This is a genomic window from Phaeobacter sp. B1627, from assembly GCF_006265095.1.
GTDB lineage: Bacteria > Pseudomonadota > Alphaproteobacteria > Rhodobacterales > Rhodobacteraceae > Epibacterium.
The window spans coordinates 57,507-114,117 of record NZ_VCNK01000020.1 but is presented as its reverse complement, the minus strand read 5'-3'; the positions used below and the strand labels follow the sequence as shown (position 1 = coordinate 114,117).

General features: G+C 58.7%; 58 protein-coding genes and 1 pseudogene (2 of these 59 only partly in view). 25 read left to right on the top strand and 34 right to left on the bottom strand.

Going from position 1 to position 56,611, the window contains the following annotated elements:
- Positions 1–1,923 carry the final stretch of a non-ribosomal peptide synthetase gene (locus tag FGE21_RS11520; protein ID WP_139663438.1) on the top strand. Its footprint begins 5,160 nt before the window's first position, so only the last 1,923 of its 7,083 coding nucleotides appear in the window; its start codon lies beyond the left edge, outside the window; it ends in the stop codon at positions 1,921–1,923.
- 36 nt (positions 1,924–1,959) lie between these two features.
- Here FGE21_RS11520 and FGE21_RS11515 read toward each other — a convergent pair whose 3' ends face one another.
- Entirely contained in the window at positions 1,960–3,189 is a 1,230-nt protein-coding gene (locus FGE21_RS11515) for a cytochrome P450 (RefSeq protein WP_176695424.1), read from the bottom strand.
- Between the two features lie 407 nt (positions 3,190–3,596).
- Between FGE21_RS11515 and FGE21_RS11510 the strand changes: the two genes are divergently transcribed.
- The 3 genes from FGE21_RS11510 to FGE21_RS11500 all read left to right on the top strand — a co-directional run bounded on the left by FGE21_RS11510 (position 3,597) and on the right by FGE21_RS11500 (position 6,182).
- A complete protein-coding gene (locus FGE21_RS11510) occupies positions 3,597–4,307 on the top strand; it encodes a hypothetical protein (protein WP_139663436.1) in 711 nt (236 codons plus the stop codon).
- A gap of 39 nt (positions 4,308–4,346) precedes the next feature.
- Entirely contained in the window at positions 4,347–4,658 is a 312-nt protein-coding gene (locus tag FGE21_RS11505; RefSeq protein ID WP_139663435.1) for an acyl carrier protein, read from the top strand.
- 516 nt (positions 4,659–5,174) lie between these two features.
- On the top strand, positions 5,175–6,182 hold the full coding sequence (locus FGE21_RS11500; RefSeq protein ID WP_139663434.1) for a LacI family DNA-binding transcriptional regulator: 1,008 nt from the start codon (positions 5,175–5,177) through the stop codon (positions 6,180–6,182).
- A gap of 76 nt (positions 6,183–6,258) precedes the next feature.
- Here the strand turns inward: FGE21_RS11500 and FGE21_RS11495 are convergent, their stop codons facing one another.
- The 7 genes from FGE21_RS11495 to FGE21_RS11465 form a co-directional block, all read right to left on the bottom strand.
- Positions 6,259–7,404, bottom strand: coding sequence for an iron-containing alcohol dehydrogenase (locus FGE21_RS11495; RefSeq protein ID WP_139663433.1), 1,146 nt, complete (start codon positions 7,402–7,404; stop codon positions 6,259–6,261).
- 75 nt (positions 7,405–7,479) lie between these two features.
- Positions 7,480–8,862 (bottom strand): aldehyde dehydrogenase family protein, encoded by a 1,383-nt coding sequence (locus FGE21_RS11490; RefSeq protein ID WP_139663432.1) that lies wholly within the window; start codon positions 8,860–8,862, stop codon positions 7,480–7,482.
- Positions 8,863–8,964: 102 nt separating this feature from the next.
- Positions 8,965–10,314 carry a glutamine synthetase family protein gene (locus FGE21_RS11485; protein ID WP_139663431.1) on the bottom strand — a complete coding sequence of 450 codons (1,350 nt, stop codon included), beginning with the start codon at positions 10,312–10,314 and terminating at the stop codon, positions 8,965–8,967.
- 75 nt (positions 10,315–10,389) lie between these two features.
- The gene (locus FGE21_RS11480) at positions 10,390–11,424 is read right to left on the bottom strand and encodes a TRAP transporter substrate-binding protein (protein ID WP_139663430.1); all 1,035 of its coding nucleotides are present in this window, start codon (positions 11,422–11,424) and stop codon (positions 10,390–10,392) included.
- A gap of 54 nt (positions 11,425–11,478) precedes the next feature.
- Complete coding sequence (locus FGE21_RS11475; protein ID WP_139663429.1) at positions 11,479–12,798, bottom strand: TRAP transporter large permease subunit; 1,320 nt, start codon at positions 12,796–12,798, stop codon at positions 11,479–11,481.
- Positions 12,795–13,382 carry a TRAP transporter small permease subunit gene (locus FGE21_RS11470; RefSeq protein WP_139663428.1) on the bottom strand — a complete coding sequence of 196 codons (588 nt, stop codon included), beginning with the start codon at positions 13,380–13,382 and terminating at the stop codon, positions 12,795–12,797. Before FGE21_RS11470 ends, FGE21_RS11475 begins: the two co-directional genes overlap by 4 nt.
- Positions 13,379–14,143, bottom strand: a complete 765-nt coding sequence (locus FGE21_RS11465) for an N-formylglutamate amidohydrolase (RefSeq protein WP_139663427.1) — start codon at positions 14,141–14,143, stop codon at positions 13,379–13,381. Before FGE21_RS11465 ends, FGE21_RS11470 begins: the two co-directional genes overlap by 4 nt.
- Before the next feature lie 115 nt (positions 14,144–14,258).
- Here FGE21_RS11465 and FGE21_RS11460 point away from each other — a divergent pair, with 115 nt between their 5' ends.
- From FGE21_RS11460 to FGE21_RS11450, 3 genes are all read left to right on the top strand, one after another.
- Positions 14,259–15,116: a MurR/RpiR family transcriptional regulator gene (locus FGE21_RS11460; protein ID WP_139663426.1), complete on the top strand. Its 858-nt coding sequence runs from the start codon at positions 14,259–14,261 to the stop codon at positions 15,114–15,116.
- 64 nt (positions 15,117–15,180) lie between these two features.
- Positions 15,181–16,344, top strand: coding sequence for an AMP-binding protein (locus tag FGE21_RS11455; RefSeq protein ID WP_139663425.1), 1,164 nt, complete (start codon positions 15,181–15,183; stop codon positions 16,342–16,344).
- Entirely contained in the window at positions 16,335–17,444 is a 1,110-nt protein-coding gene (locus tag FGE21_RS11450; protein WP_139663424.1) for an acetyl-CoA C-acyltransferase, read from the top strand. The genes FGE21_RS11455 and FGE21_RS11450 overlap by 10 nt, the downstream gene beginning before the upstream one ends.
- Before the next feature lie 58 nt (positions 17,445–17,502).
- On the opposite strand, the gene katG is transcribed toward FGE21_RS11450, so the two are convergent.
- On the bottom strand, positions 17,503–19,716 hold the full coding sequence (katG, locus tag FGE21_RS11445; protein WP_139663423.1) for a catalase/peroxidase HPI: 2,214 nt from the start codon (positions 19,714–19,716) through the stop codon (positions 17,503–17,505).
- Positions 19,717–19,891: 175 nt separating this feature from the next.
- Between katG and FGE21_RS11440 the strand changes: the two genes are divergently transcribed.
- Positions 19,892–20,815: a hydrogen peroxide-inducible genes activator gene (locus FGE21_RS11440; RefSeq protein ID WP_139663422.1), complete on the top strand. Its 924-nt coding sequence runs from the start codon at positions 19,892–19,894 to the stop codon at positions 20,813–20,815.
- Positions 20,816–20,878: 63 nt separating this feature from the next.
- On the opposite strand, the gene FGE21_RS11435 is transcribed toward FGE21_RS11440, so the two are convergent.
- Entirely contained in the window at positions 20,879–21,541 is a 663-nt protein-coding gene (locus tag FGE21_RS11435) for a DUF998 domain-containing protein (RefSeq protein ID WP_139663421.1), read from the bottom strand.
- A 173-nt stretch (positions 21,542–21,714) separates the two neighbouring features.
- Here FGE21_RS11435 and FGE21_RS11430 point away from each other — a divergent pair, with 173 nt between their 5' ends.
- A complete protein-coding gene (locus tag FGE21_RS11430; protein ID WP_370285646.1) occupies positions 21,715–22,581 on the top strand; it encodes a tyrosine-type recombinase/integrase in 867 nt (288 codons plus the stop codon).
- 18 nt (positions 22,582–22,599) lie between these two features.
- Here FGE21_RS11430 and fliP read toward each other — a convergent pair whose 3' ends face one another.
- From fliP to fliF, 4 genes are read right to left on the bottom strand one after another with little or no spacing between them, the layout of a single operon-like run.
- Positions 22,600–23,346: a flagellar type III secretion system pore protein FliP gene (gene fliP / locus FGE21_RS11425; protein ID WP_139663420.1), complete on the bottom strand. Its 747-nt coding sequence runs from the start codon at positions 23,344–23,346 to the stop codon at positions 22,600–22,602.
- Complete coding sequence (locus tag FGE21_RS11420; protein WP_139663419.1) at positions 23,343–23,639, bottom strand: FliM/FliN family flagellar motor C-terminal domain-containing protein; 297 nt, start codon at positions 23,637–23,639, stop codon at positions 23,343–23,345. Before FGE21_RS11420 ends, fliP begins: the two co-directional genes overlap by 4 nt.
- Complete coding sequence (locus tag FGE21_RS11415; RefSeq protein ID WP_139663418.1) at positions 23,632–24,228, bottom strand: ABC transporter ATP-binding protein; 597 nt, start codon at positions 24,226–24,228, stop codon at positions 23,632–23,634. Before FGE21_RS11415 ends, FGE21_RS11420 begins: the two co-directional genes overlap by 8 nt.
- Positions 24,228–25,913: a flagellar basal-body MS-ring/collar protein FliF gene (gene fliF / locus FGE21_RS11410; RefSeq protein ID WP_139663417.1), complete on the bottom strand. Its 1,686-nt coding sequence runs from the start codon at positions 25,911–25,913 to the stop codon at positions 24,228–24,230. Before fliF ends, FGE21_RS11415 begins: the two co-directional genes overlap by 1 nt.
- 119 nt (positions 25,914–26,032) lie before the next feature.
- Here fliF and fliL point away from each other — a divergent pair, with 119 nt between their 5' ends.
- The 9 genes from fliL to FGE21_RS11365 all read left to right on the top strand — a co-directional run bounded on the left by fliL (position 26,033) and on the right by FGE21_RS11365 (position 35,753).
- Positions 26,033–26,557 carry a flagellar basal body-associated protein FliL gene (fliL, locus tag FGE21_RS11405; RefSeq protein WP_139663416.1) on the top strand — a complete coding sequence of 175 codons (525 nt, stop codon included), beginning with the start codon at positions 26,033–26,035 and terminating at the stop codon, positions 26,555–26,557.
- A 9-nt stretch (positions 26,558–26,566) separates the two neighbouring features.
- Positions 26,567–27,031, top strand: a complete 465-nt coding sequence (locus FGE21_RS11400) for a hypothetical protein (RefSeq protein ID WP_139663415.1) — start codon at positions 26,567–26,569, stop codon at positions 27,029–27,031.
- Complete coding sequence (locus tag FGE21_RS11395) at positions 27,031–27,642, top strand: MotE family protein (protein WP_139663505.1); 612 nt, start codon at positions 27,031–27,033, stop codon at positions 27,640–27,642. Before FGE21_RS11400 ends, FGE21_RS11395 begins: the two co-directional genes overlap by 1 nt.
- A gap of 74 nt (positions 27,643–27,716) precedes the next feature.
- A complete protein-coding gene (gene motA / locus FGE21_RS11390) occupies positions 27,717–28,586 on the top strand; it encodes a flagellar motor stator protein MotA (RefSeq protein WP_139663414.1) in 870 nt (289 codons plus the stop codon).
- Entirely contained in the window at positions 28,583–31,024 is a 2,442-nt protein-coding gene (locus FGE21_RS11385; RefSeq protein WP_139663413.1) for a hypothetical protein, read from the top strand. The genes motA and FGE21_RS11385 overlap by 4 nt, the downstream gene beginning before the upstream one ends.
- Before the next feature lie 424 nt (positions 31,025–31,448).
- On the top strand, positions 31,449–33,488 hold the full coding sequence (flhA, locus tag FGE21_RS11380; RefSeq protein WP_370285655.1) for a flagellar biosynthesis protein FlhA: 2,040 nt from the start codon (positions 31,449–31,451) through the stop codon (positions 33,486–33,488).
- Positions 33,485–34,264, top strand: a complete 780-nt coding sequence (locus FGE21_RS11375) for a flagellar biosynthetic protein FliR (protein ID WP_139663411.1) — start codon at positions 33,485–33,487, stop codon at positions 34,262–34,264. The genes flhA and FGE21_RS11375 overlap by 4 nt, the downstream gene beginning before the upstream one ends.
- Positions 34,261–35,352 carry a flagellar type III secretion system protein FlhB gene (gene flhB / locus FGE21_RS11370; RefSeq protein WP_139663410.1) on the top strand — a complete coding sequence of 364 codons (1,092 nt, stop codon included), beginning with the start codon at positions 34,261–34,263 and terminating at the stop codon, positions 35,350–35,352. Before FGE21_RS11375 ends, flhB begins: the two co-directional genes overlap by 4 nt.
- Positions 35,349–35,753, top strand: a complete 405-nt coding sequence (locus tag FGE21_RS11365) for a hypothetical protein (RefSeq protein WP_139663409.1) — start codon at positions 35,349–35,351, stop codon at positions 35,751–35,753. The genes flhB and FGE21_RS11365 overlap by 4 nt, the downstream gene beginning before the upstream one ends.
- 90 nt (positions 35,754–35,843) lie before the next feature.
- On the opposite strand, the gene FGE21_RS11360 is transcribed toward FGE21_RS11365, so the two are convergent.
- The 9 genes from FGE21_RS11360 to FGE21_RS11320 are packed head-to-tail and all read right to left on the bottom strand — an operon-like array spanning position 35,844 to position 40,447.
- Positions 35,844–36,347, bottom strand: coding sequence for a flagellar basal body-associated protein FliL (locus FGE21_RS11360; RefSeq protein WP_176695423.1), 504 nt, complete (start codon positions 36,345–36,347; stop codon positions 35,844–35,846).
- Positions 36,348–36,359: 12 nt separating this feature from the next.
- Positions 36,360–37,097: a flagellar basal body L-ring protein FlgH gene (gene flgH / locus FGE21_RS11355; RefSeq protein ID WP_139663407.1), complete on the bottom strand. Its 738-nt coding sequence runs from the start codon at positions 37,095–37,097 to the stop codon at positions 36,360–36,362.
- On the bottom strand, positions 37,097–37,516 hold the full coding sequence (gene flgA / locus FGE21_RS11350) for a flagellar basal body P-ring formation chaperone FlgA (protein WP_139663406.1): 420 nt from the start codon (positions 37,514–37,516) through the stop codon (positions 37,097–37,099). The genes flgH and flgA overlap by 1 nt, the downstream gene beginning before the upstream one ends.
- A complete protein-coding gene (flgG, locus tag FGE21_RS11345; RefSeq protein WP_139663405.1) occupies positions 37,517–38,302 on the bottom strand; it encodes a flagellar basal-body rod protein FlgG in 786 nt (261 codons plus the stop codon).
- 9 nt (positions 38,303–38,311) lie between these two features.
- Positions 38,312–39,028, bottom strand: coding sequence for a flagellar hook-basal body complex protein (locus FGE21_RS11340; RefSeq protein ID WP_139663404.1), 717 nt, complete (start codon positions 39,026–39,028; stop codon positions 38,312–38,314).
- Positions 39,028–39,300, bottom strand: coding sequence for a flagellar biosynthetic protein FliQ (locus FGE21_RS11335; RefSeq protein ID WP_139663403.1), 273 nt, complete (start codon positions 39,298–39,300; stop codon positions 39,028–39,030). The genes FGE21_RS11340 and FGE21_RS11335 overlap by 1 nt, the downstream gene beginning before the upstream one ends.
- Positions 39,301–39,303: 3 nt before the next feature.
- Positions 39,304–39,600 carry a flagellar hook-basal body complex protein FliE gene (gene fliE, locus FGE21_RS11330; protein WP_139663402.1) on the bottom strand — a complete coding sequence of 99 codons (297 nt, stop codon included), beginning with the start codon at positions 39,598–39,600 and terminating at the stop codon, positions 39,304–39,306.
- Between the two features lie 23 nt (positions 39,601–39,623).
- Positions 39,624–40,016, bottom strand: a complete 393-nt coding sequence (gene flgC / locus FGE21_RS11325; protein WP_139663401.1) for a flagellar basal body rod protein FlgC — start codon at positions 40,014–40,016, stop codon at positions 39,624–39,626.
- Positions 40,017–40,030: 14 nt separating this feature from the next.
- Entirely contained in the window at positions 40,031–40,447 is a 417-nt protein-coding gene (locus FGE21_RS11320) for a FlgB family protein (protein ID WP_139663400.1), read from the bottom strand.
- A gap of 61 nt (positions 40,448–40,508) precedes the next feature.
- On the opposite strand from FGE21_RS11320, the gene FGE21_RS11315 reads away from it, so the two are divergent.
- Both FGE21_RS11315 and FGE21_RS20625 read left to right on the top strand, forming a co-directional pair.
- Positions 40,509–41,837 (top strand): FliI/YscN family ATPase, encoded by a 1,329-nt coding sequence (locus FGE21_RS11315; protein ID WP_139663399.1) that lies wholly within the window; start codon positions 40,509–40,511, stop codon positions 41,835–41,837.
- 300 nt (positions 41,838–42,137) lie between these two features.
- A pseudogene (locus tag FGE21_RS20625) lies at positions 42,138–42,368 on the top strand (transposase); the annotation flags it as partial.
- A gap of 58 nt (positions 42,369–42,426) precedes the next feature.
- On the opposite strand, the gene FGE21_RS11305 reads toward FGE21_RS20625, so the two are convergent.
- The 6 genes from FGE21_RS11305 to FGE21_RS11280 form a co-directional block, all read right to left on the bottom strand.
- The gene (locus tag FGE21_RS11305) at positions 42,427–44,403 is read right to left on the bottom strand and encodes a DUF1217 domain-containing protein (protein WP_139663398.1); all 1,977 of its coding nucleotides are present in this window, start codon (positions 44,401–44,403) and stop codon (positions 42,427–42,429) included.
- Positions 44,400–44,804 carry a flagellar biosynthesis repressor FlbT gene (gene flbT / locus FGE21_RS11300; protein WP_139663397.1) on the bottom strand — a complete coding sequence of 135 codons (405 nt, stop codon included), beginning with the start codon at positions 44,802–44,804 and terminating at the stop codon, positions 44,400–44,402. The genes FGE21_RS11305 and flbT overlap by 4 nt, the downstream gene beginning before the upstream one ends.
- A gap of 2 nt (positions 44,805–44,806) precedes the next feature.
- Entirely contained in the window at positions 44,807–45,178 is a 372-nt protein-coding gene (gene flaF, locus FGE21_RS11295) for a flagellar biosynthesis regulator FlaF (RefSeq protein ID WP_139663396.1), read from the bottom strand.
- Between the two features lie 89 nt (positions 45,179–45,267).
- The gene (locus tag FGE21_RS11290) at positions 45,268–46,116 is read right to left on the bottom strand and encodes a flagellin (RefSeq protein ID WP_139663395.1); all 849 of its coding nucleotides are present in this window, start codon (positions 46,114–46,116) and stop codon (positions 45,268–45,270) included.
- Between the two features lie 214 nt (positions 46,117–46,330).
- Entirely contained in the window at positions 46,331–46,699 is a 369-nt protein-coding gene (locus tag FGE21_RS11285; protein WP_139663394.1) for a flagellar export chaperone FlgN, read from the bottom strand.
- Entirely contained in the window at positions 46,696–46,986 is a 291-nt protein-coding gene (locus tag FGE21_RS11280) for a rod-binding protein (RefSeq protein WP_139663503.1), read from the bottom strand. Before FGE21_RS11280 ends, FGE21_RS11285 begins: the two co-directional genes overlap by 4 nt.
- A 729-nt stretch (positions 46,987–47,715) precedes the next feature.
- Here FGE21_RS11280 and FGE21_RS20405 point away from each other — a divergent pair.
- The 3 genes from FGE21_RS20405 (at position 47,716) to FGE21_RS11265 (ending at position 50,329) form a co-directional block, all read left to right on the top strand.
- The gene (locus FGE21_RS20405; RefSeq protein ID WP_255731525.1) at positions 47,716–48,723 is read left to right on the top strand and encodes a flagellar hook-length control protein FliK; all 1,008 of its coding nucleotides are present in this window, start codon (positions 47,716–47,718) and stop codon (positions 48,721–48,723) included.
- Positions 48,724–48,727: 4 nt separating this feature from the next.
- On the top strand, positions 48,728–49,405 hold the full coding sequence (locus FGE21_RS11270) for a flagellar hook capping FlgD N-terminal domain-containing protein (RefSeq protein WP_139663392.1): 678 nt from the start codon (positions 48,728–48,730) through the stop codon (positions 49,403–49,405).
- Between the two features lie 210 nt (positions 49,406–49,615).
- Positions 49,616–50,329, top strand: a complete 714-nt coding sequence (locus FGE21_RS11265) for a phosphotransferase (protein WP_370285643.1) — start codon at positions 49,616–49,618, stop codon at positions 50,327–50,329.
- On the opposite strand, the gene FGE21_RS11260 is transcribed toward FGE21_RS11265, so the two are convergent.
- From FGE21_RS11260 to FGE21_RS11240, 5 genes are all read right to left on the bottom strand, one after another.
- Positions 50,302–51,609: an FAD-binding oxidoreductase gene (locus tag FGE21_RS11260; RefSeq protein ID WP_139663390.1), complete on the bottom strand. Its 1,308-nt coding sequence runs from the start codon at positions 51,607–51,609 to the stop codon at positions 50,302–50,304. The two genes, FGE21_RS11265 and FGE21_RS11260, sit on opposite strands and share 28 nt — an antisense overlap.
- Entirely contained in the window at positions 51,606–52,424 is an 819-nt protein-coding gene (locus tag FGE21_RS11255; RefSeq protein WP_139663389.1) for an ABC transporter permease, read from the bottom strand. The genes FGE21_RS11260 and FGE21_RS11255 overlap by 4 nt, the downstream gene beginning before the upstream one ends.
- The gene (locus FGE21_RS11250) at positions 52,421–53,302 is read right to left on the bottom strand and encodes an ABC transporter permease subunit (protein WP_139663388.1); all 882 of its coding nucleotides are present in this window, start codon (positions 53,300–53,302) and stop codon (positions 52,421–52,423) included. The genes FGE21_RS11255 and FGE21_RS11250 overlap by 4 nt, the downstream gene beginning before the upstream one ends.
- Positions 53,302–54,429 (bottom strand): ABC transporter ATP-binding protein, encoded by a 1,128-nt coding sequence (locus tag FGE21_RS11245; RefSeq protein ID WP_139663387.1) that lies wholly within the window; start codon positions 54,427–54,429, stop codon positions 53,302–53,304. The genes FGE21_RS11250 and FGE21_RS11245 overlap by 1 nt, the downstream gene beginning before the upstream one ends.
- Before the next feature lie 98 nt (positions 54,430–54,527).
- A complete protein-coding gene (locus FGE21_RS11240; RefSeq protein WP_139663386.1) occupies positions 54,528–55,613 on the bottom strand; it encodes a polyamine ABC transporter substrate-binding protein in 1,086 nt (361 codons plus the stop codon).
- A gap of 145 nt (positions 55,614–55,758) precedes the next feature.
- On the opposite strand from FGE21_RS11240, the gene FGE21_RS11235 reads away from it, so the two are divergent.
- Positions 55,759–56,445, top strand: a complete 687-nt coding sequence (locus FGE21_RS11235) for a GntR family transcriptional regulator (RefSeq protein WP_139663385.1) — start codon at positions 55,759–55,761, stop codon at positions 56,443–56,445.
- A gap of 63 nt (positions 56,446–56,508) precedes the next feature.
- On the top strand, positions 56,509–56,611 hold the start of the coding sequence (locus FGE21_RS11230; protein ID WP_139663384.1) for an aspartate aminotransferase family protein. 1,292 nt of this gene lie beyond the right edge of the window; the window shows 103 of its 1,395 coding nt (coding positions 1–103); the start codon lies at positions 56,509–56,511; its stop codon lies off the right edge, out of view.

The window sequence follows — 56,611 nt, the reverse complement described above, 5'->3', positions numbered from 1 at the left end:
GAAGTGGAGGACGAGGCGGCGCTACGTCAACATATACGCGACCGTCTGCCGGCGTTCATGCTGCCGTCGCACCTCATCCAGCTGGACTCTCTTCCTCTCTCGCCGAACGGAAAAGTTGACAGGAAGAGCCTGCCGGCGCCCGCAACATCACGGGGCCGCGCTGAGATAGAAGCCACAAGGGACATCCCCAAAGGATTGTTGGAAAAGATTGAAAAGATCTGGGCAAACAGTCTTGGTGTGCCGCAAAGCAGCCTCGATCCGGACGCCAATCTCTTTGATATCGGGGGGGACTCAATCACCGCTAGCGTCATTGTGCGGCAGTTGAAGTCCGCTGGATTCTCCGTCACGGTAACCGACTTGTTCAAGCTGAATTCGATCAATGCGCTTGCGGCCTCCCTCGCGCGTCAGGCTGAGGATCTGATTGCCGCAGTGCCTTTGCAGAGGATGGTCACAGAGTCGTTCTCGATCGATCTGCCGGTGCCCGGTCGGCTGGAGTTTCAAGCACCGCAAAGAGGCCAGCAGCTCACGCGCATACTTTTGACGTCGCTTGCATCGGCGCTGAAATTCTCGCCGTTCGAAAAAACGGTTGGCGTGTCCCTGCACCAAGGCGCGTCTGTCGATAGATTTGTGCTCTCCGCAGATCTGGATGCGCCGCATGACCCCGTGGCCAGCCAGCGAGAGATCGCGGATCGAATAGATGCGGCGCGCACCGGGGCAGATCCTGTCCGCGCCCCGATTGCGTTTTCATTGGGCACGAAGAGTGAGGAGCAACCAGATCCAACCCTATCGCTTTGGGTGACGGCTCGGGCAGATGCGTCCAAGCTGCACATCGAGGCGGGAGTCACAGACGCCGCACAAAGCGCGGTGCTCAGTCAGGTCCTCGGGATCATGAAATTCAGTCTGGCGGGCATGCTCGCAACGTTGCCGCCCGAGCCCGCCCCCTCGTCGGCCCAGTCCCGTCGTGTCCGGCTGGACGTTGAACCATTCAACGAGGTGTTTTTCCAGCATTGCCGAAATCAAGGTCTGCTTTCGGCAACGCACTATTTCTCGGCTGCGTTTCTGCCGTTCTTTGCCAATACGGCCACTTATTTTGAGGCCGAGCCCGAGTTGAGCGTGCACTACCATGACACCTATGACCAACCGGAGCTTCTGGCGAGACTGGGTGTGGCGGTTGAAGATCACATTCAATCGCACGATCTGGTCAATAATTTGCGTGATGCCTTGACTGCAGGCCACCCCGCTCTGGTGGATTTTGACTGGTTTGATGTCTCCCTGCAGAAGGATCATTTTCAGCAAAAACATAGCGGCCATAGCGCCTTGGTGGTCGGGTTTGATGATACGGCCCAGCAGTTTGACATCGTCGTCAACGACACCATGATCGGTCTGAACTATCGTCACTGCACGGTGGCCTATGCGCAATTGGTCGCCGGTCACGTCAGCTTCAACAAAGTGTTCAACGCTGATCGTCTGGCGCCGAGCTTCAGCGTGATCCGCGGCAAACACGGGCGCAATACATTCTCTCAAGCCGAGATTGCGGCGCTGGCGCAGGACACGTTTTTGACCACGCAAGCCCGGCACGGTGCATCAACTTTGGCGGCGCTGGAGAAGGTCAAAGCGATTTTGACCGCGCCCGGAAACCACCAAGATGACGCAAGGCAAACCGCGCGACTTCTGAGCTTCTTCATCGGCGAGGCCATGAACGCGCGCAAAATCGCCAAGTTCGCCTGTGAACAAATCAATGGCAGCGGCTCGACGGTCATGCTTTCTGCGCTGTCAGCCTCTGCCGCAGGCTTGGAGACGATGCGGAACATCCTGCTGAAGGCAGAGTTTTCAGGGAAGTACACAGCCAGTGTCTTCAGCCGCCTTGCAGATCAGGCGGAGGCTGTGCTGCGTGCGGAAGAGATCCTGTTAAATCCGAAATAACCCATCCTCCGGGGAGGCTTACGCATCGGGGCGGTGTTACGACAAGAGCCGTACCGGCGCTTCGACGATTCCCCAAAGCAGGTTCGAGCGCAGCCGACGTGAGGGCCCGGCCCGTTCGAACCGCGCAACATACCGGGCCAGACAATCAAGCAGCAGGGCCACCTCATAGCGCGCCATCGCGCCGCCGACGCAGGCGTGCGCCCCTAGTCCAAAAGTCAGATGCGGGTTTTCTTCACGGTCGACGCGGAACATGTTGGGCTGATCAAACTTAAGGGGGTCCCGATTGATGATGGGGAACCAAGCGCTAACCCGTTCTCCGCAAAGGATTTCCTTTCCCGCCAGGACGGTGTCGGCAACGCAGGTGCGCATCAGGTTCAAGCTCGGAGAGGTCCATCGCATGACTTCTTCGACAGCGCGCGGCAGCGTCTCCGGATCAGACCGAATTTTTTCCCACTGCTCGGGGTGATCGGCGAAGGCGAGGATCGCACCCGTTGAAGCGTGGCGCGTGGTTTCATTTCCCCCAGTGATCAGCCCATGCAAGTTGAAGACCATTTCATCTCCTGTAAGGCCCGATCCTTGAAAGCGGTCGGTCAGCATCCGGCTGACGGCATCCTGTTGCGGCGCGTGCCGTCTACGCTCAATCAACCCGCCGAAGTAGTCAAAGAGCCCGGCATTCGCCTCGAATTTTTGCATCCGGGTCTGGCTCCCGGCCTCTGCTTCAACGTCATATGCGATCCTCACCATCTGAGTGATCTCGGCCACATCGCTGTCCGGCACGCCAAGGAACTTGCAGACCGTAAAGGCCGGCAAGACGCTGGTAAGCACACTGACACAATCGAAGTCAGGTCCATCGACCAACGGCTCGATAGTGCGGGACAGCAGCGCGTTCATCCCGGGCTGCAATTCGGCGAGCTGCCTGGGTTCAAGAAGAGGCGCGATAATGCGGCGCATCACGCGATGGCGCGGCTGGTCGGTGACAATCAGCATCTTGCCCGCTGCGCTCTTGGCGGAATCGTCGTTCTGACCGACGTTCATTCCCTGTGCGCTAGAGAACGACTTCGCGTCCAAAAAAAACTCGCGGGCTTCGGACCATCCGGTAACGGCCCAGAAATCCTGAACCAGCTCGCTCTTGTTCCAGTAAACCCGGTCGGTCTGTTGGACCTGGGCCAACAGGTCCAGGCCGTCCCCGATCGCATAGTTCTCGGGATTTGCCAGATCGGGACGCAGGTCGGTATCATCAAAACTCAGCGGTATGTCCAAATTCATGGCGGCACTCCTCATCTCTGGGGGGCTTCGGCGCTGGTGGCGGCGGTGATGATCGACAGACGCCTGCGGCATCAGGCGCGGTCATTGTGGCGCACACACTTCAGGAATGTATTCGAATCTGAGGTGCACGTCATAGCTGAATTTCATCCAAACAGTCTCTGAGTGCTCTGCGCAACCGAAGGCTGCATTGAATAGGCAAAAAAATATCTGATTTATCGGTAGCATATGCCTCAACCGCGAGGGTGCGCACGTATTTTCTTGCGCCAATATCACAATGGAATATACTATTTTTGCGCAATATGTCATGGGCTAATGCCCTATGAGAACCCTGCTACCTTGCTCGGCCATCGTATTTGGCTCAGGACTGAACTTCAAAGAAGACATTCATCCTAAGGGGGAAAGCTATTATGGAGAAAAAGGATTTAACCAGAACCGATGACGCGGTCTTTGTTGAAACGCTTGTTGAAAGTGACGTCATCAAAGTCGAGCGTGTCGTCACTCGCGGGCAAGCGTCCGAAGCGGCTGCTTTTTGCCCACAGGAGGCACTCGATTTCCTGATCATGCTGAAGGGCACTCTGGAGCTTGAGTACAAAGGCGAAAAGGAAACGGTCTCTTTGCGTGCCGGCGATTCGATCATGACGGAGCCCGGCGAGGAGAACCGCGTCGAGGCGACCAGAGAAGGACAAGAATCTGTTTGGGTGAAGATTTCGGCCGCCGGAAAGAACCGCCCGGGGATTTTTCCCGCCCCCGACGCGGAGAAAGTTACACCCCGCGTGCGCAATATATTCCGCGACACCGCCATGATCGAGTCGCTTGCCGAAACCGAATCTGTGCGAATTGAACGCGTCATCTCTGCGGGACAAGTTGCCGGAGCCCCCTGCGAGCAGGGTGTTCACGAATGGCTGATGCTTGTCAGCGGCGGCGCGACGATCGCAATGGAAGACGAAAAGTTCGAGTTGTCGCCTGGGGACCACATATTCATTCCGGCCAAAACAAAAAGCCAGGTCCTTGAAACGGCGAGTTTTGAGAAAACGATTTGGGTGGCCGCCTATTGGAAAGGGGAGCCGAGCTCGCGGCGCGCGATGCAAGGCAAATTCCCAGTCTCGACTGGGTACTGAGACCTCGGCAAAGCCCGGTATCCTGAAAACACCGAGAGCGTGGCCGACAAAAGCCTGCCGCGCTCTCTCCCTGCGAATTGGTCGCTTGCCGTGCATAACGACATAGTTAGTATCTTTCAGAACCACCTTGATTTGCCAGAGGCGATATCCGTCGATACGCGCCTGGAGGAGCTCGGTGTCACGTCATTCGGGTTCATCGAGCTTGTGCTCAAGATTGAAAACCAGATCGGGTTGGAATTCGAAGATCGGTACCTAAATTACCTTGAGTTCCAAACCGTTGAAAACGTGATTTCTTACTGTCAGCGCCTGGCCTCTGCCGACAGAGGTGGCCCGACGAATCCGAACTGTTGAGCTAGGTGGATTTTCTGCTCCCACTCCGGCAGCGTTGCCGGGACGAAGGAGCGAAGATGGCAAGACGACCACGACGGAACCACAGCCCTGCATGCGAAGATCGGCCAGTTGGCATTGGAGAACGATTTCTTGAAACGGCTCGAAACTGGTCAACCGGACCGAGCCACCTATGACTGATGTTGCGTCATCGTGTCAGGCTAAAGTTGCGCGCCCCATTTTCGCGACAGCCGATTGGCGGTGAATTGGACCTGCGCCCAGGAGAGCGATGGCGCAGATTGCCTGCCGTGTGGTACAAGGTAACCCACAAGTGCCCCGTATCCTTTCCGCTCCATCTCGCTGCCAGGGGAGTGTTGCATTGCGCATAAAGTATTCGCGGCACTGATCAGAAACCGGCACACCGTTCTCTTCCTGGATCTATGTCCTATGAAATGGCTTCTTCTTCGGTTTTCAAAAAAACCGCAATCGTTTACAACAATTTCGCAATAGGGCATTATTGGCGCCTTCAAAGGAAGGCTCATGGACAAGAAGATCGCTACGATTCAAGATGTTGCTGCGCAAGCGGGTGTTTCCACCGCGACCGTCAGCCGGACCTTGTCGAAACCTTCTGTGGTTGCAAAAGCCACGCGGGAAGCCGTTCTGGCAGCCGTCGACCGAACCGGATACCGCGTCAATGCGACGGCCTCGAACCTCCGCAGGCAACGCACGGGCAGCGTCATCGCCTTGGTTCCGAACCTCGCCAATCCGTTTTTCTCGCAAATCCTCGCGGGCATCAATTCGGTTCTGCATCCCGTCGGCTATGGCCTTTTGATCGCTGATACCCAAGCCGGGCCCAATCTTGAGGATCGGCTGTCGGCGTACCTCCAATCCAGCATGGCAGATGGGTTGATCCTTTTTGACGGCACGCTGTCACCTGAGGCGCTGAAAAATCCTGGTCGTCCGCCAGTGGTTCTCGCATGTGAATGGATGGATGACGATTTGCCCTCCGTCTGTACCGAGAACGCCCGCGGCGCGGCCTTGGCGGTGGGACATCTGTTTGACATGGGGCATCGGCAGATCGGCCACATCACCGGGCCGCAGGGGAATGTCCTGTCTGAAACACGACTGACCGGCTATCGTGATGCATTGGCGGAACGTGGATTGGCAGCGCGTCCGGACTGGGTTTTCGATGGCGACTTCAGCATGGATTCCGGCGCCGCTGCAGCCCAGAAATGGCTCCGGTTGGAGCGCCGGCCGACCGCATTGTTCTGCTCCTCGGATGAAATGGCGATCGGCTTTATGGGGGCGGTGCAGCATCGCGGCATCAGAGTGCCCGAAGATGTCTCACTGGTGGGTTTTGACAATATCGAGGTTGTCGAACACCTCACCCCGGCATTGACCACGATCCGCCAGCGGCGCACGCAGATTGGCGAACAGGCCGCGCGGCTTCTGCTGGACATGATCGAGGCGGGGACTCTGTCAGGACCGTCACAGACCGTCGAGGTCGAACTGATATGCCGCGACAGCGTGGCCCGCATTTCCGACTAGGACCGATGCAAATGGCCACGCTGCTGGGCGTGGCCACATGTGTTGTCACTCTGCGGACAAAGGCCACCGATGCCTGTCAGAGTGCGGCTTTGAAAAGCTGTGTCAGGTTTTCTTCTGTCAGGGTGATCGGGTTGCCACCGCAGCTCGGATCAATGATCGCGCCCTTGACCAGCTCTGGGATGGCCTCCTCGGTCACACCGAGTTCTGACAGGCCACGCGGGATGCCGAGGCTGTCGTTCAGATCCTGCACATAGCTTCTGAATCCTGCGAATCCGCCCTCGATCCCGAGGTAGGCGGCGGCAGTGTCGAACCGGTCCGAAATGGCTTCGGCATTGAACGCCAGCACCGCAGGCATGCAGACGGCGTTTGTGGTGCCGTGGTGCGTGTTGAACACCGCGCCAATCGGGTGGCTCATGGCATGGATCGCCCCGAGCCCCTTCTGAAAGGCGGTCGCGCCCATCGCCGCCGCTGACATCATCTGAGCGCGGGCCTCAATGTCGGTTCCATCCTCATAGGCACGTGGGAGGTACTCCTTGACCAAGCGCATGCCCTCCAGCGCGATACCCTGCGACATCGGGTGATAATGCGGCGAGGAGAAGGCCTCGACGCAATGTGCAAACGCATCGAGGCCTGTGCCGGCCGTGATGAATTTTGGCATGCCCAGGGTGAGCTCCGGGTCGCAAATCACCACCGTCGGCAGCACTTTCGGATGGAAAATGATCTTTTTCTGATGCGTCACGCTGTCGGTAATGACGGAGGCGCGGCCCACCTCGGACCCGGTTCCGGCCGTGGTTGGCACCGCAATGATCGGTGCAATTGCATTCGCATCGGCACGGGTCCACCAGTCACCGATATCTTCAAAATCCCAGATCGGTCTGGTTTGCCCCGCCATGAAGGCCACCATCTTGCCAAGATCGAGCCCGGAGCCGCCGCCAAAGGCAATCACACCGTCATGACCACCGGCCTGATAGGCCGCAACCCCGGCGTCCAGGTTTTTCTCGTTCGGATTTGGATCCACCTCCGAGAACATGCCACGACCAAGCCCCGCTGCCTCCATGATGTCGAGCGTCGCCTGGGTCACGGGCAGGTTTGCCAGCCCCTTGTCGGTTACAAGCAGAGGTTTCCTGATCCCTGCCTGCGCACAGGCCTCGGCCAGTTCCCCAATCCGGCCTGCACCGAATTTGATTGCGGTCGGATAGGACCAGTTTCCAGTGAGAGACATGAGGTTTGCCTTTCTTATATGGCCAATCGGCCGAAATAGGTTCAGTTCCGGACGCAACAGCGCCAGAAAGCGAGGTCAGACGGTGACTTTCTTCAGGTGGTAAGACTTCGGGCGGGTCAGGTTCTGGTAGCCAATGACAGACAACCCGCCGCCGCGACCGGTATTCTTGCAGCCCGTCCAGCACAGCCCCGGATCCAGATAATCCGCCCGGTTCATGAACACGGTTCCCGTCTCGATCTGATCTCCGACAGCCTGCGCGCGCGCGACATCTTTGGTCCAGAGCGAGGCGGTCAGGCCGAACTCGCTGTCATTCATCAGTTCAATGGCTTCCGCATCCGAAGAGACCTTCATGATCCCCACGACCGGCCCGAAACTCTCGTCCCGCATCACCCGCATGTCATGGGTCACGTTGGTCAGAATTTGCGGCGTGAGATAGGCCCCACCATCGTCGGCGTCCATGGGCTCGATATGCGCGACGGCTCCTGCTGCAACCGCCTCGGAGATCTGATCCCGGACCTCCCTTGCGAAGCGGACATTCGCCATCGGTCCGATGGTCGTCTCCGCATCCAGCGGATTGCCGAGCCTGTAGCCCCGGACAACCGCAACGGCCTTCTCGACGAAGGTGTCATAGAGGCTCTCGTGGACATAAATCCGCTCGATCCCGCAGCAGCACTGGCCGGAATTGAACATGGCACCGTCGATCAGCGTATCGACCGCTGCGTCCACGTCGGCATCCTCCATCACATAACCGGGATCCTTGCCGCCCAGCTCGGTTCCCACACCGGTAAATGTCCCTGCAGCCGCGCGCTCCATCGCCTGACCGCCGCCCACAGAGCCGGTGAAATTCACAAAATCAAAGGCCCGCTCGGCAATCAGCGCCGCAGTGGTATCGTGATCGAGAAACAGGTTGCGGAAAACATCCTCCGGCACGCCCGCAGCATGGAACGCGCGCGCCATCCGCTCACCGACCAACAGGGTCTGTGTCGCGTGTTTCAACACCACCGTATTGCCGGCGATCAGGGCCGGCGCCACGGTGTTGATCGCCGTCATATAGGGATAGTTCCACGGCGCGACGACAAGGACCACGCCATGCGGAATGCGCTTGATATACCGCTTGAAGGTCTGGTCTTCACCCACTTCGATATCCGCCAGGCTCTCCGCTGCGATCTTCGCCATGTGGGATGCGCGTTCATTGACCCCACCGAACTCACCGCCGAAGCGGATTGGCCGGCCCATCATATGGGCCAGCTCAGGGACGATCTCGTCATTCATGGCGCCGATTGCAGCCACCCCCGCCATCACCAGATCAATCCGGTCCTGCAAAGGCCGCGCAGCCCAGGCGCGTTGTGCGGCACGGACCTTGTCGACCGTCTTGCGCGCCGCCTCCGGATCCAGTGTTTCCCGACTCGCAAAAACCGATCCATCAATCGGAGAGATACAGTTCAATGTCTTGCCCATGTGGCCTACTCCTCGGCAGCGTATAAACGCGGCCTTCACCGTTTTCATCTTTTCCCAAATACCTCGGGGGTGCGGGGGCTGGCCCCCGCGGCCCGCTCCGGATCAGGCTTTCTCAAACCCACGCGCGATCTCGTAATCGGTCACGACGCGGTTGAATTCTTCGATTTCCCAGTCCGCCGCGCGGACATAATGGGTCACAACCTCTTCTCCAAGCGCCTCTCGCAACATCTCCGACGCTTCCAGCGCGTCACGCGCCTCTTGCAGCGTGCGCGGAATATGCTGCTCTGTATCACCGGCATATGCATCGCCCCGGAAGGGGGCAGGCAGTTCGAGCTGCTCTTCGACCCCCCTGAGACCCGCCGCCAGCATGGCGGCCTGCGCCAGATAGGGGTTCATGTCAGACCCCGGCACCCGGCATTCGACCCGGACGGCCTTGGACCCTTCACCGCAAAGACGGAAGGCCGCCGTCCGGTTGTCCACGGACCATACGGTCTGGGTCGGGGCAAAGGTCCCCTTGGCAAAGCGTTTGTAGCTGTTGATGTAGGGCGCCATGAAATAGGTATAATCGGCAGCGTATTTCAACAGCCCCGCCATATAGTGGTCCATCAGCTTCGACTTGCCGAGCGGCGCGGCACCGTCAAAAAACGCATTCGCTCCATTCATCCACAATGACTGGTGCACATGGGCCGCCGACCCCACCCGGTCCTTGTCCCACTTCGGCAGAAAACTCGCGGCATAGCCCTGCTGGTGGGCGATTTCCTTGATGCCGTGTTTGGCCAACGTATGGTGATCCGCCGTCGCCAGGGCCTCGTCGTATTTGACGTTCAGCTCTTCCTGGCCTGCTTCTGCTTCTCCCTTGGAGCCCTCGATCGGGATGCCCATGGCCCGCAGATGATTGCGGATCGGGCGCATGACCGGCTCCTCCTTGGAGGTCTGGAAAATGCTGTAATCCTCATTGTAGTTGGAGATCGGCTTCAGTTTGAAACCGGTCCGCGCGATCTCGTCATGGGTTCCTTCGAACAGGAAAAACTCCAGCTCCGTCGCCATGACCGGCGTATAGCCGAGCGCCGTGCAGCGCGCGATCTGCGCCTTCAGGATCTCACGGGGGGAATGCGGCACCGGCCCGTGGGTGTGATGGTCCAGCACATCGCACAGCACCAGGGCTGTCCCTTCGAGCCACGGAACAGGCCGCAGCGTCGAAAGATCGGGCTTCATGATGTAGTCGCCGTAACCGCCCTCCCAGCTGGTGGAGGCATAGCCGTCAGGCGTTGCCATCGCGAGGTCGGTGGCCAAAAGGTAGTTGCAGCAATGTGTCTCGCCCTCTGCCATCTCGAGGAAGGCTTCGGCGTGAAACCGTTTGCCCATCAACCGGCCTTGCATGTCCACAATGCAGGTCAGGACAGTGTCAATCTGCCCGGCCGCGATCTGTGTCTTGAGATCCTCGAAAGTCATCTGGCGTTCCCTGTGGTTCTGACAGGGGGCAGGGTCAGACCCCGCCCCCGTAAAATGGTGACTATGCCTGTCCGCTTATCCGTAGCGATACGGGCGGCCGGCTTTTGCCATATCGGCGTTGTACTTCTTGAAGATCTCGACGACCTTTGCCTTCGTCTCGGACTCTGCCGCGATCTCGTCCCAGAAGGCGACGGCCGCATCTTCGACCTGCTGCCATTCGGCATCGGGGATCGAGGTCAGCTTCATCTTGTCGCCCTCCACACGCAAGGAGGCCTCGCCACCCCAATACCACCACTGGCGGTAGTAATGCGACTGATCGCAGCACACGCGGAACAGGGTCTGCAGATCCTCGGGCAACTCGTTCCAGCGATCCATATTGGCAAAGAAGCTACCGGCCCAGGCGCCGGAAATGTTGTTGGTCAGGAAGTAGTTGGTCACATCCGCCCAGCCGACGGTATAGTCCTCGGTGATGCCGGACCATGCGATCCCGTCCAGCTCGCCGGTCTGCACCGCGACCTCGATGTCTTCCCATGGCAGGGTGACCGGCACGACGCCGAATTGCGACAGGAACCGACCGGCCGTCGGGAAGGTGAAGACGCGTTTGCCCTTGAGGTCCGCCAGAGAATTGATCGGATCCTTGGTTGCGAAGTGGCACGGATCCCAGGAGCCGGCAGAGATGTGTTTCACGCCGACTTTGGAGTATTCGGCATCCCAGATCTCGTTCAGGCCATACTGGTTGAACAAGACCGGCACATCGAGCGAATAGCGCGAAGCAAACGGGAAGTAGCCGCCAAACACGGTGACTTCGGTCGGCGACGCCATGGAGTCGTCATCCGATTGCACGGCGTCAATGGTGCCTTTCTGCAGGGCCCGGAACAATTCACCGGTGGGGACCAGCTGGTCGGCGTAGAACAGTTCGATCTGCATGCGGTCGCCTGCGATCTTGTTGAACATCTCGATCGCCGGGTCGATCACATGCGCGGCCAGTGCGGGGCCCGCATAGGTCTGCATGCGCCAGGTGATCTTGCCCTGCGCGAGGGCAGGGGCGGCCAGCGGCGCAGCGGCGGCGCCGAGTGCCGTGGTCTTCAGGAAATTACGACGTGTCGTCATTGGTGATACCTCTCTGTGGTCAGTTTGTTTTGGGCCCTTTGAAGGGTCTTCTGGTTATTGTCCGTAAACTGTCTGTGGCAGCCAAAGCGCGATCTGCGGGAAGATCATGATAATGGCCAGCGCCACGACCATGATGCCGACAAACGGCACGATGGAACGATAGATGTCGCCCAGCCCGATTTCCGGAGGTGCCATGGCCCGCATCAGGAACAGGTTATAGCCGAAGGGCGGTGTCATATAGGCGATCTGCGTGGTGATCGTATAGAGAATGCCGTACCAGACAAGATCGAACCCCAGCGCCTGGACCAGCGGCACGTAGAGGGGGGCCACAATCACCAGCATCGCCGTGTCGTCGAGGAATGTCCCCATGATGATGAAGGACAGCTGCATCAGGATCAGGATCACCCAGGGATCGAGCCCCAGTTGATCGGTGAACAGGTTGTCGATCGCCTTGACCGCGCCAAGCCCGTCGAAGACGGCGCCAAAGCCAAGAGCCGCAAGGATGATCCACATGAACATGCAGGAAATCGCCAGCGTGTTCCTGGTGCAGGATTCAAAAATTTTCCAGCTCATCCGGCGTTTGGCGATGGAGGCCGCGAGCGCCGTCAGCGCCCCGATGGCGGAGCTTTCGACCAGCGATGTCCAGCCATTGACAAAGGGAACCATCATTGCGGCGAAAATCAACAGCGGCAGCGCCCCCGCCCCGAGCAGGCGCAGTTTTTCCGCCCGCGGCACCTCATGGGCGTCTTCCATTGCAGGCCCGAGATCGGGGTTCATCCGGCAGCGCAACCAGATGTAGAGGATGAACAGGGCCGCCATCATCAGCCCCGGCAGCACTCCGGCCAGCCACAGCTGCCCCACTGGCTGCCGCGCGATCATGGCATAGAGCACCAGAACGACCGAGGGCGGCACCAGGATCCCGAGGGATGATCCGGCCTGAATGACGCCGGTGACCATGGTTTTGTCATACCCGCGCCGGAGCAGTTCCGGCAGCGCGATGGTGGCGCCAATCGCCATGCCCGCAACAGAGAGCCCGTTCATGGCAGAGACCAGTACCATGAGCCCGATGGTGCCAATGGCCAAGCCGCCGTTGATCGGCCCCATCCAGACGTGAAACATCTTGTAGAGATCGTCCGCCAGACGGCTTTCGCTCAAGACATAGCCCATGAAGATGAACATAGGGAGCGTCAGAAGCGGGTACCACTTCATCAGCTTCATCGCGGCCGAGAACGGAATGTCGTAGCCACCCACCCCCCAGAGCAGCATCGCGGCAACCGCGCCCACTGCACCAATCGCCCCAAAGACTCGCTGCCCCGTAAAAAGCATGAGCATCATCGACGCAAACATGAAGATGGCGATGTATTCCTGGCTCATGCGTCACGCTCACTCGGGATGTCATGCCCGTGGATGCGGGCGATGTCTTTGAAAAGTTCGGAAATGGCCTGCAGCAGCATCAGCAGAAAACCGACAACCATGATGGATTTGATGGGCCACACAAAGGGGCGCCACGCGGTGGAGGAGCGCTCGATATATCCGATACTTTCGGCACCGGTCAGCAGCCCCCAGAAAAAGGCAAACGGATTGTCGCCCCAATAGCCCAGGGAATAGGCCGTCGAGCCCAGACCGCCGTAGAACAGGATCGCGAGGTAGATGATCAGCGCCAGCACGGTAAAGGAGTCAAACCAGGCTTTTCTGCGGATGGTCCAATTGTGGTAGAACAGATCCATGCGGACGTTGGAGCCCAGCTGGATCGAGTAAGGCCCGCCGAGGATGTAGTAGGTGACCATGGCGAACTGCGCCATTTCCAGTGTCCAGAGCGACGGCAGAAAGAACGTCTTTGAGATGGAAGACCACAGCAGGACCCCCATCATCGCAAACAGCCCCCACATCATGATGCGCCCGATGCGGTAGTTCACCGCATCAACCACGCGCACATATCCCAGCATGGCACGGATCATGCAAATGCCTCCCGGAGGGTGGACCTTATCCAGGGCGCAAGCGCTGCCGCCCAGGCCTGCTGCTGCTGCTCGGTTGCAATCAGATCGTTGCGAATTTCCAACATAACGTTCAGCAATCCGTTATCACAGCCATGCAGGTCCAGCGTGTGCGCGACACCATCGGAGGCGCTGTAGGGCTCGTTCAGTTGTACGTTCCAGGTGTTGTCCTCGGGCTGCCGCGCCAGCATCGCACGGGCGAACCGGTCGTCGCGGCCATGCAGCAGCCCCAGCTCCACGGTTCGGGTCTTGCCGTTGTAGACCGGGGTAAAGCTATGCACCGTGACCATCAGCCGAAGCGCCTTCCGCCGGTGTTGGATTTCCTCTTCGAGGGCGGCGCGGAACGGTGTGTATACCGCCTCTACTCGCAGAGTGCGCGCCGCGTCCGAGAGGTTCCGGTTGCCTGGAACGTCAAATATCTCGGATGCCGGCGGAATGGCCGTCGGCGACTCGGGTGGGCGGTTCAGGTCGTAGACCAGCCGGGATATGCATCCCTCGACCATCGGGGCGCTCAGCTGCTCTGCCAGGTGACGGGAAACGCCCAGAGCGCCGGGGTCCCAGGCAATATGACTGTCACGGGCGGCCGGAGCCAATCCGAGCCCGTTCAGGTCGGGGGGAATCCAGTTTGAGGCGTGCTCACACACGACAATCACTTCTGCGTCAGCGGCAGAGGGGGTTTTCGCAAAGGCCGGACCATAGGATTCAACGAGGGTATCAGTGCTCATAATGTAGCATGCTCTTCAGTAGCCTTGTTCCTGTCAATATGTTTTCTGTAAATATTCTTTCATCGAATGGCGGCCTGTAATAATATGTAGAAAATGCGCGCAGGAGGGCAGGTGCATGCCGACGATTGCCGAGAAACTGAAATCACGCGAGTCGGAGCTGACCCGCGCCGAGCGCCAACTGGCCGCCGCCATCCTCGACAACTATCCGATTCCGGGCCTTGGCAGCATCACTGAGCTGGCCGATCTGGCCGAGGTGTCGACGCCGACCGTCGCGCGGATGGTGCAGAAACTGGGGTTTTCAGGATATCCGGAGTTCCAATATGCGCTGAGAGAGGAGCTGCGTGAAATAATTTCCAACCCGGTGGAGAAACGTGCCGAGCAAGCCCCTGCCTTGCCGGAGGCGCATATGCTCAACCGCTATGCGGTCGGCGTCTACGACAACATCAGGGCAACGCTTGAAAATGTGAACCTCGCCGAGTTCGACACCCTATGCGCCCTGCTGGCCGATAACAGCCATCGGGTCCATATTGCCGGCGGGCGGCTGAGCGGCACATTGGCGCAATCCTTTTACCTGCACCTGCAGATGATCCGCCGTGATGTGTTCATGATCCCGCCGCGGGCCTCCTGGACGCATTCGGTGCTGGACCTGCTGCCCGGCGACACGCTGATCCTTTTCGACATCCGCCGATACGAAAACGCGACGCTGCTGCTGGCGGAAATGGCGCATGAGCGCGGCGTTCGCGTGGTGCTGTTCACCGATCAATGGCGCTCACCGATCCAGAAGCTGGCCAAATACACCTTTGCGGCGCGTATCGCAGTGCCCTCGGCCTGGGATTCCGGCGTTGCGCTCCTGCTGTTGGTGGAAAGCATGATCGCCAAGATCCAGGAAGACCATTGGGAGATCGTGAAAGCGCGCACCGACGAATTGGAAGCGGCGTTTGACCGGACCCGGCTTTTCCGCAAGTTCACTTGAGGCTTGTTCTCTGTCGCGCAGGCGGGCTAGGTTCTGCGCCGAAACACTCCCGGTGGATCCGACAATGACAGCGCATAACACCCGGTTTCAGCTCTCGCCGCAGACGAGGATCCGGACCCCTGAGGTTGTCGGTCTGAGCGAGCTGACCCGCGCGCTCGGGACTGGACAGTCCATTCTGGCAACGCCGGGGGACACACCGATATCTGCCATATCAGAGTCTGAACAATGGCTCTATTGTCAGAGCTCCGGCTCGACCGGCTATGCAAAAACCATCCGCCGTACGCCGACAAGCTGGATCCGCAGCTTTGACATGGACCGGCGTCAGTTTGACCTTGGCGAGGGGGATGTCGTCGCGAGTCTGGGCACCCTGTCGCATTCGCTGACCCTGTTTGCCGCCGTGTTCGCCTGCCATGTCGGCGCGGATCTGGCGATGCTGGGAGGGACGGGGCCGCGCAGGCAAATGTCGCAGCTGACGACGCTGGGGGCGACGGTTCTCTATGCCACGCCGGCGCAGTTCCGGCTTCTGGTGCGCGCCAACGATGGCACCCCGCCGCCGACGATCCGCCTGATCTTTTCCTCCGGCGGCAAGCTGGACGATGACCTCAGAGACGCGCTGGGCAGGCTGTTCCCAAGCGCCGACCTGCACGAGATTTTCGGCGCGACAGAGACCAGCTACATCACCCTGTCCCATGGTGTCACGCCGCGCGGATCGGTGGGCCGCGCCTACCCGGGTGTCGAAATCCGCATTGCGGACCCCGATGACAGGGGAGTGGGCGAAATCTGGCTGCGCAGCCCCTATCTGTTTGACGGATATGCCAAGGGCAGCAGCAAGGAAACCCGCTGGCAAGACGGCTGGCTGACCATCGGTGAAATGGGTCGTCTCGATCGTGACGGCAATCTCTTTCCCAAGGGACGGCGCAACCGGATGGTGACCGTCGCAGACCAGAATGTCTTTCCCGAGGAAATCGAAAGCCTGCTGATGGGTGTCGAGGGGGTCGATTGTGCCGTCGCTCTTGCCTTGCCGGATCCAAAGCGCGGCCACCGGATCGTGGCTCTTGTGCAAGGGGAGGCTGACATTGGCCCGATGCGCCAGCTCTGCCGACAGACCATCGGTGATCATGCGGTGCCAAAAGAAATCAGATCGGTCGCCCAGATCCCGATGCTGGCCGCAGGCAAACCCGATCTGCTTGCCCTCACCAGACTGCTGCAGGCGGACGAATGGCCTTGATTATCGCAGCCCGGCGCACCGCCGTTAGTCCCAGAGGTGGCGGTTTCACAGCGCTGGAACCGCACGAGCTGGCCGCACCTGTTGTTGTCGCCTGCCTCGCAGATGCCGGGATCTGCCCCGGTGACGTTGGCGAGGTGATCCTGTCGAATGCTCTTGGCGGCGGCGGCAATCCCGCGCGGATCACCGCCTTGGCAAGCGGCCTGCCGGAGGGCGTTCCCGGTCTCAGCATTGACCGGCAATGTGTCGGTGGACTGGACGCAATCCTGCTCGGACATGCCCTGGTGGAGGCCGGGCTGCACGATGTGGTGATCGCCGGCGGTGCAGAGAGCTATTCGCGCCGCCCCGCGCGGGCCCGTACATTTGCCGATGGCCGCCCGCCGGAGCCCTATGATCAGGCCCGGTTCACCCCTTGGGCGGACCGCGACCCAAACATGGCACAAGCGGCGGATCAACTGGGGCGGACGCTGGGCATCAGCCGCACCAAGCAGGATGCCTGGGCGCAACGCAGCCACGCAAATGCAAGGTCTCATGCGGGCGCGCGCAGGGCGGAGATCGTCGACATCCATGGCTTCAGTGAGGATGCTTTTATCCGGGAGCTGACACCGCGCCATTGTGCCCTCGCGGCATCGGTTTCCGGAGACATCACGGCCGCCAATATGGCCGTTGCCGCAGATGCGGCGGCCTTTGTCGTGATTGTCAGTGACCGGATGGCGGCGCGCCTCGGCCGGGGAGGGCTGCGGCTGTTGCAGGGGGTGACACTGGGGGCCGACCCTGAACAACCGGGCATTGCCCCTGTGGCTGCCGTGCGGTCCGTCCTGTCCCGTCAATCGGTCGCCCCGTCGGAATTGCACCGGGCGGAGATCATGGAGGCCTTTGCCGTTCAGGCCCTTGCCTGCATCGCCGGTGCCAATTTGCCGACCGGCATTGTCAATCCGGCCGGTGGCGCACTGGCGCAGGGTCATCCCGTTGGGGCGTCGGGGGCGATCTTGGCCGTCACGCTATTCCACGCGCTGCACCCCGGAGATGGCCCGGCCCTGGCCGCGATCGCCGCAGCCGGCGGGATCGGTACTGCCGCAGTTTTCGAAGCGACCGGGGCGTGAAACCAAAAAAGGCGCCGCGGGATGCGACGCCTTTCTCTGGTTCAGCTTTTGGCAGGGATCATGCCAGGTCGAAACGGTCCAGTTCCATGACCTTGACCCAGGCGGAGACAAAGTCTTTGACGAATTTGCCTGCGTTGTCGTCCTGAGCGTAGACCTCTGACAAGGCCCGCAGCTGCGAGTTGGAGCCAAAGATCAGGTCAGCCCGGGTGCCTGTCCACTTGGCCGCGCCGGTGGCACGATCGCGTCCCTCAAAGATCTCACCAACCCCGTCGGTCGCGGTCCACTCGGTCCCGAGATCGAGAACATTGACGAAGAAATCATTCGTCAGCTGGCCCTTGCGGTGGGTCAGTACACCATGCGCGCTGTCACCATAGGTGGCGCCCAAAGCCCGCAAACCACCAACCAATACGGTCATTTCGGGTGCGGAGAGGGTCAGCAGTTGCGCCCTGTCGACCAACATCTCTTCGGTCGAGATGGTGAAGCGGGTCTTCGCATAGTTCCGGAACCCATCGATCTGCGGCTCCATCACGTCGAAGCTCTCGATGTCGGTCTGCTCCTGACTTGCATCCGTGCGGCCCGGTGTGAAGGGTACAGCAATGTCAAAGCCCGCATCCTTCGCGGATTTCTCCACCGCGGCAGAGCCTGCCAGAACGATCAGGTCCGCAAGAGAGATCTTCTTGCCGCCCGAGGCCGCAGCATTGAAGCTCGCCTGGATGCCTTCAAGCGCTGTCAGGACCTTGTCGAGCTTCGCCGGTTCATTGGCTTCCCAGCTCTTCATCGGCTCCAGACGTATGCGCGCACCATTGGCGCCGCCGCGTTTGTCGGACCCGCGGAAGGTGGAGGCCGAGGCCCAGGCCACATAGACCAGATCCTGAACCGACAGACCGGAGGCCAGAATATCCGCCTTCAGCTTTGCGACATCAGCGTCGTCGACCAGAGGGTGATCGACTGCAGGAACCGGATCTTGCCAGATCAGATCCTCGCTCGGAACATCGGCGCCGAGATAGCAGGCTTTGGGCCCCATATCGCGGTGCGTGAGCTTGAACCAGGCCCGTTTGAACGCATCGGCGAATTGATCCGGGTTCTCGTGGAACCGTTTGGAGATCGGCCCGTAAATCGGATCCATGCGCATCGCCATGTCGGCGGTGGTCATCATGATCGGAACCTTCTTGCCGGAACCGTCCACCTCGGGAGCGTGATCCTCGTCCCGGAGGTCTTTGGCATGCCAGATCCAGGCACCGGCCGGGGATTTGGTCAATTCCCAGTCATAGCCGAACAGAACGTCAAAGTAGCCCATGTCCCACTGGATCGGGTTCGGTGTCCACGCACCCTCGATGCCGGAGGTGATGGTGTCCACGCCCTTGCCGGATTTGTGCGACGACAGCCAACCCTGGCCCATTGCCTCGATCGGGGCGGCTTCCGGCTCGGGACCGACTGCTTCGACGGGGCCGTTGCCATGGGCCTTGCCAAAGGTGTGGCCGCCGGCGGTCAGAGCAACGGTTTCCTCGTCGTTCATTGCCATCCGGGCAAAGGTCTCGCGGATGTCACGGCCGGATGCCAGCGGATCCGGGTTACCGTCCGGGCCTTCGGGGTTCACATAGATGAGACCCATCTGAACGGCGGCCAGCGGGCCTTCGAGTTCGCGGTCACCCTGATACCGGGCCAGCTCGTGATCGGAGGTCGCGAGCCATTCGTCTTCGGCGCCCCAATAGATGTCTTCCTCGGGCTCCCAAACGTCCGCGCGACCACCGCCGAACCCAAAGGGCTTCAGACCCATTGATTCGATGGCGCAGTTGCCCGCGAGGATCATCAGATCGGCCCAGGACAGCTTGTTGCCGTATTTCTTCTTGATCGGCCACAGCAGCATGCGGGCCTTGTCGAGGTTGCCGTTGTCGGGCCAGGAGTTCAGTGGCGCAAAGCGCTGGGTGCCAGTGCTGCCACCGCCGCGTCCGTCGGCGGTCCGGTAGGTGCCTGCCGAGTGCCACGCCATGCGGATCATCAACCCGCCATAGTGTCCGTAGTCGGCGGGCCACCAGTCCTGACTGTCGGTCATCAGGGCGATGAGATCCTGTTTCACCGCCTCCAGATCGAGCTGCTTGAAGGCCTCGGCATAGCTGAAATCTTCGCCGAGCGGATTTTGGCGTGTCTGGTGCTGGTGCAAAATCGCCAGGTTCAGTTGGTTCGGCCACCAATCGCGGTTGGACCGTCGGCCTTTGTTGGTGTTGGCTCCGGAAAACGGGCAGCCACCTGCACCATTATTTTGTCCGTCCATATCTTCCTCCAGAATCTGTCCGTGGTGGGGACTGTTTTTGATTGAGTAGTCCGGGCCGTTCACGTGCGACTCTTGCGAATCCGGACAGGTCTGCGGCTACCCTCGCTGACCTGTGTAACAACAATTCAGAATTATTCTAAGTTGCATTTTTTGATAGTCACGATAAGAATTTCCTATGATCAATATCACGCTCAAACAGCTCCGCTATTTCGAGGCCCTGACGCGACACGGCCATTTCGGGCGCGCGGCGGATGCCTGCTCGATCAGCCAGCCGGCGCTGTCGGTTCAGATCAAGGATCTGGAGGAAAACCTTGGCGTGGTGCTGTTTGAACGCAGCGCGCGTCAGGTTCGGCTGACAGGGTTTGGTCAGGATTTTGCCGACCGAGCACGTGACATCCTGCGCGCAGTGGACGAACTGGGAGATCTGGCGCGGCTGGCCAAGGACCGTATGGTTGGCCGCCTTCGCATCGGGGTGATTCCCACCGTTGCTCCGTATCTGTTGCCAACGTTGATCCAGCGGCTGCACAAGGCGCACAGCGGGCTGGACGTGCATATTCGCGAAACGATGACGCAAAAGCTGATATCGGAGCTTCTCGATGGTCGTCTGGATACGGCGATTGTCGCCCTGCCTGTATCGGAACCGGGTCTCGCGGAAACGGCTCTGTTTGACGAGAAATTCGTGCTCGTCCGCAGCGCGCAGGAAGCCGCGGCGCCTGTCCCCTCTCCCGAGGGTATGCGGGAGATGAAGCTCCTGCTGCTGGAAGAAGGCCATTGTTTCAGGGATCAGGCCGTGTCTTTTTGCAATTTCCGCTCCACGCTTCCCAGTGACGGGTTGGACGGAAGCTCCTTGTCGACGCTTGTGCAAATGGTCGGCGCCGGGATCGGAGTGACCCTGATCCCCGAGATGGCGGTGCCCGTCGAAACCCGCTCTGCTCCGGTCTCGCTGGCGCGGTTCAAAGGGGATGAACCGGGCCGCACAATTGGGATGGTCTGGCGCAAAACCAGCCCTCTCGCGCCACAGCTCATGGAGATTGCAGATGTAGTCAGGCTGTCAGCGGAGCAGCTTCGCACGGAAAACCAACACTTGCTGCCGTCCTAGCGTAGTCGTCGTCACCGGCTCCGGACCTGGTGGTCGGCCCAATCGGAGAGCCCCCCGGAGTCACTATGGCTGAGCCGTAGCGATGGGGGCTGCTGCGGAAGCCTCATGCCGTCCCAGCAAAATGATCTGTGCGTAGATCAATGCCTCAAGCAGGCGCTGGAACAGTCCTTGCGCCTCCGGAAACAGGATAATGCAGGCATAGAGGCAAAATCCGCTGGCGGTCACCGGGAGAGCGAGGCGGCGCACAAGCGATGAGCGGGATGCGGTCAGGCTGATGGGCAGCAAGCCAATGAGGGCCAGTGGATAGGCCACTGCCGCGATGACCATATGTGCGAGATGAACGGAGCTGCCCGCCGCAGGATCCCCGCTGGCCTCGCCTCGGCATCCCGCATCGCAGGGCAGAACCGCAGCGAGTATGAGCAAAACCGCAAATGCGGCCAGGATCAGTATGGAAAATCGCCGCGATCTGCTGCGCGGTTGTCGGGCGCTGAGGACCGCGAGAAAGGCCAGCAGCCAAAGCTCGGCGGGGATGAAGACCGCGTAGTTTGCCCATGCCGCCACAGGTGCTCCGGACGCGCCAAGGGCACTCATGAACTGGCTGATATGTGAGTAGCCCGGCGTCAAAGCCCCGGTCACTGCGACGCCAATCCCCAACCAGAGCGCACTCAGGACCGGAAAGCCGAAAAGTGCAGCCGCCTGCACGCTAGGAGATGAATTCAGCTTCACGTTCAGGAACCTGTGTAAATTTCTGCAAACCGACTGCGGCCGCTGAATGGGTCAGCGTGCGGCATGCATACCGTGCTTTCACCACCTTTTGAAGCAGATCGCCCGCTTCTTTCGCGCAGCCCGCCAAACTCCGGTGATCGAGGGGAAGCAGGGGAGGAAGACCGCTCCGGTCTGTGCGGCCTGTGCGCTCTGTGCAGCCTTTGGCAGGCCGGGTAGCTCAGCCTAACGGCACCAAGAGCTACATCGTTCAGTATCGTAATCGCATCACAGGTCGATCTCGACAGCAAACCATCGGTCAGGTTGGCCCGCTTCTTTCATTCACCAATGCACGGAAAGAGGCGATGCGTCTTCTAAGCGAGGCCGCGCAGGGTGGCGACCCTGTTGAAGCAAAACAGACTGCTCGCCAAGCGGAAACCATCGCCGATTTTGCAGATCAATACCTTACGCATCACGCCAAGCCCAAGAAGCGCGAAAGGAGCGTGGCGAATGATGTCTCGATGCTAAATGCGATTATCATTCCGGAATTGGGCAATCGGAAGGTTTCAGAAGTCGGGCACCGCGATATTCAAGCTCTCCACAACAGCCTGCGAGAAATCCCCTACAGGGCAAATCGCAGGCTCGCGCTTCTTTCGAAGATGTTTGCCTTGTCAGTCCTTTGGGGATGGCGGCACGACAACCCTGCCAAGGGTGTGGAGCGTTTCCCCGAGAATAAGCGGCATCGCTGGCTATGCGATGCGGAGCTGGCACGGCTTGTTGCAGCTCTCAACGAACAACCGAACCAGAATGCGGCCAATGCCATCCGGTTGCAACTTCTGACCGGCGCACGCATTGGCGAGGTTCTGTCTGCCGAATGGACCGATTTCGATATAATCCGGGGCGTCTGGGTAAAACCTTCACACCACACAAAACAGAAACGCACCGAACACTTACCCCTATCCAGCGCCACTATTGCCTTGCTTCAAGAAATCAAGGACCGTGCCAAAGCAGAGGCACCTCAACATGACCTAACCCCGGGTCCGTGGTCTGGCGCCTGGGATTAGTTTTGGCTCAAGCCTATTTTAGCTAGGATAATAACTTCGGACCAATGCGCTTGCGATCAGGCTCCAGCCATCCGCGACGACAAAAAATGCCAACTTGAACGGCAAGGACACCAGAGCGGGTGGGACCATCATCATACCCATGGACATCAGGGTCGCCGCTGTAACCAGATCGATGACGAGGAAGGGCAGGAAAACCAGAAAGCCGATCTCGAACGCGCGAGTTATTTCCGACAGCATAAAGCTGGGGATCAAAACGGAAAGAGGCGCTTCTTCTGTCGGGTCCAGTCCCTGGGTGCCAGGCCGCAGGTCGGAGATGGCATAAAACGTATCGGGGTCAAGCCTGTTGACCATAAAGGCCCTGAACGGCTCTACCGCACGCTCAAGCGCGGGAACGACTTCAAGTTGCTCGTCGATCAAAGGCGCAATTCCGGTTTCCCACGCCTCGGTAAAGACCGGTTCCATAACAAAGTAAGTCAGGAACATCGCAAGACTGATCATCAGCATATTGGGAGGAGCCTGTTGCAGGCCGATCCCCTGGCGCAATATCGACAGCACTGTGATCAGGAACGGGAAACAGGTGATCATAATCAGCAGCCCCGGCGCAACACTGAGCACCGTGACAAGCAGGATCAACTGGATGGTACGGGCCGAGATCGACTGACCATCGGCGAGATTGAGGCTCAGTTCTTGGGCCAGCGCTACCTGGGGAAGCAAAAGCAGCATGAAAACTGCAGTTGCACCCAGAGCGAAAAAATTTCGTATCATCCCAGCCCGCTTTGCAAATCGGCGATTTCCGTGAGCCGTACAGCAAGCTGTCCGGCCTGGTCACCTTCCATTTCTTCAAGTTGCCCGCGAGCAACCAGCCGATCCCCGACGTAGAGATCCACCGGGTCCTCGACTTTTTTATCGAGTGTGAGGATTGCATTTTCCCCAAGGTTGACGAGATCACGGATCAACGGACGTGCCTTTCCGACGGATACGATCACTTCGACCGGTACCGAAACAAACGGATTGGCAGCGTCGGCGGATTTTGGGTTCAGATCGCCTGTCTCATCCATAGTTGCTTTCCTCTTTGAATTGATAGGAGAAGGCTTCGATCGATTCGCGAATTGCTTCAATCAGAGCCTCGGAGTTCAGTTCTCTTTCGCTCTGGCCGACGCGCAGCTGCGCCTGGCCTCGCGACATATTTGCATCTTCGCGCACCCGAGCGTCGACCCTTGGTTCCTCGCGAAGAAGCGCACGTACAGCATTGCTTTCTCCTGCCGCCACTACGACCTCCATGGGTTCGTTGATTTGCCCCTTTGCCATCTCATTGAGCTGATCGATGATGTGATGGCCAAAGCTCGCAGCCATCGTGTCTGGCAAAATGACCGAGGTGAGGACCTTGAACATCGGGTCGAGTGCCTCGATCAGCTGCGTTTGCGCCTCATGGTAGGTGAAGCTCAGATCCTCGAGAGATCCGGCCAATGCCGCCGACACACGGGTGGCTTCTTTGTCCTTTGCTTCGATGGCATCATCCCACCCGGCCGTGTAGCCCTTTTCAAAGGATACCAACTTGGCCTCTTCTACCAACTCTTCTGAAACGGAGTTGACGGGTTCCACGGGGGTTTTCATGCCAAAGTCTTCAAGAAGATGCGCAATGGTCATCAGGCACGCTCCTCATTTTTCTCTTCCAGCCATCCGCGCAGAATTTGCACGGTTTCTTCCTGTCGGTCGCCGATCATGGACCGCAGGCGATCAACGGGATCCCCGCCCATGCCGCCGCCACCGCCGAAGCTGTTCAGGCCGTCGCCCATGCCAGGCAAGCCACCCATACCGCCCATCGGCTCAAACTGACCGGTATCGCCATTCTCGATTTCACCATCCAGCGCAATGCCCGCCCCCAAGTTCGGGTTCATCATGAAGCCGCCGTCATCTCCGCCCATACTGGGCAGGCCGGGCAGGTCAGATGCGCCGGAGCCGTCCGGAGATGGAAGCGCCATGACGCTTGCCCCGTTCCCGGCGAGAATCGGGCGAACAACAAACAGGCCAAGCACAAGTGCAACAATCGCGAGTGCTGCCATCTGAATGATCGACATGACATCAAAGTACAGGTTGTCGAGGAACGACGTTGATGCCGCGGTGCCCTGTGGCTCGATGTTGGGAAGATCCATCGACTTCAGGGTGATCACGTCACCGCGTTCCGCATTGAAACCGATGGCTGCGGAGATCAGTTCATGGAGCGCCTCCAGCTCGTCGTCGGGGCGGGGGGCAAATTCGGTCTCTCCGTTGGCGATGTTCGTGGTGACGCCATTGACGAGAACCGCAACAGTCAGACGTTTGATCGCCCCAGGGCCGCGGATGATCTCCTTCTCTGTTTCAGAAACCTCATAATTTATACGCTCCCGCGTGGAGTTGGTATTGGCACGGGACCCTTCTCCTGCGCCTGCGTCGCCGTCTGGAATATTGGAGGCGACGGTGACTTCACCCGCCTGATTCTGAGAACTGTCCGTTCTCTCCTCCACATCCGTGCTGATTGCGACACGGCTTTCCGGGTCAACCCGCTTTTCACGGATCGATTCTGTGTCAGTGACCGTTTCGACGCTGACCTCGACCACTGCGTTTCCGTGACCAACCCGCGCTTCAACGAGGCGCAGAACGCGCTCGCGAATCGATTGGGACCGGTCATCTGTGCCAGCTCCGGCTGCCGCGGCTGCTTCGGGCGACCCAACCAAAGAGCCGTTGGCATCGATCACCGCAACATTGTCGACAGCGAGACCGGCCACCGCGGAGGCGATCAGAAACCGTATCGCATTGGCCTGCGCCGGTGTGATCGGGGTCCCCATGGGCGTGACCGAAACCGACGCGGTTGGTTCAAGGGTTCGCTGAAACGGGTTGCTGCCGGTATTGGCAATATGGACCCGGGCCTGGCTGACATGCGGGTTGGCCACAATGGTCCGAGCCAGTTCACCTTCTTTCGCGCGCCAATAGGCCGCGTCAAACATTTGCGATGTGGTGCCGAAACCGCTGAGCGAATCAAGCAGCTCATAGCCCTTGCCGCCATTGGCAGGCAGTCCTTGGCTGGCGAGCGTCATCCTAAGCTCGTCGCGCCTTGCACCGGGAACATAGATTGATCCCCCGCGCACTTCATAGTCGACACCGCTCTGTTCCAGAGCGCTGACAACATCTCCGGCCGTGCTGCTTTCCAGCCCGGCATATAGTAGTTGCATGGTCGGCTTGTTGGCCACCATGGACATGAGAAAGAAAGTCAGGATCACGGCGACAGTCGCCCCGATCGCCATCATCCGCTTCCGCGTGTCCAAACCTGCCCAGACATTCTTGATCTGCTGCACATTAACCTCCGTCGCACCGGCGTTCTCTCCGGCCTGCAACCCTTTTCTCCGATTGGCCTTAACATTCGGTTAGTTCCTGTCGGGTTATGAACGGGTTGCACGATGTTTTAGGGATAGCCATGACAGACGCTGTAGCTGATATAGAAACAAATGGGTCCGCAAAGAAAAGTAAGATGCCCCTGATCATAGGGCTCGTGCTTTGTATTGCTGGCGCAGGGGGCGGGTTTTACGCTGTTCAGTCAGGTCTTCTTCCCTTTGGTAACACGTCCGCTCAAAGTGCGGAGGATGGAACCGAAGAGGCGCCAGAAGGCGTGGACAAGGGTGAGTCGGCGGACGAAATCGCCAATCTTGCTTTTATCGAAATGGAACCGATCGTGATTACGCTGCGCAAAGCCAGCGGAGTCAGTCAACTTCGGTTCCGTGCACAACTCGAGGTCAACCAGGCCGATCAGGTCGAGGTTGAGAAAGTCCTCCCCAGAGTTGTCGATGTCCTCAACAGTTACCTGCGGGCGCTCGAGCTTGAGGATCTGACCGATCCGATGGCGCTGCCTAAACTGCGGGCACAGATGCTACGGCGGATCAACATAGCGACCGGACAAGGTCGCGTGCGTGATCTGCTGATTATGGATTTCGTACTCAACTAGGAGGACAGGATGGAACTTATAGCTGATATCCTGCTTGCGGCCGGAGCACTGGGTGCCGGGTTTTATTGCCTGGTGCTGTCGCGCCGACTGAAGCGGTTCAACGACCTTGAAAAAGGGGTTGGCGGGGCTGTGGCGGTGCTTTCGTCGCAAGTGGACGATCTGAACAAATCGCTGGTGTCGGCCCGGCAGATGTCGGACGGCTCGAGCAAGGCGCTGGAGCAGCTGACCGGCCGCGCCGAATCGGTGTCGCACAAGCTGGAGCTGATGATGGCCTCCATGCATGACATTGCGCCCCAGCCGGATAAGCGGCTGGAAACCAGTGCAAGCCGCACTGAGGAAAACGATGCCCTTGCAGCGGCCTATGAGGCCGACGGACAGGAAGAGGCGGCTCAACCCGTTGAACCGCAGGAAGAGGCGAAACCATCTGGGCTGATGTTCGTTCGTCACAACCGAAATCAGAATCGGGTCGCATGATGGCAAAGGCAGATAAATCAAAGAAGATGTACCGGGCGAAGCGCGGCACCTTGATGCTTCTGGCAGTATTTCTGATGGGGTCGGCCATTGTCCGGATCGCTCTGGAAGCGGCGCCGGCTATTGCGCGGGAAGTGGCGGCAGCAAAAACCGACACCGAAGAAACCAACGAGATGGCGCCATCTGCGGCGGGGATACCCGATTCGGCAGAGATGCAGGCGATGATTGCCGCCTTCAAAAAACGCGAGATGCAGCTCGCAGAGCGTGAAGCCGAAATCGAAGACCGGATGAAGGCGTTGGAGATTGCCGATCAGGCGATTGAGAAAAAGCTCATGGATCTGCAGCAAGCCGAGGCGAAGCTACTGGCAACGCTCACTCTTGCCGATGGTGCCGCAGAGCAGGACGTGACCAAGCTGACCTCTGTCTATGAACAGATGAAGCCCAAAGATGCTGCTGCTTTGTTTGAGGAAATGGACCCGAGTTTTGCGGCTGGTTTTCTGTCCCGTATGCGCCCGGAATCCGCTGCCGGCGTGATGGCGGGTCTGAGCCCTGAAGCAGCCTATACCATCAGCGTCGTGCTGGCCGGACGAAATGGTGAAGTGCCTAAGGAGTAACTTGGGCTCTCACTCAGCCTTTCTTAACACGACTGGCCTACCTTTCAGACTGTGACAATATTTGGAGCTTACCTATGATCGGTATTGTGGGGATCATTGTGATTTTTGTCATGGTGTTCGGTGGCTACCTGCTTGCGGGTGGCAAACTGGGCATCATCATTAAATCGCTGCCGTTTGAAATGATGATGATCGGGGGGGCCGCCGTTGGTGCATTCCTGATCAGCAATGATATGGGCGGCGTGAAGCATACGATCAAGGACATCGGCAAGGTCTTCAAAGGGCCGAAATGGGCCCCTGACGACTACCGGGATCTTCTGTGTCTTATGTTCGCCCTGATCCGAATCGCACGCGCAAACCCGGTCGAGGTGGAGCAGCATATCGAAGACCCGGAAAATTCCGCAGTCTTCAGCAAATACCCCAAGATCCTGGCCGACAAGGAAGCGATCAATCTGATCAGCGATACAATGCGTTCGGCCTCAATGAACTACGACGACCCACATCAGGTTGAAGAGGTTCTGGAAAAGCGTATCGAAGCCAACCTTCATCACGCGCTGCATTCTAGCCACGCGTTGCAAAGCATGGCGGATGGCCTTCCGGCTCTTGGGATCGTTGCCGCTGTTCTGGGGGTTATCAAGACGATGGCCTCCATCGATCAACCACCAGAAGTTTTGGGTAAAATGATCGGTGGCGCGCTGGTGGGAACCTTTCTGGGTGTTTTCCTGTCCTACGGTCTGGTCGCGCCCTTTGCGGGCAAGGTCAAAGCCGTGGTTGAAGAGGACGCGCATTTTTACCAGCTGATCCGAGAGGTTCTTGTGGCCAACCTTCATAACCACGCCGCCGCAATCTGTATTGAGGTGGGGCGCCAGAATACGCCATCCCACATCCGGCCCGGGTTTTCCGAGTTGGAAGAGGCCTTGAATTCGGTGAAACAGGACGCAGCATGATTTCGCGAGCAATCGCATTTGTCGCCGCAGGAGTGGTGGCCGACTATGCAGAAGCACAGACAATTGTTGCGCGCTCGGGGGAGCACAGTGACTTTTCACGACTGGTGATGCGAATCCCTGATGGCGTGGAATGGTCGCTGACCCAGAGCGATCGCATTGCAACAGTCAACGTCGGGTCGCCGACGGCTTTGTTCAACACGCAAAGTGTTTTTGACCTCATTCCACGAACCCGCATCCAATCGGTTTCCCAGAACGGACCAGGGCAGCCGCTTCGGATCGATCTTGGATGCGAATGTGTCGTAGACTACTATCAGCAGGCTGACGGATATCTGGTTATCGATGTGCGCGAAGGTCGTCCACTGGAACTCGCGGTGCCTGGCGATTCGTCGAGTTTGCCGCTTACTTTCCCGGTCAGCGGCGGAGGATACAGTTTTAATCTTGGGCGCCAGGATCTGGCGAGCGCTCGGGTGGCTATGGATCTGGAAGAGGCGGTCGAGGCCACTTTCGGGAGTGCTCAACAGCAACCGTCCCGCACTGGGCCTATTGAATTACCATTGTTTATAGACCCGACAACGCAATTCGCGGCGGCGGGGGCAGACCCTTCGAACCCATCGCAACCTGGAAACTCTGAACCGAAGAAACCAACCGAGGTTAAGACCGAAGATGGTAAATCGGAACCTGCAAGGCTGAATGCAGACGCGAGTCTTCTGATGGACTTTGACGAAAATCAGCGCGCCGCGATGGTCAATGATTCCGAAACGCGCTTGTTGCAACAAATTGGGCGGGCCAGCGAGCAGGGGCTACTTAAGCCCACGGAGCAGTTGCAGGACAATATGCAACTTGATCCGCTTGGCAACGAGAACAGACCCCTAAATCCACTCGACAACATTTCTGTTACCTCAGCAATTGATCGCGAGACCGGGTTGTTGGCTGTGGGACCAGATGGGCAGAAAGAGGCCGCTCACTGCATCGAGAACCGCGAAATGGCCATCCACAAATGGGGTGGGCCCGAGCCCTTTGCCGTTCAGATCGGAGCGTTACGGTCCAAGTTGTTTGGCGAATTTGATGCGGTCAATCGCGATACGGCTCTCAAGCTGGCACGCACATATTTGTATTTCGGCTTTGGGGCAGAAGCGCGTGCGACCCTGCGTATGATTCCAGAAAACGACCTGAACCCCAGGTCACGGGACATCATGAATACGCTGGCCGGTATTCTCGATGCCGCGTCCCTGCCGGTGAATACCGTGTTTATCGGACAGCAAACCTGCGATGGAGATGCTGCATTTTGGGCCGCGATGTCGGATGGCGTTGTGAAAAAAAATGCAAACACCGATGCGATCCAGCAAGCCTTTGCAAAGCTTCCTGCCCATCTGCGCGTTCAGATGGGGCCGCGGATGAGCACCTTTTTTGCGGTCGCGGGGGACCCTCATGTGGCAAAGGCTGCACTGCGTTCGGTTGACCGGACCGGGATAGATGCCGTGCCCGACCGAAATCTTGCCGAGGCAGCAATTGCGCAGCTTGAAGGGAATACCGATGCCGTCGCGCGCAACCTGACGGAGGAGGTGGCAGAGCAAAGTGAAAATACGCCAAAGGCTCTGATTGAATTGATCGAGCTGACCTATCGGGAGCGCCGGGCCCTGTCTCCTGATGTTCCCGAGCTGACGGCGTCTTATGAACTTGAGAGCCGCGACACGCCACTTGGCGCCGAGCTGCGTGTTGCTGAAGTCATTGCTCTGGCGTTGACAGGGCGTTTTGATGCTGCATTCTCCCGGGCGCACAAGATGCAAAGCCGTGACGGGCCCGGCGCGCGCAACAAGGTCAACGCACCGATCATGACCTTGCTGACCGAAAACGCCAACGATGTCACCTTTCTCAAATATGCTCTGATCTTTGCCGAAGAGGCCGGCGCAACCCGGGCCGGTCAGGTCGGTGATGTGGTGGCCCGGCGTCTTCTAGACTTGGGTTTTGCCGAGCAAGCCGAGGCGATTTTGCGCAAGATGAGTCTGGAGCCGGAAAATGAGGATCGGCGAATGATGAGTGCCGAGGCACATCTGGCTATGGATCAGCCACAACGTGCACTGGTCCAATTGATGGGGCTTGAAGGCGCACAGGCTGACCGCATGCGCGCGAGGGCGTTGTGGCGCAACAAAGAATACGAACGCGCCAGTGAATACATGCTGTCTGCTCAGGAATTGAATGAAGCAGCCCGAGGGTTCTGGCATTCTGAGGATCTGAACGCCGCAGAACAGTTTGATACCGAGGCCGCTCCTTTCCGTGCCGTAGCCGATCTCACTACGCAGATTGATACGGCGGTAAGTGAACCGCAGGGGCTTCCTCCCCTGGCAGAGGCACGTGCTTTGCTGGAAAGTAGCGCCGGTGCCCGGAGCTCCATCGAGGAGTTGCTCCGGCAAGTCGAACGGGCGCCGCCAGCGGACTAGGAAATCTATCTAGCGTTTCATCTGGCCGCCCTGAGGAGCGGCCATTTCCTTTAGCGATGATAATACTTTGTAAACGCTCGAAGCCTAGCGTGAGGGTCAGGGAAGAATCCTGATTTGGAACGGGCAGAATGCCAGTGAAACCGAAAACACAGACCGGGCCTGGGCCTTGGGAAATGGATGCCGCGCTGCGAGGGACACCCTTGTCGATGCGGCTCGTTGCATTTGTGCGGCGAAATTATTCTCGTTTCCCCGTCAGTTTCTTCCCCCTCAACTGCCTGTCTCTCCCCAGTATGCAAGGGGAGTCGGGGATGGTTTCACTCTGGCCGCATCTGTCGGCCCGCTCCTGATCGCTTTGATATAAGAGAAAAAATCCGTGCCGAAACTATCAGTCAAAGAGCTATTCAATCCGACGATACTCCTCGCCATGGCGCTCATGGCGATTATTGTCATGATGATCCTGCCGATGCCTGCGTGGGTTCTGGACGTTGGTCTGGCCACATCTTTCGCGCTGGCGATCCTGATCTTCACGATCACACTGTTTATCGAAAGGCCGCTGGACTTTTCATCGTTTCCAACGATCCTGTTGGGATCTTTGATGCTCCGGCTGTCCCTGAATGTTTCGTCGACCAAGCTCATCATCGGGCAGGGGCACAGTGGCACCGATGCGGCAGGGAACGTGATCGAAGGTTTCGCGAACTTTGTGATGGACGGCAACGTCTTCCTCGGGCTCGTTGTGTTTGGCGTTCTATTGATCGTGAACTTCATGGTCATCACGAAGGGCGCGGCGCGAATGGCCGAAGTCGGCGCGCGCTTTGCGCTGGATGGGATGCCCGGCAAACAGCTGGCAATCGACAGCGATATGTCGGCCGGCGCAATTGATCATGCCACTGCCAAAGAACGCCGCGAGACAGAGCAGCGCGAAACCACCTTCTTTGGTTCGCTCGACGGTGTGTCGAAATTTGTCAAAGGCGATGCAATCGCCGGTCTCTTGATCACGCTGCTGAATCTGGTTGTCGGATTGATCATGGGTGTTCTGATCCACGGCATGCCGATCGGAACCGCGTTCGAGACTTATGCCATTCTGACCGTTGGTGACGGCCTTGTGTCGCAGATCCCCTCGGTGATCATCTCGATCGCGGCGGCTCTGTTGCTCGCGCGCGGTGGTGCCACCGGGGCGACGGATACCGCAATCTTCTCTCAATTGGGCAAACACCCAGGCGCGCTGGCGACTGTTTCGGTGCTGATGATTTTGTTCGCGCTGGTGCCGGGGCTTCCGTTTTTGCCGTTCATTTGCGGGGGCGGCGGGCTTGGGTATCTTTCGTACCGTATGTACGTGAAGAATGCCGCGGAAGACAAAGCGCTCCTGGATGCCCAGGTGGAAGAGGTCAAATCGCCGGAAAAAGCAAAAGCGCTGGGCGACATTCTTGATCTTGACGATCTTCACCTGGAGTTCTCGCAGGATCTCGTGTCCATGGTTCTTGACCCGGGAACCGGCCTGGATGCTCGGATCGCCAATATGCGAACTCATGTGGCGACGACATTTGGGCTTATTTTGCCCGAAATCCGACTGACTGATGAAGCCGAACTCGACAACGGCACATATGTTATCCGCATCCAGGGGGTGGAACAGGCACGCGGCACCCTGCATCCGGACATGGTTCTGGCACTGATGCCCGATAACCACGCAGCCCTTCCCTCAGGCACGGATGTGACTGAACCCGTCTACGGCGCGCCGGCGCGATGGATCGGGACCAAATACCAGGAAGACGCCGCATTGATGGGGGCCACTGTTGTGTCTCCGCCTGAAATTCTCGCAACGCATCTTCTGGAGGTTGTGAAACAGAGCTTCCCACGCTTGCTAACCCTCAAAGCGCTGCGTCGTCTGTTGCGGGAAATGACCGAGCTGACGGATGAGTTCCGTTCAAATGGCAACAAAAAGCTGCTGGAAGAGCTGATCCCGGATAAAGTGCCGATCGACACATTGCATTCCGTATTGCGCCTGCTGCTGGAAGAGCGCGTTTCGATCCGGAACATGCCTCTCATCCTCGAGTCCATTGCCGAGGCGCGACTGCGGACGACGATGCCCGAATTGATCACCGAGCACGTGCGTCAGCGACTGGGTTTCCAATTGGTGGCAGAAATGAAACGCGAGGATGGCACCATTCCCCTGGTGCAACTGGCGCCTGAATGGGAAGATGCCTTCACGACCTACCAGGTGGAAACGCAGACGGGCCTCGATATCGCGTTGCCGCCGGACACGTTCAACAAGCTGGTTGACGCAATGAGCGACAAGATCAATCAGGTCACTGAGCAAGGGATCTTTGCCGCGATTGTGACCTCGACGCGCCGCCGCCGTTATCTGCGCACCATCTTGCGCTCCAGAGGCATCCTCAACCCGGTTCTGTCCTTCGAGGAAATCGGTCTGGAAGCGCGTCCGGCGCTTGTCGGAATGGTGGCCGCGTGAATTTTGTCGGCATCACTCCGGAACTGATGGCCCTTTTCGGGGCCGGGTTCTGGCATGCAGCGATCGTATTCCTGCGCGTCGGCGCGATGACGTCGATCATGCCGGCATTCAGCGAAACGTTTCTGCCGACACAGATCCGAATGATCGTGGGGCTTGTGTTCACCGCGATCGTCGCGCCGGCCCTGCCGCAAATCGCCATGCCACAGAGCATTATGCAATACGCGGGATTGATCGCCACAGAAGTGGTCGTGGGGCTCGGGCTTGGGATGGCGCTGCGTATGTTTATGCACATGCTGCAGACCGCAGGATCCATCGCGGCTCAATGTACATCCCTCAGCCAGGTTTTGGGCGGGGCAGGTGCAGACCCGATGCCCGCTCTCGGCGCTATCTTGTGGATTTCCGGCCTTGCGCTCGCCGTGATGCTGGACTTGCATATCAGGGCAGCAGAGTTGTTGATCCGATCCTACGATTTGTTCCCGCTCGGCCAATTCCCTGATGCCGGCAGTTTTTCCGCCTGGGGCGTGCATCGCGTATCCGCGACCTTCTCGATGGCCTTTACGCTTTCCGCGCCGTTCCTGATCACGGCAGTCATCTACAACCTGACGCTTGGGATTATCAACCGCGCCATGCCGCAGCTGATGGTGATCTTCATCGGCGCACCTGCGATCACCCTCGGAGGTCTCGGTATCTTGATGATCGGTGCGCCGATGATCCTTGATGTCTGGGGACGTAGCCTGCTGATGTTCTTTGCAAATCCGGGTGCGGGCATGCCATGAGCGACGACAAAGACGACTCAGACAAGTCATTCGAGCCTACGCCCGAAAAACTTCGCAAAGCCCGGCAGGGAGGGGACGTTCCGAAGTCGAACGATCTTCTTCAGGCCGCGTCCTACATGGGGCTATTGATCGCCTTTTACGCGGCCGGTCGCAGCAGCGTGGAACAGCTTGGCACTGTCTTGATGTCCATGATCGATCAGCCTGACCGACTTGCGCCGGTGTTTTTCGGGGACAGTATGGCGGCTCCGGTTGCCGGGGAACTGATGACGGCGGCCTTCCGGTCAGTCCTGCCCTGGTTCATTGTGCCTGCTGCCTTGGTTCTACTGGCTGTATTTGCGCAGAGCGCCATGGTGTTCGCGCCCAAACGGATCGAGCCGAAATTCTCGCGCTTGTCGATCGTCAAGAATGCCCAGAACAAATTCGGACGCGCCGGGCTGTTTGAGTTTGGCAAGAGCTTTTTCAAACTGCTCCTCTATTCGATTGCCCTTGGGGTATATCTGACGTGGCGTATACCCGAGATGATTGCCATCGTTGGAACCGGTGTCGAGACGGTCACCCCGTTTCTGGTTCAGCTGGCCATGGAATTCCTGATCCTGACGCTGATTATTTCGCTCGGGATAGGATTGATCGACGCACCATTCCAACAGGCTGAATTCATTCGAAAAAACATGATGTCGCGGAAAGATGTCATGGATGAGATGAAGAACTCCGAGGGCGATCCACATACCAAGGGACAGCGAAAGCAGAAGGGGCGCCAGATTGTTGCCAAGCAGATCAAGGCGGCCGTTCCGACCGCCGATGTGGTGATCGTGAACCCGACCCACTATGCAGTGGCGTTGAAATGGAGCCGTGTTTCCGGCAGCGCACCGGAATGTGTGGCCAAGGGCGTGGACGAGGTCGCGGCGGTCATACGGGAAATTGCGCAGGAACATGGCGTGCCGCTGCACAGTGACCCGCCCACCGCACGCGCTTTGTACGCGACTGTGGAAGTTGGGGAAGAAATCGCCGAGGAGCATTTTGCCCCGGTTGCGGCTGCGATCCGCTTTGCAGAAGAGATGCGCAAACGTGCCAAGGAAAGCGTGCTATGAAACAGGACAAGATGCTTGCCCAGATGCGGGCCGTCACCCACGCCGTGTATCTGAAAGAACACGCCAAGGTGAAGCCGATTCTGGACCGTGAAGCTCAGCTGCGTGGTCAGCTTTCAATGTTGAAACAACAGGTTGAGCAGTCCCGTGCGTTGATCGACGACAGCCATGAGATGAAGGCGCTTGGCGTCGATCTTCAATGGCAGAAGTGGCATACCAATGCCCGGCGAGATATCAATCAGGATCTGGCTCAGGTTACGGCTCAGAAACTCCGTGCCATGGACAAGCTGCGTACCGCGTTCGGGCGCAAGCATGCCGTTGAAACGATGGAAGATCGCTTCAGGAGCGAGGCAAAAGAAAAGAAAAACAAGATGCTGTTTGACCGGTTGATGGATCTGGACTGATCAGCCCCCACAGAGCTGCAGAGCTAAAAAAGCCGCCTTCATGCACGAAGGCGGCTTTTTTCTCTCTGGCATGCGGCGAAAGATGTCTGTCTAGACGTCTTGCCGGGTGATCTCCAGAATGAGCACGTCAATCAGGTCAGAGCCAAGATACCGGCGCGCTTCTTCGCGCAGCGATGTGCGCAGGGGGTCCAGGACTTCGGATCGCGTGAAGGCACCGCGAAAGCCTCCCATGTTGGCGTGATCGAACAGGACCCGAAGCATAACGTCCCGCAGTTTTGGCTCGAACGAATGCACTTTCGATGCCATTCCGGGTTTGGTCTCCAGGCTCAATGACACGACAACCAGAGATGAGAGTTGGTCGCGTTCAACGACTGGGATAACAAACTGGCTGCTGATCTTGATGAAATCATTCGGAATGGTTTCATCAATTTCTTCGTCAGTTTCCTCCTCGTGGCCCTCTTCCTTGTGGGGTGCACCATCTTCGCCGGCCTCAGCGTGGTCCCCTTCTTCCGGAGGCGGTGCAAGCATGATGCCCGCACCGATCCCGCCGCCAAGGCCGATCACCAGCAGAAGTATTGGGAGCAATTTCGACATTATACGGAGACCTCAGAATGGAAGGATCGCATCAAGCACCTGCTGACCATAGCGGGGCTGCTGCATATCGGTGATCTGTCCACGCCCGCCGTAGGACACTCGGGCGGAGGCAATTTTGTCGTATGTCACTTCGTTCTGGCGGGAAATGTCATCCGGGCGCACATAGCCGGACACCAGCAGTTCACGCAATTCGAAATTCACCCGAAGCTCTTGCGATCCAGTGATGGCGAGAACGCCATTGGGCAGCACATCAACGACAGTTGCAGCAACGCGCAGTTCCAGATTTTCGCTGCGGCTCACCGACCCGCTGCCGCCGGAAGAGGATGAACTCCCCAGGTCAATGAGGTCATCACTGCTGGCGCCCTCTGGCAACCGCTCGTTCACGCGCTGCGGCAAGCCGAGAAGCTGGGGAACCTGCATACTTTCGGACGAATTGCGCGACCGGGAGGTGTCATTGGAAATCGATGCCTGTTCGTCGATCTCGATGACCACAGTCAGGATATCACCTTTTTTGGTCGCCCGCCGGTCCCCGAGCAACGATTGCCGGGACCCGCTCCAAAGGGACGCATTGTCCACAGCGCGTTGGGTTTGCGAGGTCAATGGCAAGCCCTGGTAGAGCATCGCCACATGTTCCTGGGTTTCATTTCCGGGGGTGAAGCTCGGCGGCTTGCCGATATGGTCCATGCGCGCGCAGCCCCCCAGGAGCCCGAGACCGAGAACTGCACATTTCACTGCGAGAATGGGTTTCATTAATCTACCTCAATATTTCCGCTCGCGGTGATCCGTCCTGTGACGGTCGTGCGCGAGGACAGGTTCATGACCCGGATGTATTCGCCTTCCGCACCGCGGCCGAGTGACCGGCCCTCGGTGGTGATTTCCAGACCGCCGTGGCGAAAAATAAGCTTCACCAGATCATTGCGATCCACGATGGCAGGGGCGCCTATGTCCCCGGCATGGATCGGACGGCTTGCGTAAAGCGCAATACGCGCTTCCTGCCCGATCACATCCTCGGGATTGCTCAGCGCGCCTGGGGATTGGATGTTTTTGAACATCAGATCCTCGGCGGAGATGATTTCCTTGGCCCGGATAGTCCGTGCGGGCACGAGTATTTCGGCCAATGCGGACTGGGCGAAGAGGATCCCGACGATGAGAGCGAGCAGATGTTTCATTTAGCGAACCTGGGTGGTCGCCGACATCATCTGATCAACCGCTGATATCACTTTGGAATTCATCTCATAGCCACGCTGGGCCTCGATCAGATCGGTGATTTCACGCACGGCATCCACCGAGCTGTCTTCCAGATAGCCCTGGCGCATGGTTCCCAGACCATCGGTTCCGGGATCTGTGGTGACGGGCTGGCCAGAGGCTTCGGTCTGTTTGAACAGGTTTCCGCCGACCGCTTCCAACCCCTTGGGATTGGTAAAGCCGGAAATGGTGAACTGCCCGAGCAGCTCTGCCTCGATGCTGTCATCAAAATAGGCGTAGAGTTCGCCCTGGGCGTTGATCGAGATTGAAGTTGCGTCCTCGGGGACGGTAATCTCAGGCGAGACCGGATAGCCATCATTGGTGACCACCAGACCATCCGCGGACCGTTTGAAGGACCCGTCGCGCGTGTATGCGGTGTCTCCGGAAGGCAGCGTGACCTCGAAGTAGCCGTTGCCGTCGATGGCAATATCGAGGTCGTTGCCCGTTTGAGACAGAGCACCCTGTTGCAGATAGATGGACACCGCTGAGGGACGCACCCCAAGACCGAGCTGCACACCGGTCGGCAGCACGGTGCCATCCGAGGCATTCACAGTTCCAGGCCGTGCGACTTGCTGATAATGCAAGTCCGCAAACTCCGCCCGCCGGGCATTGTAGGCGGTGGTGTTCATGTTCGCGAGGTTATTGGAGATGGTTTCGACGCGCAGCTGTTGCGCGCTCATCCCCGTGGCGGCGATTTTGAGTGCACGCATGGTTATCTCCTATGATTTCATCAGGTTGTCGATGGCCGCGCGGATCCGCTTATCCTCGTGGTCAAGAAAGCTCTGGCCCATTTCGTAGGCGCGTTGCACCTCGATCATCCGGGCCAGTTGGTGAATGGTATTGACGTTGGACCCTTCGACAAAGCCCTGCAGGACTTTGGCGTCCTCGGCGGCAACGGTTTCACCTTCCACCCGGAACATGACACCATCTTCGCGCAGGATCTGAGCGTCTTCGCCCGGCAGGAACAGACCGATCTGCCCCAACTGCTGGCCATCGGCACTCAGCGTACCATCAGCCCCGAAAGAAACGGTTTGTGCGTCACCGGGGACAAAAACAGGAGCCTGCCCTGCGTCCAGAACGCGGTAGCCATCGGCCGTGACCAGATCGCCCGCGGCATTTGGCGTGAAATTGCCCGCGCGGGTCAGGCGATTGCCGACCGGCGTTTCGACCATGAAGAAACCGTCGCCTTCGATCGCCAGATCATACGTACCATTGGTCTGGCTCAGCGTGCCTTGCTCCAGCGAGGTGTTGCGGATATTTGCCCGCCCCATCGACAGGCTTTCCTGTCCTGGTGCCGATTGCACGTATTCCGAGAAAATCAGGCCTTCGGACCGAAACCCTGAGGTTGCGGAGTTCGCGATATTGTTGGCCACGACCCGCATTTCATTCAACAGGCCGGACTGACGTGAAAGGGTAGTATAACCGATGGATCCCATTAAAAGCCCCCTTGGATCAGAGGAATGATACTTCCGTCAAAAAAAGCGACCAGCGTTTGCGTCATGATGCCCATGGTCAACCAGAAAACGACCAGAATGCTTGCGAGTTTAGGCACAAACGTCAGTGTCATCTCCTGGATGGAGGTCAGGGCTTGAAACAGGCCCACCGTCAGGCCGACGACCAGAGCAACAACCAGGATTGGCAAAGCCATCGTAATCGCTGCCAGGATGGCCTGACGCAGGGTGTCGTAGAATACGCCTTCGCTCATCATGGCTCAGACCGGCATCCGCAGGATTTCCTGATAGGCTTCGACCACCTTGTTGCGCACGGTCACAGCGGTTTCCACGGCAAGTTCGGTCTGCGCAAGGGCTTGTACCAGCGCGTGCGGATCAGCGTTTCCAGTCATCGACTGCACGGAGACCTGCTCACTGTTGACCAGCGTATTGGTGAAATCTTCAAAGCTTGCTTTTGCGTGCTCTTGAATCGTACCGGGGGTGTATTCCGGGTCGATTTTCGTGGCCGGGCGGGCCGCATTGTAGCCGGATGTGGCATTAATTGAACGAATATCCATTCTGGATCTCCAATCTGTTCAGGTTAGCGACGCAAGAGGTCCATCAGAGAGGCCGACATTTGCCGGGTCTGATCAAACATCTTCAGGTTTGCTTCGTAGGTACGCTGCGCTTCGCGCGCGTCCGAGACTTCGATCATCAGATCGACGTTTGAGCCCTCGTAGTGGCCAGTTTCATCTGCCAGCGGGTGCGAGGGGTCGTAAATTTCCTCCAGGTTTTTGCGGTCCAGAGACACACGCCCAACCCTGACTTCGCTGACATCTGTCGCCAGATCGCGAACGGCCTGAAAGGAGACCGTCTTGCGGCGATAGCCGGGGGTATCCGCGTTCGAGATGTTCTCGGACACATGGGTCAATCTGGCAGCCTGCGCGCGCAGGGCGCTAGCAGTCACTGACAGGGCTTTGGAAAAATCGCTCATTGTCTGTCTCCTGATCAGCTGCGGCCGAGGCTGGCGCGTAGGATGTTCATGGAAGAGCGGTAAACGGCGAGCGCACGATCATGCTGCCGTTTAGCCTCAACGCCGTTGAGGATCTGTTCCTCCACGGAAACGGAATTGCCATTTGGATCGATAGAGCTGTCGTCGGTGGTGACGGCCCAGTCAAAGCCACTTCCGTTCGCACCATGCAGATGGGCACCGCGCGAGGCCGTCATGTCGCCCTGCGCTTCGCCTGCAGCGAAAACTTCAGTGAAAGGTTTGATATCCTTGGCGTGATACCCTGGGGTATCCGCATTCGCGATATTTTCCGAGATAAGCGCCTGACGCTTACCTGCATGGGTCGCCATGGAATAGGCGATATTAAAAACATTCAGTCTTTCGAACACCGGGGCTTCTCCCTCGATCAATTTCAATCAAGGCTTAACCCTGATTCCTTTAGAAATTGTTTTCAGAGGAATGTTGGAGAACCCGCATATGATGAAATCGATCGAAGCGCTCAGCCAAGAGTTGGCAAGCGCGCAGCTCTCTACCCCATTGGGACGTGTTACCGGTATTTCCGGCGGCGAGATCGAGGTGTCGGGCCTGGAGCGCCAGGCCCGTATCGGTGACAGGCTGGTTCTGCGTCGCGGGAAGAAGGATGATCTCCATGGTGAAGTCCTGGCGATCGGCTCCGATCATATCCGCATGCTGCCGGATACCGCGCCGGAACGCGCCTCCATCGGGGACGCGGTGCTGTTGTTTCCGACGCCGGACTTTGCGCCGGATAACAGTTGGATCGGACGGTTGATAGACCCCTTTGGTGAACCTCTGGATGCAAATCCGATGCTGCGTGGTGTGGAGAGCCGGGACCTGATGGCCAGCCCGCCAAAGGCTGCGTCGCGCAGGGGTCTGGGCAAACGATTGTCCAGCGGCCTGTCCATTCTCAACACCGTGCTGCCGATCGTAACCGGACAAAGGGTGGGTCTGTTCGCGGGCTCAGGTGTTGGTAAATCCACATTGATGGCGCAACTCGCGCAAAACATGGAGGCCGATGTGGTCGTCATGGCGCTGATTGGCGAGCGGGGTCGTGAGGTCAACCATTTTGTGAAGGATGTGTTGGGACCAGAGGGCATGAAGCGTGCGATCGTTGTGGCTGCGACTTCGGATCAATCGGCGCTGGTGCGCCGTCGATGCGCATGGGCCGCGATGACCGTTGCCGAACATTTCCGGGATCAGGGAATGAATGTGTTGTTTATGGCCGATTCTATCACCCGGTTTGCCGAGGCCCATCGGGAAATTGCAGTGGCCTCTGGCGAGGCGCCGGCCCTGCGTGGCTTCCCGCCCTCCGTCACGCCCCTTATCACGGGGCTGTGTGAGCGCGCGGGGCCGGGGTCGGATGGGCAGGGTGATATCACCGCCGTCTTCAGCGTGTTGGTCGCAGGGTCCGATATGGACGAACCTATCGCCGATATTCTGCGGGGGGTTCTGGACGGCCACATCGTACTCAACCGGGAGATCGCCGAACGGGGCCGATTCCCTGCCATTGATGTGTCACGCTCCGTATCGCGCAGCCTGCCTGCGGCGGCGACGAAGGACGAAAACGAGATGATTCTCGGGGTACGAAAGTTTCTAGGCGCCTATGAGCAATCCGAGGTCATGATCCGGGCCGGGCTCTATTCCGAAGGAAACGACCTGGTTCTTGACCAGGCTGTGAAGGTTTGGCCGGAGCTGGACGCATTTTTCGGTCGTGCGGAGCCTGAGGGGATTAAAGCAAGTTTCAACAGACTCGCTCTGCTGCTGCGGCGGGCCGGTTCCGGTCGCTAGGTCGGCCAAAGGATCCGGTGTGCGGAGGATGTTATCCCATTTGGCCTGGAACCATTTGGCCTGGAAAGATGCTCCTGGGCATGGGTTTTGATATGAGGGATGCGGTCGTCTGTCGCTGAGTTTGAGGCGAGGTTGGCCGCCCGCCGCGCCCGCGTCTCCGCCGCAGCTCCCTTGGGTGACGCGCTCAAACACCTCGGGACATACTGGTACCTCGGGACATACTGGGAGGGACGACTCCGATCCGACCGTTGATGGGATGGGATCTACCGCTTTAAAGGTGAGGGATTGTATCGCGGCCGATCCTATATCGAACCAGGATCACCCTGGGAGAACGGCGTCTGCGAAAGCTTCAGCGCCCGGTTCCATGACGAGCTGTTGAATGGCGAAATCGTCGATAGCTCGGAGGAATCCCAACGCTTGTTTGACAATGGCACATCCATCTCAAAACAGTCACGCCGCACAGCGCAGCTGGGCGATCGCCCAACTGCGCTCAAAACCATTATTCCGAAGTACCGGAGGTCAACAATGCACTCGCAATCAAACCAGTCCACCCGATGGGCTCAGACCATGCGGGGGCAGGTCAATGCTGTTAGCTGCGGAGCATCATAAGTGCGGCACTTCCAGAGCTATAGCCGCTGCTGATTGATCTCATTTGTGCCCGTGTCAGGTACATATTGACCAGATCATCCATCTTGTTCCCGGCGATGAACTCTGACGGCTTGTCGGTTCCCAGAATTTCCTCAGATTTACGCTTGTAAACTTCGACGGCCTGATCAATATCCATTTGCCCGACCTCACTTGGCAAGCCCAGCGCCACCTGCATAAAGTCGGTCATCGCCTGCTGCCCCATAATGGTGAACCATTGCGATGTGGCACTTGGCCCGTCGTCCTCATCATTCATAGTGCGCAGTTTTTCCAGCGCGTCTTCGAACTCTTGCTCCGCATCTGTATCATCGGATTGAAACAGGGTCTCCAGCTCTCGTTCTGCAATTTGCGCATAGTAGGTGATGAAAAACTCACTTTCGCCATCCGCAGCAGCATTTGCGCGATAGGCATCGCTCACCAGACCAATTTGGTAGGGGCCTGTGAGTTCTTTCAAATCATCCGTGCCAAAAAGTTCGGTCGCTTGATCCTTATAGATCGCCAGCTGCTGGTCGATGGAAAGGCTATCGAATGTCGACCCTGCATCCAGCTCGCTCTGGGCAATAAGATCTTCAACTGCTGAATCGACTTCGAGAGCGGTGTTCAGAAAACGCGGGACACCGGTTTGGCCCATGGTGCTAAACCAGTCGGCGTCGATTGCCGCCTGTTCCAGCTCGGCACTGTTGTCCGGGGCAGTGTCGTCTTCGCCGTAAGAGAATTTCAAAATCGTTTCAACGGTGCTCAAATTGGCAGAAATTTCGCTATTCCGCATGCCGGATTCGGTGGCTTTTTCCCTGTACACCGCCAGCATATCGTCCATATTTTTGCTGTTGGCAAAAACATTCGGATCGTCGGTCCCAAAGGCTTCTATCGCCTTCTCACGGTAAATCCTCATCGCTTCACTGGTCTCGCGATCCGCGATATCATCCGGCAATTCCAGCGCAATTTTCATGAACTCTGCAAGGGGGTCCTGCCGCGCGATATAGTCCCACTCCTCGTTCAGAGCCGAATCCCGGGACACCATCTGATCCAGAATTCGTTCCGACAGATCTGCAATAGCGGTGATTTCATCACTTGGATCACCATCCACTGTCGCGCGGGTTTTGTAAGCCGACAACACCACGTCCTTGTTGTCAGGCGAGAAGAAAACGGTTGGGTCATCGCTACCGAAGACAACGGTTGCCCTGTCGCGATAAGCCTGAATTTGTTCGTCCTCATCGAGACCGGTAATGGACGCAGACATGCGAAGGGTCGTATTGAGGAAATCGGTCAGAACGTCGCGTTGAACGATGTCCTGCCACTGATCTTCAACGGAGGTTACGCCGGGTTGTTCGTCTTCCTCACCGGTGATGTCCTCTAGCGTCAGGTTGAACTCCCGGAGCGCTCGCTCTTTCACGCTGAGCTGCGAGACATCGTCCTCATCCGGTTCGCCAAAGACTTCTATCATCGCGCGTTTTGCAAACAACGCAGTGCGCATGGTATCGTCCACTGCGCCGACTGCCTCCTCGAAGGAGGCGGATTGAAAGCTGTCGATGACTCCCTGCATGGCCTTGGAATCCGTCGTTTTCGGAGATTGCCCCGGGCCAAATCCAAATGCCTCCGAGAACTTTACATAGCGCTCGTCGTTCATTGTGTTTGCCAAGGCGTCGTCGGCGGCTGTGCCTTCATTCAATGCACGCTGCAAGAGGGCGCGATAGTTGATTTCTTCTTCCAGTCCAAACGCCTTGACCGCCACCTGAAGAAGGCGGCGGTCGTCGAGAAGGTCATCTGTTGACGTGACTTTGCCAATGTTTTCGGCAAAGTACTCGCTATCGTTTTTCAACTGACCTGCTTGGATAAAGGCGTCATATTGCCGGTCATAGGTCGATTGTAGAAAATTCCAGCCCGCGACCCCGGAGGACGGAATGAGTGGCGTATAACTCATTGCGATCTGACGGCCATGAGCCGTTCCTCCCGCGGCAGCAAGGCTCGAAGTGCCTTGAGGCATCGATAGTGATTGTTGCTGATCACCGACTCGGTTGCTTCTGACAGGGCCGCCCGACTGTCTGGGTCGGTGAAGACCTGACTCAGTTCTTCGATACGGCGCAACATTGGCAACCGGTCTTCTTCGGGATCGACATCCCCCGAAAGCACCAGCTGGGCTGCGTAGCAAACACGACGCACTGGCGTATTCGCTTGTTCAGGGTGAATCGCATCACGTAGACGCAGGATATTTGCATCAGGGGTTACGATTGATAGGCGGCTGCGGCGATCTCCATTCTCGATCACGGCGCCGTTGACCAAAACGCGCTCTTTCGGCGCGAGTTTAAGGACCAATCCACTCATTTTCAGGACGCTCCGCTTCTGAGGCCACGCATGATGGCCGTGTTGATTTCTACAAGCGGCTGGACCGTGGCTTTGCGAGCCAGGACCTTGCTGCTGTGCTCACGCGTGAAGCGGGCCAAATGAAACAGGCGTTGTTTCAGCTCGGTCGGCAGCTTGTTGCCGTCCTTCGCCAGATCCGCAGTGAAGAGTGTCCAGAGTTTACGGTTATCGGAAACAGCTGCGACAAGCTCCTTGAAACCGTCAGACCCCTTGCCGTTCGCCACGATCATGCGATGCGTGATACGCGCCAAGATTTCATATTCGGTGTTCCGTGCAGTGCGGGTCGGGGCTTTTGCCGCCGCATAGGCGCTCTTCGCCTTTAGAAGGGCATTCACGTGTTATCCTAACGTATTATTGCTCACTGATTCTCAGAGACGTAGGTAGGCACCTGGGACCCTATTCAGGGTCCCAGGCGAAAGGCTATTTAGCGGAAGAGCTGTTGGAGCGAGCTCGGGGCTTCATTGGCGATTGTCAGCGATTGAATGGCAAGCTCCTGCTGAGTTTGCAGCGCGCTAAGACGTGCAGAGGCTTCTTCCATATTGGTGTCCGTCATTGTGGAGACACCGAGGGTCATGGAATCGACCAGATCGGCCACGAACATCGACTGATCGTCCAGGCGCGCGGCAGAGGCACCCAGAGCGGCGGCGCCGGTGATCGCAGTTTGCAGGAAGGTTTCGATCTCACCCAGCGCGGATGCCGCAGAGGTGGTATCGGTGATCGAGGTCAAGTCCGCAGTCAGATCCAGGCTCGATTCAAAGTCCACGGTGGCGATGGTGATCTCCACTGCAGTCACTGTACCGCCGGCGCCCTCACGGTCGAGGGAGGCCAGAACGCCCATCTCGGTTGTTGTGTTGCCGTCGATGTCACTCGCCAGAAGGTTCGCACCGTTGAATTGCGCCGCAGAGATGATGGCTTCAACCTGCTCAACCTTGGAGGTGATGTCTGTTTGGATCTTGGCGTGATCGACGTTCTCGGACTGAGCGGAAACGATCAGTTCCTTGATTTCAGTCAGTTTTTCAACAATCTGTTCCGCGCCTGCAGAGGCAACGGCAACGGTTGCTTCGCCGATCGCAAGGCCTTCTTCGATCGCTTCAAAACCAGCGATGTCGGATTCCATTGTCTTGGAGATCGCCCACACAGCGGAGTTGTCTTTGGCTGTGCCGATTTCTTTACCGGTGGAGATATTCGACTGGGTGGTGTTCAGGTCATCGTTCACAGACTTCAACGTCTGGAGTGCAACCATTGCGCCATTGTTCGTCAGAATGCTGGACATAGCATAAGTTCCTTTAATACGGGGCAATTTAACCCCTGATTTGGTATCTCAGCTTCGTTGCCGAAGCTCTCTCTGTCGTCTTTCTGACTTTGCTTCACCTTTCGGTTTCCGCGCCACCTCAGTCGAGATGCAAGGCGACTTTGGCGTATCAGGTGCTAAGAGAGTGCTAATGGTCCAATTTGCATTTTTAAAATTGTCTCCAATTCCCGGTGGGTTACGCGCGCTTTTCCAACTTAAGACTCCCTGTGGTTGAGAATTGCGTCTTCCGTCCGGACCGGTCATAAACTTCCAAACCCCGGCGAACCTTGCGTAATTCCGCCATCCGGTTGGCAACAGCCTTGATACCTTTCATGGCGCTGCCGAGTAGCTCCTGGTTGCGGGCGACTTTATTGTTTACGGTATCCAATGCGGCCTTTTCCAGGTTGCCGATGGCATTGAGTTGGTCAAACAGCGCTTCCTTCTGCTGCAGGAGGCCTTCCAGCTTATGGAGCTGCCCCTCTTTTAGCGCGGCGCGTTCCTGATCAAGAATTGCATCGAGGGCTGTAATCAGGGCTTGGGGGGTCTGGTTGGTCAGTGTGCTCATTCTTGAGAGTCCTTCAGTGAGTTATAGATGGATTCGGCCAATCCGATGCCGCCGCTTTCGGCCATGGCCCGTGCCTGTTCATTGACCAGCAGGCTTGCGAACTGGTCTTCGCCTGAGCCACCGCCAAAGGCTTCCGGCGCCTTGCCCAGGCCTGCTGCTTTTAACATTTCAGAAAGAAAGGATGCTTCGAGGTCGATCGCCGCCTGACGCAATGCTGCGTCTTTTGGATCAGCGACCTGCTGCAACGGGGCTGCCGAGGTGGGCAGCGAAACAGTTGGTACGGGCATTCTGCCTCCGTCCTTATATAGGTGTCGAATTCTTCGATTTTTCGAGTTTTCGCAAAAAGCAGTTAAAAATAACGTAACTGGTTTGCGATATTCATTGGTCACACGAGATAGAACATCCGGTGGACCATGATGATGAACTTCCTTTTGACTCAATCAGTTGGCAGCAAGCCCGTTGAGTCGCCGCAGCGATCCGATGCCCATCGGAAATCCGGCGACTCCTTTGAGTCCGCTATGAGGCGGTCGGCCAATGAAGCAAATCAGAAATCCCGAGATGCCCGAGATCCCCGAGATCCCCAGGGGCCCCAAGAACCGAAACAACGCCAAGGGGCTGACTCTGTTGACGGTCAGGCGTCTGAGACTGAGACAACCGCCGTCGCATCGCAACCCGCGTCCGAGGGGGGGGGCTTGGACACCGAAGAGGGGTCCGCTCCTGATGGCACATCGCCCGAAACGGCGGTAGCGCCACTAGAGGGCGATGAATTCACAGAGCAGTCCGGTAATTCTGTCGATGATTCTGCCGAACAGGATCTGATAACCGCCCAGGAGCAAATCCTGTCTCCGCAAAACCCGGCACCCGCCAGCAAAGGCGCGGAAGAGACGGCACCGGGGTCATTGACCAAAACACCGGGAGACCGTGTGGTATCGCCTGCCGCCGCTCCAACCGAGCTGCCGGACGAAGATTCCCTCCAGCCCGGCGCAGAACCAGTGGCTGAAGGGGAGGCATCCGATATGGAACCCGCCTCACTGTTGGCATCTCGTGCCAGCGCCCTCGAAGAGCAGAAAGGGCGCAATGGCATCTCAACGACATTGGACGCGCACCGTGAGACCTTGCGCCAACAGCGCCCGCAGGCGAGCGCGACGGAGGCTGGGACTCCTGCAAAACCGGCCACGGACATCGAGGTTGGGGCGACGGGCAAGGGGGACGATGCATCGATCCGTCTGCCGGGAGTGCAGCCGGCGACTACGGCACAACAAACCGTTGCGGAGGTGCAGGCCCGATCAGCCAGAGCGGATGCTCCGGTTCAGACGGCGTCGGGGATGCAAGCTCCGGGCGCCGCCTTTGATGTGCGTACGCAATCTGCGAACGTTCAGCCAAAGACAACTCAAACACCGGGCGCACCAGCCAGCGGTACGGCGACGCCGTCTGCGGCGACCGGCACGGTTCTGCAATCGTCCTCTGCGGTGGTCACCAGCGTATTTGGCGCGTCCGACAGTGCCGGGACGGGCGAGGATGTTCTCACGCAGCGCGGCGCAGAGAGCTTTGCCCTGCCGCAATTGCTGGCTGAGGCCTCTGTTCGGTCTGGCGCGGCCAGCTTTCGCGCTGAAACGCCCCGCCTTGTAGCGCAGCAACTGGCAGAGGCGGTTGCCACCAATGGGAAGCGCAATATCGATGTCTCGCTGAACCCGAGAGAGCTGGGTCACGTGAATATGAGGGTTTCCACCACTGAAACCGGCGTGACCGTTGTCATCCAGGCTGAACGGCAGGAAACCGAAGACCTGATGCGCCGCCACATTCAGGACCTGGCGCGGGAATTCAAGGAAATGGGCTTCTCCGACATCTCTTTCCAATTCGGCTCCGACACGTCGGCGGGACAATCAGAGGACGGGGAAATGACAGATAGTTCCGGCGGCACCGCGCTGAAGGGCGACGGTGATGCCGTAGAGGAGGAGCCGCAGGGGCTGCCTTTGTCACAACAACTCAACATATCGGCCGACGGGCTGGACATAAGGATCTGAGAGAATGACCACTGAAATTTCCGGTCTGGGTACGACCAGCGCGCTCAGCTCATCTGCGACGCAAACCGCAACATCGGCATTGTCGTCGGACTTTGAAACCTTCCTGACGCTGATGACGACACAGGCCAAATATCAGGACCCGCTGGAGCCGATGGATTCGTCGGACTATACCGCCCAGCTTGCGCAGTTCTCCGCGGTTGAACAGCAGGTTTTGACCAACGACACATTGGCCAGCATGCTGACACAACTGTCGCTCACGAATATGTCGCAATTGACCGGATGGGTCGGCAAGGAAGTCCGGGCCCAGGCGGCGGCTCACTTTGATGGATCGACCCCGATCTCCGTTTCGCCGAACCCGGCTGCCGTTGCCGACGAGGTGCAGTTGGTCATCTATGATGATACCGAAGCGGAAGTTGGCCGGATTGAACTGCCGGTCTCTGCTGAACCCTACATGTGGAATGGCGAAGGCACAGACGGCGAGACACTTCCGGACGGCAATTATACCTTTGTGGTCGAGAGCTATTCCGACGATGAGGTGATCCTGTCGGAAATCGCCGAAGTCTACGGGGTGGTCGAAGAAACCCAGAACGTGGATGGACAGGTGGCCTTGATCCTTCAAAGCGGAACCGCCATCCTTGCCTCCTCGGTCACTGCGCTGCGAGATCCCGATACGGCATCGTGATATTTCCGCAGATACGGCTTCTGACCGGGCCTCTGTGGCTGCCGGGGACAGGCGCCGATCCGACCGTGGAGCGCTATCCTGACGATCGTAGCCGATGATATTGCACCAGCCCTGTTTCGCCATCTTGCGATGCAGGGCTGGCCTCTTTCCGGCCCCACCCCATTGTCCGGCGGGCGCAGCAATCACGTCTGGCAGGCCGGCGGGGTTGTTGTGAAACTCTACCGCCCATCGCGGGGCAATCCGCTTTTTGCCAATGACCCCGTCCGCGAGCGTCAGAGCCTGCGGGCCCTGAGCGGCACCGGTTTCGTGCCACGCTACCTTGCGCACGGCAGATGGCAGGGGCAGGACTGGCTGATGTACAGCCACCTGGTCGGGGCCCCCTGGCGGGAGGATACCGCGCATGTGGCCCGTCTGTTGGGGATATTGCACGATCAGGTCGCGTTCTCCGGGCTGCCGGACGGGGCAAACGGATCGCAGGCTCTGGCGTCTCAGACCCTGAATATATTGGCGCAATGCTCTGGTCCCGGCCGGGATTTACGTCGCTTGCATCCGCAGGGAGTGGTCCCGCCGACGCGCCAGACGGGCCTCATCCATGGGGATCCGGTGCCCGGCAACCTGGTGGAACATGACGGGACCCTTGCGTTGATTGACTGGCAATGCCCGCAACGGGGCGACCCGGCGGAAGATCTGGCCCTGTTTCTGTCCCCTGCAATGCAGTTCTTGTACCGTGGTCGGCCGCTTGGGCCAGAGGAAGAGGCGCAATTTGCCTCTGCCTATCCGGATCGCCGCGTGGTGGCGCGCTACTTCGCCCTGAAGCCCTGGTTTCATTGGCGGATGGCGGCCTACTGCATGTGGCGCAACGATACCGAGGCGCTGGATCTGGAGGTTTCAGAGCTTCAGTCCATCAGGCCGAGCAGCGCATAGGCGGGCGGCATCAGCAGGCGGCGGGCCCGGCCCAAGGGAAACCGGGGCATCCGCTGGAAGAGGTCTGGATAGGGGGCTTCGGGAGTTTTGCCCTGTACGAGATCGGCCAGCAACCTGCCGGCATAGCTGCCCATTGCGACGCCATTTCCATGGTAGCACAGGCCCGCAAACAGGCCCGGGTGGTCCGGAACCGAGCCGACAAAGGGCACCAGATTGCGCGATAGGCAGACCATGCCGGACCACATATGCGTGGCCTCCACTCCGCGCCACGCCGGAAACAGTCGGTCGAAATGGCTGCGCAGAGCTGTGCGGATTTTCGCTTCGGCCCGGGGCGAGGACATCAAGCCACCGCGCATTCCAAACAGAAACCGTCCGTCTGGCATCAGGCGAAAGTAATGCAGCATGTGACGGGTGTCATAGGCCATCTGGGCACTGGTCCAGCCCTGTGCGGCCTGCTCATCCGCCGTCAGCGGGCGGGTGACCATGACGGTGGATTGCGCTGGCATGTAGCGGCCCGCCAGCCAGCCGGGAATGTTCTCGCTGGAATACCCATTCGTGGCAATCACCAGCCGTTTGGCGGAGATCCGGCCCTTTGGCGTGCGGGCGTGCCAGCCGCTGTCATCCTGCCACAGATCCAGAGCCGGGCTGCGCTGATAAAGGGTCGCGCCGGCAGTCGCGGCAGCGGCGGCAAGGCCAAAGAGGTACTTGCGGGGATTGAGGGCGAAGCCGAGCGGAGTCGTCATGGCGCCGTGGAAGCGGCCCCCAAGCCCATTTGCTGCAAGAGCTGGGCCATCGATGAAGTCCGCGCCGGTGTTTTGGGCGGCCCGGCGCAGTGCGGCGCCCGCTTTGGCGGAGTGGGCCATGACGGTTTCGCCAGAGGAATGCGTATCTGCCTCTATGCCATGGCGGGCGATCAGACGTTCCACCAGATGGACAGCTTCTTCCTCGCCCGCCTGATAGACCTGTGTCTCCCGGCGACCGTGGAGGCGCTCCATTGCTCTGCTGCCGAGTTTGGCACCGCCAAGACAGCAGAAGCCACCGTTGCGGCCCGAGGCGCCCCATCCCGGTGTTTCCGCCTCGATCACGGCCACATCGACACCGGCCTCGGCCAGGTGAAGCGCGGTGGACAGGCCGGTAAAGCCGCCACCAATGATCGCCACGTCGACCTCGCGCGCCCGGTCCAGTTCGGGCCACACCGGCGCAGGGCAGGTTTCATCCCACCAGCAATTGCTCCGCGGGCCGGTGCCGTAGGCGTAATCCGGAAAGATTCGCCGCATCATGAGGCGCGCACCGCGTCCTGTTCTTCCTGCCGTTGTTTCACCAATGCGCGTTTGCTCACCAAGGAGGCACCAATGACCCCGACGGTGACGACCGTGATCATGATTGTCGAAAGCGCATTGATTTCCGGCGAAACTCCCAGCCGCACCGCTGAGAAGATCTTGATCGGCAGGGTGGTGGCCGCAGGTCCGGTGGTGAAGGAGGCGATCACAAGATCGTCGAGCGACAAGGTGAAGGCAAGGAGCCAGCCGGACACCACGGCCGGCGCGATGATCGGCAGGGTTACAAGACGAAACGCCTCGGCGGCGGAGCAGCCCAGATCCAGGGCGGCCTCTTCCAGCGAGCGGTCAAAGGTCGCCAGCCGCGACGACACCACCACCGAGACGTAGCACATGGAAAACGTCGTGTGCGCCAAGACGATCGTCAGCACCCCCCGGTCCAGGCCGATGCCGATGAACAAGAGCAGCAGCGACAGACCGGTGATCACCTCGGGCATCACCAGCGGCGCGTAGATCATTCCGGAAAACAGGGTCCGCCCCAGAAACCGGCCGCTGCGGACCAGCACATAGGCGGCCATCGTGCCCAGCACGGTTGCGATGGTTGAGGAGAACACGGCGACTTTTATCGTGACCCAGGCGGCCTGAAGCATCGCATCGTTCTGCATCAACTCGCCATACCATTTGGTCGAGAAGCCAGCCCAGACGGTCACCAGTTTGCTTTCGTTGAAGGAAAACAGGATCAGGATGAGCATCGGGACATAGAGGAAGGCAAAGCCGAAGGTCAGCGAGACCACGTTGAAGGCGCTCAGGCGTTTCATTGTTCGCTCTCCTGTTCCTTTTGCTGGTTTCGCTGAAACAGCACAATCGGCACCACGAGGATCAGCAGCAGGACCACCGCCACGGCCGAGGCCACCGGCCAATCCCGGTTGGAGAAGAACTCCTCCCACAGGACCTTGCCGATCATCAGCGTGTCCGACCCGCCAAGCAGCGACGGGATCACGAACTCGCCCATCGCCGGAATGAAGACGAGGAAGCAACCGGCGATGATCCCGCCCTTGGACAGGGGAACCGTCACCAGCCAGAAGGCGGAAAAGCGGGAACAGCCGAGGTCTTCGGCCGCTTCGATCAGGCTGTCGTCCATCCGGTCAAGCGCCGCGTAGATCGGTAGAATCATGAAGGGCAGATAGGTGTAGACGATCCCGATATAGACCGCAGTGGTGGTGTTCAGGATCTGCAGCGGCTCTGATACCAGGCCGCTCCAGAGCAGGAATTGGTTCAGGAAGCCTTCGTTCGACAGAATGCCTTTCCAGGCGTAGACCCGGATGAGAAAAGAGGTCCAGAACGGCAGGATCACCAACATCATCAACGTCGGGCGCCATTCTTCCGGGGCGCGGGCCATGCCATAGGCGATCGGGTAGCCGACAATCAGGGTCAGCACCGTCGATGTCAGGGCAATGCGCAGAGAGCTGAGGTAGGCTTTCCAATAGAGGTCATCCTCGACAAGCCAGATGAAATTCTCGAAATCCAGCTCCGCGATGAAGGCCCGGATGCCCTCCGCCCAGTCAAACTGCGGAAAATAGGGAGGGCGCGCGATGGCGGCATCCGACAGCGAGATTTTCAGAACGATGACAAAGGGCACCAGGAACAGCGCCAGAAGCCAGATGTAGGGGATGGCGATCAGGAGGAAACGGCGCATCAGTTCGCCAACAAGATGCCGCCGGTGGCGGTCCAGGACAGCCAGACGGTGTCTTCCCATGTGTAGTCCCGTCGCGAAATCCGGCGGGTGTTTGCCGTTTGCGCCTTGATGATATCGCCCGTCGGCAGCTCCACATGATAGGTGGACAGGTTGCCCAGGTAGGCGATGTCCAGAACTTTGCCCTGCACGGCGTTGGCAGCATCAGCCGGGCGTTCGGCGCTGATGGTGACCTTTTCCGGCCGAATGGCGAGATGCGCGGTCTGCCCCTCGGAGAAACCGGTCGGGGATTTGACGCGCAGCGGCTCGGCCCCGTCGCGCCAGTGCAACGCGAACGTGCCCTCTCCGGTGGCTGTGACCTTGCCTTCGATCAAATTCACATCACCAATGAAATCAGCGACATAAACGGAATTGGGCGCTTCGTATATATCGGCGGGCGTGGCCACTTGCATGACCTGCCCATTGTCCATCACAGCGACGCGGCTGGCGACTGTCATCGCCTCTTCCTGATCATGGGTGACGATCACAAAGGTGGTGCCGGTCTTTTCCTGGATGTCCATCAACTCGAACTGGGTTTCCTCGCGCAACTTGCGATCCAGCGCACCGAGCGGTTCGTCCAGCAGCAGCAGCTTTGGTGCCTTTGCCAGGCTGCGGGCGAGGGCGACTCGCTGCCGTTGGCCGCCGGAAATCTGATGCGGTCGGCGGCGGGCGAATTTCTCAAGTCGCGTCAACCGCAGCATTTCGTCCACCCGGGCGTTGATCTCGGGCTTGGGCATGCCTTCGCGTTTCAGACCAAAAGCGATGTTTTCCCAAACGCTGAGGTGGGGAAACAGCGCATAGGACTGGAACATCATATTGACCGCGCGCTGGTTCGGGGGGACGGGGGCAATATCCTGACCAGCCAGAAAAATCTTCCCCTCGGTGGGGGATTCGAACCCGGCCAGCATCCGCATCATGGTGGTCTTGCCACAGCCTGACGGGCCCAGAAGCGCAAAGAACTCGCGTTCGAAAATATCGATGGTCAGGTTGTCGATCGCGGTGAAATCGCCAAAGCGTTTGGTGACGTTCTGGAACTGGATCAACGGTTTCTCGTCCGGATCGTTCCAGGGTTCAAATACGGGTATTGCCAAGACTGCCCCCAAGCGGGCAGCAGGATGCCGACCCGTCGTCGTTTGTCAGGAACGACAGGGCGACGTGCGCCCTGCCGGATTTGATAGCCTGAGACAGCTCAGGTGCCGGATTTTACACGCGTCCACAGGCGGGTCACGATCCGCTGTACTTTCTGCGGGTACGGGCCCTTGATGTAGGTGTTTTCCAACGCGGCCGGCGTCGGGTAGATCGCCGGATCTCCGATCACGTCCTCGGCCAGAAACTCCTGCGAGGCCTTGTTGCCATTGGCGTAGTAGACGTAGTTCGATGCAGCCGCCATGTTTTGCGCATCGAGGATGAAATCGATGAACTTGTGTGCCGCGTCCGGGTTCGGGGCATCCACCGGAATCGCCATCTGGTCGAACCACATCAGGGCGCCTTCCGATGGGGCGTTATAGGCAATTTCCACGCCATTGTCGGCTTCGGCAGCGCGGTCGCGGGCCTGCAGAATGTCACCCGACCAGCCGAATGCGACGCAGATATCGCCATTGGCCAGGGCGTTGATATACTCGGACGAGTGGAATTTCTGGATATAGGGACGCACCGCTTCCAGAACACCGGCGGCCTTTTCAAGGTCATCCTTGTCGTGGCTGTTGGGGTCGAGGTCCAGATAGGTCAGCGCAGCCGGTATCATCTCGTCCGGCGCATCGAGGAAATGCACGCCGCACTCGTCGAGCTTTTCCATATTCGCCGGGTCGAACACCAAGGCGAGACTGTCGATCGGCGCGTCCTCGCCCAATGCTTCGGTCACCTTGCCGATATTCGCGCCGATGCCGGTGGTGCCCCACATGTAGTTGATGGAGTAGGCGTTATCGGGATCAAAACGGGCGGTACGATCCTGGATCACGTCCCAGACGTTGCCGTAATTCGACAGCTTGTCCCGGTCGAGCGGCATGAACACGCCCGCCTGAACCTGGCGCTGCAGGAAAGACCCGGTCGGCACGACCACGTCGTAGCCGGAGCCGCCGGCGAGCATTTTGGTTTCCAAAAGCTCGTTGGAATCGAAAACGTCGTAGATCAGGTCGATCCCGGTTTCCTCTTCGAACTTGGCCAGAAGCTCTTCGTCGATATAATCCGACCAGTTGTAGACGCGCACTTCTTCCGCCGTCGCGGCAACGGTGCTCAATGCGATGGCGGACACGATGGTGACCGTTTTCAGTGTCATGAGAATCTCCCTGTGGGTGCCAGTGTCTTTTTGACCGGCTATGGGCTATTTTGATCAAGTTTTGCCGCATCCGGCAAGACACTTTATGTTTTCATCTGTATTTCCTTCGTGCAAGCTGCACAAAAAATAGAAGGACCCAAGCGCGGTGAATGTGCCAAACCCACCCTCCGTTTCCCCCGCTGAGGGGGCTGCCAAGCTGCCCGCGCATGAGCTGGTCTATCAGCGCCTGCGCGCACAGATCCTGTTTGGCGAGTTGGCGCCCGGGCAGGCGGTTACCATTCAGGGGCTGGTCGAGGCGCTCGACAGCGGCATGACGCCGGTGCGCGAGGCGATCCGCAGATTGATCTCGGACGGGGCGCTGGTGTTTCAGGGCAATCGCCGTGTGTCGGTGCCGCAATTGCGGGCAGAGGATATTGATGAGCTGGTTTATGCAAGAAAAACAATAGAATGCGAACTTGCCAGGCGCGCGGCGACCCGTATGGAAGCGGCTGAGATCGATGGGCTGGAAGAGCTGGACCTGGCCCTGGACAAGGCGATCGCGACTGGTGATGTGGCCGGGTATCTGGCTTTGAACTATCAGTTTCATACCACGCTCAATGCACAGTCGGATGCGCCCATTCTGGCCGATCTGGCGGATCGTCTGTGGCTGCGCTTCGGGCCTTCGTTGCGGGTGGTCTGCGGACGCTTCGGCACCCAGAGCTTTCCGGACCGCCACAAGGACATCCTAGACGGCCTGAGGAAAAAAGATGCGGATCTGGTCGCCTTGGCCATGGAACGGGACGTGTTGCAGGGGATGGAGCAGGTTCGGGCGGGCCTGACCCCGGTCTTCTGATTCGATTGACAGCCGCGTTTTTGATCATATTCTGAGAAAAATTTCCGCTCAGGAGTGACATCGATGACCGCCATTACCAACCACCTGCCAACCGCAGAGCTGCAGGCCTTGGATGCCGCGCACCACATGCATCCGTTCACCGCCAATGGTGAGCTGGCGCAAAAGG

Coding starts and splice junctions, on each gene's coding strand:
- FGE21_RS11515 (WP_176695424.1), bottom strand. CDS start 3,189: ATGAATTTGGACATACCGCTGAGTTTTGATGATACCGACCTGCGTCCC.
- FGE21_RS11510 (WP_139663436.1), top strand. CDS start 3,597: ATGGAGAAAAAGGATTTAACCAGAACCGATGACGCGGTCTTTGTTGAA.
- FGE21_RS11500 (WP_139663434.1), top strand. CDS start 5,175: ATGGACAAGAAGATCGCTACGATTCAAGATGTTGCTGCGCAAGCGGGT.
- FGE21_RS11495 (WP_139663433.1), bottom strand. CDS start 7,404: ATGTCTCTCACTGGAAACTGGTCCTATCCGACCGCAATCAAATTCGGT.
- FGE21_RS11490 (WP_139663432.1), bottom strand. CDS start 8,862: ATGGGCAAGACATTGAACTGTATCTCTCCGATTGATGGATCGGTTTTT.
- FGE21_RS11485 (WP_139663431.1), bottom strand. CDS start 10,314: ATGACTTTCGAGGATCTCAAGACACAGATCGCGGCCGGGCAGATTGAC.
- FGE21_RS11480 (WP_139663430.1), bottom strand. CDS start 11,424: ATGACGACACGTCGTAATTTCCTGAAGACCACGGCACTCGGCGCCGCC.
- FGE21_RS11475 (WP_139663429.1), bottom strand. CDS start 12,798: ATGAGCCAGGAATACATCGCCATCTTCATGTTTGCGTCGATGATGCTC.
- FGE21_RS11470 (WP_139663428.1), bottom strand. CDS start 13,382: ATGATCCGTGCCATGCTGGGATATGTGCGCGTGGTTGATGCGGTGAAC.
- FGE21_RS11465 (WP_139663427.1), bottom strand. CDS start 14,143: ATGAGCACTGATACCCTCGTTGAATCCTATGGTCCGGCCTTTGCGAAA.
- FGE21_RS11460 (WP_139663426.1), top strand. CDS start 14,259: ATGCCGACGATTGCCGAGAAACTGAAATCACGCGAGTCGGAGCTGACC.
- FGE21_RS11455 (WP_139663425.1), top strand. CDS start 15,181: ATGACAGCGCATAACACCCGGTTTCAGCTCTCGCCGCAGACGAGGATC.
- FGE21_RS11450 (WP_139663424.1), top strand. CDS start 16,335: ATGGCCTTGATTATCGCAGCCCGGCGCACCGCCGTTAGTCCCAGAGGT.
- katG (WP_139663423.1), bottom strand. CDS start 19,716: ATGGACGGACAAAATAATGGTGCAGGTGGCTGCCCGTTTTCCGGAGCC.
- FGE21_RS11440 (WP_139663422.1), top strand. CDS start 19,892: ATGATCAATATCACGCTCAAACAGCTCCGCTATTTCGAGGCCCTGACG.
- fliP (WP_139663420.1), bottom strand. CDS start 23,346: ATGATACGAAATTTTTTCGCTCTGGGTGCAACTGCAGTTTTCATGCTG.
- FGE21_RS11420 (WP_139663419.1), bottom strand. CDS start 23,639: ATGGATGAGACAGGCGATCTGAACCCAAAATCCGCCGACGCTGCCAAT.
- FGE21_RS11415 (WP_139663418.1), bottom strand. CDS start 24,228: ATGACCATTGCGCATCTTCTTGAAGACTTTGGCATGAAAACCCCCGTG.
- fliL (WP_139663416.1), top strand. CDS start 26,033: ATGACAGACGCTGTAGCTGATATAGAAACAAATGGGTCCGCAAAGAAA.
- FGE21_RS11400 (WP_139663415.1), top strand. CDS start 26,567: ATGGAACTTATAGCTGATATCCTGCTTGCGGCCGGAGCACTGGGTGCC.
- FGE21_RS11395 (WP_139663505.1), top strand. CDS start 27,031: ATGGCAAAGGCAGATAAATCAAAGAAGATGTACCGGGCGAAGCGCGGC.
- motA (WP_139663414.1), top strand. CDS start 27,717: ATGATCGGTATTGTGGGGATCATTGTGATTTTTGTCATGGTGTTCGGT.
- FGE21_RS11385 (WP_139663413.1), top strand. CDS start 28,583: ATGATTTCGCGAGCAATCGCATTTGTCGCCGCAGGAGTGGTGGCCGAC.
- flhA (WP_370285655.1), top strand. CDS start 31,449: ATGGCGCTCATGGCGATTATTGTCATGATGATCCTGCCGATGCCTGCG.
- flhB (WP_139663410.1), top strand. CDS start 34,261: ATGAGCGACGACAAAGACGACTCAGACAAGTCATTCGAGCCTACGCCC.
- FGE21_RS11365 (WP_139663409.1), top strand. CDS start 35,349: ATGAAACAGGACAAGATGCTTGCCCAGATGCGGGCCGTCACCCACGCC.
- FGE21_RS11360 (WP_176695423.1), bottom strand. CDS start 36,347: ATGTCGAAATTGCTCCCAATACTTCTGCTGGTGATCGGCCTTGGCGGC.
- flgH (WP_139663407.1), bottom strand. CDS start 37,097: ATGAAACCCATTCTCGCAGTGAAATGTGCAGTTCTCGGTCTCGGGCTC.
- flgA (WP_139663406.1), bottom strand. CDS start 37,516: ATGAAACATCTGCTCGCTCTCATCGTCGGGATCCTCTTCGCCCAGTCC.
- flgG (WP_139663405.1), bottom strand. CDS start 38,302: ATGCGTGCACTCAAAATCGCCGCCACGGGGATGAGCGCGCAACAGCTG.
- FGE21_RS11340 (WP_139663404.1), bottom strand. CDS start 39,028: ATGGGATCCATCGGTTATACTACCCTTTCACGTCAGTCCGGCCTGTTG.
- FGE21_RS11335 (WP_139663403.1), bottom strand. CDS start 39,300: ATGATGAGCGAAGGCGTATTCTACGACACCCTGCGTCAGGCCATCCTG.
- fliE (WP_139663402.1), bottom strand. CDS start 39,600: ATGGATATTCGTTCAATTAATGCCACATCCGGCTACAATGCGGCCCGC.
- flgC (WP_139663401.1), bottom strand. CDS start 40,016: ATGAGCGATTTTTCCAAAGCCCTGTCAGTGACTGCTAGCGCCCTGCGC.
- FGE21_RS11315 (WP_139663399.1), top strand. CDS start 40,509: ATGATGAAATCGATCGAAGCGCTCAGCCAAGAGTTGGCAAGCGCGCAG.
- FGE21_RS11305 (WP_139663398.1), bottom strand. CDS start 44,403: ATGAGTTATACGCCACTCATTCCGTCCTCCGGGGTCGCGGGCTGGAAT.
- flbT (WP_139663397.1), bottom strand. CDS start 44,804: ATGAGTGGATTGGTCCTTAAACTCGCGCCGAAAGAGCGCGTTTTGGTC.
- FGE21_RS11290 (WP_139663395.1), bottom strand. CDS start 46,116: ATGTCCAGCATTCTGACGAACAATGGCGCAATGGTTGCACTCCAGACG.
- FGE21_RS11285 (WP_139663394.1), bottom strand. CDS start 46,699: ATGAGCACACTGACCAACCAGACCCCCCAAGCCCTGATTACAGCCCTC.
- FGE21_RS11280 (WP_139663503.1), bottom strand. CDS start 46,986: ATGCCCGTACCAACTGTTTCGCTGCCCACCTCGGCAGCCCCGTTGCAG.
- FGE21_RS20405 (WP_255731525.1), top strand. CDS start 47,716: ATGGAACCCGCCTCACTGTTGGCATCTCGTGCCAGCGCCCTCGAAGAG.
- FGE21_RS11270 (WP_139663392.1), top strand. CDS start 48,728: ATGACCACTGAAATTTCCGGTCTGGGTACGACCAGCGCGCTCAGCTCA.
- FGE21_RS11260 (WP_139663390.1), bottom strand. CDS start 51,609: ATGATGCGGCGAATCTTTCCGGATTACGCCTACGGCACCGGCCCGCGG.
- FGE21_RS11255 (WP_139663389.1), bottom strand. CDS start 52,424: ATGAAACGCCTGAGCGCCTTCAACGTGGTCTCGCTGACCTTCGGCTTT.
- FGE21_RS11250 (WP_139663388.1), bottom strand. CDS start 53,302: ATGCGCCGTTTCCTCCTGATCGCCATCCCCTACATCTGGCTTCTGGCG.
- FGE21_RS11240 (WP_139663386.1), bottom strand. CDS start 55,613: ATGACACTGAAAACGGTCACCATCGTGTCCGCCATCGCATTGAGCACC.